General features: G+C 68.0%; 56 protein-coding genes and 1 other RNA gene (1 of these 57 running past the window's edge). 22 read left to right on the top strand and 35 right to left on the bottom strand.

The window, feature by feature from the left end:
- From ssrA to miaA, 5 genes are all read right to left on the bottom strand, one after another.
- Positions 1–108: a transfer-messenger RNA gene (ssrA, locus tag GVN21_RS12395) on the bottom strand; it reaches 255 nt to the left of the window's first position.
- A 2-nt stretch (positions 109–110) separates the two neighbouring features.
- Positions 111–530: a pyridoxamine 5'-phosphate oxidase family protein gene (locus tag GVN21_RS12390; RefSeq protein ID WP_166575061.1), complete on the bottom strand. Its 420-nt coding sequence runs from the start codon at positions 528–530 to the stop codon at positions 111–113.
- Positions 531–587: 57 nt separating this feature from the next.
- Positions 588–1,139: an acetolactate synthase small subunit gene (gene ilvN, locus GVN21_RS12385; protein WP_166575060.1), complete on the bottom strand. Its 552-nt coding sequence runs from the start codon at positions 1,137–1,139 to the stop codon at positions 588–590.
- Complete coding sequence (locus tag GVN21_RS12380; RefSeq protein WP_166575059.1) at positions 1,139–2,968, bottom strand: acetolactate synthase 3 large subunit; 1,830 nt, start codon at positions 2,966–2,968, stop codon at positions 1,139–1,141. The genes ilvN and GVN21_RS12380 overlap by 1 nt, the downstream gene beginning before the upstream one ends.
- Before the next feature lie 196 nt (positions 2,969–3,164).
- Entirely contained in the window at positions 3,165–4,088 is a 924-nt protein-coding gene (gene miaA / locus GVN21_RS12375; RefSeq protein ID WP_166575058.1) for a tRNA (adenosine(37)-N6)-dimethylallyltransferase MiaA, read from the bottom strand.
- Between miaA and serB the strand changes: the two genes are divergently transcribed.
- The gene (gene serB, locus GVN21_RS12370; protein ID WP_240902904.1) at positions 4,087–4,962 is read left to right on the top strand and encodes a phosphoserine phosphatase SerB; all 876 of its coding nucleotides are present in this window, start codon (positions 4,087–4,089) and stop codon (positions 4,960–4,962) included. The two genes, miaA and serB, sit on opposite strands and share 2 nt — an antisense overlap.
- On the opposite strand, the gene GVN21_RS12365 is transcribed toward serB, so the two are convergent.
- A complete protein-coding gene (locus GVN21_RS12365) occupies positions 4,963–5,823 on the bottom strand; it encodes a protease modulator HflC (protein WP_166575056.1) in 861 nt (286 codons plus the stop codon). It abuts the gene before it with no gap.
- Entirely contained in the window at positions 5,820–6,803 is a 984-nt protein-coding gene (hflK, locus tag GVN21_RS12360) for an FtsH protease activity modulator HflK (RefSeq protein WP_166575055.1), read from the bottom strand. The genes GVN21_RS12365 and hflK overlap by 4 nt, the downstream gene beginning before the upstream one ends.
- A 211-nt stretch (positions 6,804–7,014) precedes the next feature.
- Between hflK and GVN21_RS12355 the strand changes: the two genes are divergently transcribed.
- Entirely contained in the window at positions 7,015–7,962 is a 948-nt protein-coding gene (locus GVN21_RS12355) for an Mrp/NBP35 family ATP-binding protein (RefSeq protein ID WP_240902910.1), read from the top strand.
- A 210-nt stretch (positions 7,963–8,172) separates the two neighbouring features.
- Positions 8,173–8,535: a hypothetical protein gene (locus GVN21_RS12350; RefSeq protein WP_166575053.1), complete on the top strand. Its 363-nt coding sequence runs from the start codon at positions 8,173–8,175 to the stop codon at positions 8,533–8,535.
- Here GVN21_RS12350 and GVN21_RS12345 read toward each other — a convergent pair.
- The 4 genes from GVN21_RS12345 to GVN21_RS12330 all read right to left on the bottom strand — a co-directional run bounded on the left by GVN21_RS12345 (position 8,532) and on the right by GVN21_RS12330 (position 11,665).
- Positions 8,532–9,482: a fatty acid desaturase family protein gene (locus tag GVN21_RS12345; protein WP_166575052.1), complete on the bottom strand. Its 951-nt coding sequence runs from the start codon at positions 9,480–9,482 to the stop codon at positions 8,532–8,534. The genes GVN21_RS12350 and GVN21_RS12345 overlap by 4 nt on opposite strands.
- Complete coding sequence (locus tag GVN21_RS12340; RefSeq protein WP_205690058.1) at positions 9,482–10,096, bottom strand: TetR/AcrR family transcriptional regulator C-terminal domain-containing protein; 615 nt, start codon at positions 10,094–10,096, stop codon at positions 9,482–9,484. Before GVN21_RS12340 ends, GVN21_RS12345 begins: the two co-directional genes overlap by 1 nt.
- A gap of 102 nt (positions 10,097–10,198) precedes the next feature.
- Positions 10,199–11,104 (bottom strand): SDR family NAD(P)-dependent oxidoreductase, encoded by a 906-nt coding sequence (locus tag GVN21_RS12335; protein ID WP_166575051.1) that lies wholly within the window; start codon positions 11,102–11,104, stop codon positions 10,199–10,201.
- Positions 11,105–11,278: 174 nt separating this feature from the next.
- Positions 11,279–11,665, bottom strand: coding sequence for a helix-turn-helix transcriptional regulator (locus tag GVN21_RS12330; RefSeq protein WP_166575050.1), 387 nt, complete (start codon positions 11,663–11,665; stop codon positions 11,279–11,281).
- A 138-nt stretch (positions 11,666–11,803) separates the two neighbouring features.
- Here GVN21_RS12330 and GVN21_RS12325 point away from each other — a divergent pair, with 138 nt between their 5' ends.
- On the top strand, positions 11,804–12,736 hold the full coding sequence (locus tag GVN21_RS12325; protein ID WP_166575049.1) for a lysophospholipid acyltransferase family protein: 933 nt from the start codon (positions 11,804–11,806) through the stop codon (positions 12,734–12,736).
- Here GVN21_RS12325 and GVN21_RS12320 read toward each other — a convergent pair.
- The 4 genes from GVN21_RS12320 to xseA form a co-directional block, all read right to left on the bottom strand.
- Positions 12,733–13,215: a response regulator gene (locus tag GVN21_RS12320; RefSeq protein ID WP_166575048.1), complete on the bottom strand. Its 483-nt coding sequence runs from the start codon at positions 13,213–13,215 to the stop codon at positions 12,733–12,735. The genes GVN21_RS12325 and GVN21_RS12320 overlap by 4 nt on opposite strands.
- Before the next feature lie 155 nt (positions 13,216–13,370).
- Complete coding sequence (locus tag GVN21_RS12315) at positions 13,371–14,228, bottom strand: M23 family metallopeptidase (RefSeq protein WP_346764259.1); 858 nt, start codon at positions 14,226–14,228, stop codon at positions 13,371–13,373.
- Positions 14,207–14,422 (bottom strand): DUF2093 domain-containing protein, encoded by a 216-nt coding sequence (locus GVN21_RS12310; RefSeq protein WP_166575047.1) that lies wholly within the window; start codon positions 14,420–14,422, stop codon positions 14,207–14,209. Before GVN21_RS12310 ends, GVN21_RS12315 begins: the two co-directional genes overlap by 22 nt.
- A 47-nt stretch (positions 14,423–14,469) precedes the next feature.
- The gene (gene xseA / locus GVN21_RS12305; protein ID WP_166575046.1) at positions 14,470–16,038 is read right to left on the bottom strand and encodes an exodeoxyribonuclease VII large subunit; all 1,569 of its coding nucleotides are present in this window, start codon (positions 16,036–16,038) and stop codon (positions 14,470–14,472) included.
- A gap of 66 nt (positions 16,039–16,104) precedes the next feature.
- Between xseA and GVN21_RS12300 the strand changes: the two genes are divergently transcribed.
- Positions 16,105–16,470 carry a hypothetical protein gene (locus tag GVN21_RS12300; RefSeq protein WP_166575045.1) on the top strand — a complete coding sequence of 122 codons (366 nt, stop codon included), beginning with the start codon at positions 16,105–16,107 and terminating at the stop codon, positions 16,468–16,470.
- Between the two features lie 70 nt (positions 16,471–16,540).
- On the opposite strand, the gene GVN21_RS12295 is transcribed toward GVN21_RS12300, so the two are convergent.
- Positions 16,541–17,059 (bottom strand): GcrA family cell cycle regulator, encoded by a 519-nt coding sequence (locus GVN21_RS12295; RefSeq protein ID WP_166575044.1) that lies wholly within the window; start codon positions 17,057–17,059, stop codon positions 16,541–16,543.
- Between the two features lie 235 nt (positions 17,060–17,294).
- Here GVN21_RS12295 and GVN21_RS12290 point away from each other — a divergent pair, with 235 nt between their 5' ends.
- The 4 genes from GVN21_RS12290 (at position 17,295) to argF (ending at position 21,270) form a co-directional block, all read left to right on the top strand.
- Complete coding sequence (locus GVN21_RS12290; RefSeq protein WP_166575043.1) at positions 17,295–18,116, top strand: ABC transporter permease; 822 nt, start codon at positions 17,295–17,297, stop codon at positions 18,114–18,116.
- A gap of 45 nt (positions 18,117–18,161) precedes the next feature.
- A complete protein-coding gene (locus tag GVN21_RS12285; protein WP_166575042.1) occupies positions 18,162–19,028 on the top strand; it encodes a M20/M25/M40 family metallo-hydrolase in 867 nt (288 codons plus the stop codon).
- A 101-nt stretch (positions 19,029–19,129) separates the two neighbouring features.
- Positions 19,130–20,347, top strand: a complete 1,218-nt coding sequence (locus tag GVN21_RS12280) for an aspartate aminotransferase family protein (RefSeq protein WP_240902903.1) — start codon at positions 19,130–19,132, stop codon at positions 20,345–20,347.
- Positions 20,344–21,270 (top strand): ornithine carbamoyltransferase, encoded by a 927-nt coding sequence (gene argF, locus GVN21_RS12275; RefSeq protein ID WP_166575041.1) that lies wholly within the window; start codon positions 20,344–20,346, stop codon positions 21,268–21,270. Before GVN21_RS12280 ends, argF begins: the two co-directional genes overlap by 4 nt.
- A gap of 57 nt (positions 21,271–21,327) precedes the next feature.
- Here argF and GVN21_RS12270 read toward each other — a convergent pair whose 3' ends face one another.
- Entirely contained in the window at positions 21,328–21,996 is a 669-nt protein-coding gene (locus GVN21_RS12270; RefSeq protein ID WP_166575040.1) for a hypothetical protein, read from the bottom strand.
- 375 nt (positions 21,997–22,371) lie between these two features.
- Between GVN21_RS12270 and GVN21_RS12265 the strand changes: the two genes are divergently transcribed.
- On the top strand, positions 22,372–24,168 hold the full coding sequence (locus tag GVN21_RS12265; protein WP_166575039.1) for a long-chain-acyl-CoA synthetase: 1,797 nt from the start codon (positions 22,372–22,374) through the stop codon (positions 24,166–24,168).
- A 3-nt stretch (positions 24,169–24,171) separates the two neighbouring features.
- Here GVN21_RS12265 and GVN21_RS12260 read toward each other — a convergent pair whose 3' ends face one another.
- Entirely contained in the window at positions 24,172–25,077 is a 906-nt protein-coding gene (locus GVN21_RS12260; RefSeq protein WP_166575038.1) for a glutathione S-transferase family protein, read from the bottom strand.
- Between the two features lie 260 nt (positions 25,078–25,337).
- Positions 25,338–25,658 carry a DUF1905 domain-containing protein gene (locus GVN21_RS12255; protein ID WP_346764258.1) on the bottom strand — a complete coding sequence of 107 codons (321 nt, stop codon included), beginning with the start codon at positions 25,656–25,658 and terminating at the stop codon, positions 25,338–25,340.
- A 138-nt stretch (positions 25,659–25,796) separates the two neighbouring features.
- Between GVN21_RS12255 and GVN21_RS12250 the strand changes: the two genes are divergently transcribed.
- Both GVN21_RS12250 and GVN21_RS12245 read left to right on the top strand, forming a co-directional pair.
- Positions 25,797–26,423 carry a hypothetical protein gene (locus tag GVN21_RS12250; protein ID WP_166575037.1) on the top strand — a complete coding sequence of 209 codons (627 nt, stop codon included), beginning with the start codon at positions 25,797–25,799 and terminating at the stop codon, positions 26,421–26,423.
- A gap of 30 nt (positions 26,424–26,453) precedes the next feature.
- Positions 26,454–26,759 carry a transcriptional regulator gene (locus GVN21_RS12245; RefSeq protein WP_166575036.1) on the top strand — a complete coding sequence of 102 codons (306 nt, stop codon included), beginning with the start codon at positions 26,454–26,456 and terminating at the stop codon, positions 26,757–26,759.
- 94 nt (positions 26,760–26,853) lie between these two features.
- Here the strand turns inward: GVN21_RS12245 and GVN21_RS12240 are convergent, their stop codons facing one another.
- From GVN21_RS12240 to GVN21_RS12230, 3 genes are all read right to left on the bottom strand, one after another.
- Complete coding sequence (locus tag GVN21_RS12240) at positions 26,854–29,625, bottom strand: pitrilysin family protein (protein ID WP_166575035.1); 2,772 nt, start codon at positions 29,623–29,625, stop codon at positions 26,854–26,856.
- A 105-nt stretch (positions 29,626–29,730) separates the two neighbouring features.
- The gene (bioB, locus tag GVN21_RS12235; protein ID WP_166575034.1) at positions 29,731–30,732 is read right to left on the bottom strand and encodes a biotin synthase BioB; all 1,002 of its coding nucleotides are present in this window, start codon (positions 30,730–30,732) and stop codon (positions 29,731–29,733) included.
- A gap of 79 nt (positions 30,733–30,811) precedes the next feature.
- Entirely contained in the window at positions 30,812–32,119 is a 1,308-nt protein-coding gene (locus GVN21_RS12230; protein ID WP_166575033.1) for an amidohydrolase family protein, read from the bottom strand.
- A 119-nt stretch (positions 32,120–32,238) separates the two neighbouring features.
- On the opposite strand from GVN21_RS12230, the gene GVN21_RS12225 reads away from it, so the two are divergent.
- The 4 genes from GVN21_RS12225 (at position 32,239) to GVN21_RS12210 (ending at position 37,511) form a co-directional block, all read left to right on the top strand.
- Complete coding sequence (locus tag GVN21_RS12225) at positions 32,239–33,942, top strand: hypothetical protein (protein ID WP_166575032.1); 1,704 nt, start codon at positions 32,239–32,241, stop codon at positions 33,940–33,942.
- Between the two features lie 81 nt (positions 33,943–34,023).
- Positions 34,024–35,415, top strand: a complete 1,392-nt coding sequence (gene ahcY / locus GVN21_RS12220; protein ID WP_166575031.1) for an adenosylhomocysteinase — start codon at positions 34,024–34,026, stop codon at positions 35,413–35,415.
- 129 nt (positions 35,416–35,544) lie between these two features.
- The gene (locus GVN21_RS12215) at positions 35,545–36,393 is read left to right on the top strand and encodes a PfkB family carbohydrate kinase (protein WP_166575030.1); all 849 of its coding nucleotides are present in this window, start codon (positions 35,545–35,547) and stop codon (positions 36,391–36,393) included.
- Positions 36,390–37,511, top strand: coding sequence for a serine hydrolase domain-containing protein (locus GVN21_RS12210; protein ID WP_166575029.1), 1,122 nt, complete (start codon positions 36,390–36,392; stop codon positions 37,509–37,511). Before GVN21_RS12215 ends, GVN21_RS12210 begins: the two co-directional genes overlap by 4 nt.
- On the opposite strand, the gene GVN21_RS12205 is transcribed toward GVN21_RS12210, so the two are convergent.
- The 3 genes from GVN21_RS12205 to GVN21_RS12195 form a co-directional block, all read right to left on the bottom strand.
- Positions 37,512–38,825 carry a serine hydrolase domain-containing protein gene (locus GVN21_RS12205; RefSeq protein ID WP_166575028.1) on the bottom strand — a complete coding sequence of 438 codons (1,314 nt, stop codon included), beginning with the start codon at positions 38,823–38,825 and terminating at the stop codon, positions 37,512–37,514.
- Between the two features lie 233 nt (positions 38,826–39,058).
- Positions 39,059–39,973, bottom strand: coding sequence for an EamA family transporter RarD (gene rarD, locus GVN21_RS12200; protein ID WP_166575027.1), 915 nt, complete (start codon positions 39,971–39,973; stop codon positions 39,059–39,061).
- A 74-nt stretch (positions 39,974–40,047) separates the two neighbouring features.
- Positions 40,048–41,085, bottom strand: coding sequence for an aspartate-semialdehyde dehydrogenase (locus tag GVN21_RS12195; RefSeq protein ID WP_166575026.1), 1,038 nt, complete (start codon positions 41,083–41,085; stop codon positions 40,048–40,050).
- A gap of 244 nt (positions 41,086–41,329) precedes the next feature.
- On the opposite strand from GVN21_RS12195, the gene GVN21_RS12190 reads away from it, so the two are divergent.
- Positions 41,330–41,641 (top strand): REDY-like protein HapK, encoded by a 312-nt coding sequence (locus tag GVN21_RS12190; RefSeq protein WP_166575025.1) that lies wholly within the window; start codon positions 41,330–41,332, stop codon positions 41,639–41,641.
- On the opposite strand, the gene GVN21_RS12185 is transcribed toward GVN21_RS12190, so the two are convergent.
- Positions 41,619–42,527, bottom strand: coding sequence for a LysR family transcriptional regulator (locus GVN21_RS12185; protein ID WP_166575024.1), 909 nt, complete (start codon positions 42,525–42,527; stop codon positions 41,619–41,621). The two genes, GVN21_RS12190 and GVN21_RS12185, sit on opposite strands and share 23 nt — an antisense overlap.
- A 95-nt stretch (positions 42,528–42,622) precedes the next feature.
- On the opposite strand from GVN21_RS12185, the gene GVN21_RS12180 reads away from it, so the two are divergent.
- Together GVN21_RS12180 and GVN21_RS12175 are read left to right on the top strand one after the other, a co-directional pair.
- Positions 42,623–43,618 carry an aldo/keto reductase gene (locus GVN21_RS12180; protein ID WP_166575023.1) on the top strand — a complete coding sequence of 332 codons (996 nt, stop codon included), beginning with the start codon at positions 42,623–42,625 and terminating at the stop codon, positions 43,616–43,618.
- A 65-nt stretch (positions 43,619–43,683) separates the two neighbouring features.
- On the top strand, positions 43,684–44,070 hold the full coding sequence (locus GVN21_RS12175; protein WP_166575022.1) for a PaaI family thioesterase: 387 nt from the start codon (positions 43,684–43,686) through the stop codon (positions 44,068–44,070).
- On the opposite strand, the gene GVN21_RS12170 is transcribed toward GVN21_RS12175, so the two are convergent.
- Positions 44,067–44,924, bottom strand: coding sequence for a dienelactone hydrolase family protein (locus GVN21_RS12170; protein WP_166575021.1), 858 nt, complete (start codon positions 44,922–44,924; stop codon positions 44,067–44,069). The genes GVN21_RS12175 and GVN21_RS12170 overlap by 4 nt on opposite strands.
- 123 nt (positions 44,925–45,047) lie before the next feature.
- Between GVN21_RS12170 and GVN21_RS12165 the strand changes: the two genes are divergently transcribed.
- On the top strand, positions 45,048–45,842 hold the full coding sequence (locus tag GVN21_RS12165) for a helix-turn-helix domain-containing protein (protein WP_166575020.1): 795 nt from the start codon (positions 45,048–45,050) through the stop codon (positions 45,840–45,842).
- Positions 45,843–45,945: 103 nt separating this feature from the next.
- Entirely contained in the window at positions 45,946–46,416 is a 471-nt protein-coding gene (locus tag GVN21_RS12160) for an SgcJ/EcaC family oxidoreductase (protein ID WP_166575019.1), read from the top strand.
- Here GVN21_RS12160 and GVN21_RS12155 read toward each other — a convergent pair.
- From GVN21_RS12155 to leuC, 6 genes are read right to left on the bottom strand one after another with little or no spacing between them, the layout of a single operon-like run.
- Complete coding sequence (locus tag GVN21_RS12155) at positions 46,413–47,147, bottom strand: EcsC family protein (RefSeq protein WP_166575018.1); 735 nt, start codon at positions 47,145–47,147, stop codon at positions 46,413–46,415. The genes GVN21_RS12160 and GVN21_RS12155 overlap by 4 nt on opposite strands.
- Positions 47,147–48,205: a 3-isopropylmalate dehydrogenase gene (gene leuB, locus GVN21_RS12150; protein WP_166575017.1), complete on the bottom strand. Its 1,059-nt coding sequence runs from the start codon at positions 48,203–48,205 to the stop codon at positions 47,147–47,149. Before leuB ends, GVN21_RS12155 begins: the two co-directional genes overlap by 1 nt.
- Positions 48,202–48,498 carry a putative quinol monooxygenase gene (locus tag GVN21_RS12145; RefSeq protein ID WP_166575016.1) on the bottom strand — a complete coding sequence of 99 codons (297 nt, stop codon included), beginning with the start codon at positions 48,496–48,498 and terminating at the stop codon, positions 48,202–48,204. Before GVN21_RS12145 ends, leuB begins: the two co-directional genes overlap by 4 nt.
- Positions 48,498–49,106 carry a 3-isopropylmalate dehydratase small subunit gene (gene leuD / locus GVN21_RS12140; protein ID WP_166575015.1) on the bottom strand — a complete coding sequence of 203 codons (609 nt, stop codon included), beginning with the start codon at positions 49,104–49,106 and terminating at the stop codon, positions 48,498–48,500. The genes GVN21_RS12145 and leuD overlap by 1 nt, the downstream gene beginning before the upstream one ends.
- The gene (locus tag GVN21_RS12135) at positions 49,103–49,915 is read right to left on the bottom strand and encodes a VOC family protein (RefSeq protein WP_166575014.1); all 813 of its coding nucleotides are present in this window, start codon (positions 49,913–49,915) and stop codon (positions 49,103–49,105) included. The genes leuD and GVN21_RS12135 overlap by 4 nt, the downstream gene beginning before the upstream one ends.
- Positions 49,912–51,342 (bottom strand): 3-isopropylmalate dehydratase large subunit, encoded by a 1,431-nt coding sequence (leuC, locus tag GVN21_RS12130; RefSeq protein ID WP_166575013.1) that lies wholly within the window; start codon positions 51,340–51,342, stop codon positions 49,912–49,914. The genes GVN21_RS12135 and leuC overlap by 4 nt, the downstream gene beginning before the upstream one ends.
- Before the next feature lie 328 nt (positions 51,343–51,670).
- Between leuC and GVN21_RS12125 the strand changes: the two genes are divergently transcribed.
- Complete coding sequence (locus GVN21_RS12125; RefSeq protein ID WP_346764257.1) at positions 51,671–53,491, top strand: DUF885 domain-containing protein; 1,821 nt, start codon at positions 51,671–51,673, stop codon at positions 53,489–53,491.
- A 376-nt stretch (positions 53,492–53,867) separates the two neighbouring features.
- On the opposite strand, the gene rplS is transcribed toward GVN21_RS12125, so the two are convergent.
- Positions 53,868–54,266 carry a 50S ribosomal protein L19 gene (rplS, locus tag GVN21_RS12120; protein WP_166575012.1) on the bottom strand — a complete coding sequence of 133 codons (399 nt, stop codon included), beginning with the start codon at positions 54,264–54,266 and terminating at the stop codon, positions 53,868–53,870.
- Positions 54,267–54,289: 23 nt separating this feature from the next.
- Positions 54,290–55,009 (bottom strand): tRNA (guanosine(37)-N1)-methyltransferase TrmD, encoded by a 720-nt coding sequence (trmD, locus tag GVN21_RS12115; protein WP_166575011.1) that lies wholly within the window; start codon positions 55,007–55,009, stop codon positions 54,290–54,292.
- Positions 55,010–55,112: the final 103 nt, after the last annotated feature.

The following is a 55,112-nucleotide window of genomic DNA, read 5'->3' as shown; positions in this document are numbered from 1 at the left end:
GGAATCGCACCCGGGTCCAGTCCGCTTATTACGTGCGCGTTTATCTCCATAGTCCGAGCAAGCCCGAACACCTTCAATATAGGCGCTCGGGCCGCCGAACGAAAGGGGCGTTATCGGACGGTGAGTTCACCCTCGTCCATCTTGTCCCAATAGCGGATCTTGTCGGCGTGGACCTTGATCAGGGTCAGGCCGGCGGTGTCGATGCCGTCCTCGAACCAGGCGTCGAGATCCTTGGTCCAATGGTCCTTGAAGGCGGCCTTGTCCTGGATCAGTTCGGCCGTGCCATCGACCGAGGCCCAGAAACCGTGCTTGCCGGTGAAGCCCAGGTTGACGTTCGGGTCGGCCTTGATCTGAGCGACCACACGCTTCTCATCGGTGGTGAAGAAGTAGGAGTCGCCGTCATAGTCCACGTCGCCATTGTTGCTCATCGGCCGGGCGTCCAGGTCGCCGCCGGGCTTCTTGGTCGTCAGGATGGCGATGTCGATGTGCTTGAATTTCTTGGCGATGTCCTTGAGGTCGAGGTCGCTCATGGTGGTCTCCGGAGTTGGGGGTCGGCAAGCACAACGCCCGTCCCCGCAACCGGCTCCCTACATGGCGTCTGGGCCGCGCTCGATAGACAGAACCCCAGTGCGAGACAGCTCGACCAGGCCCAGCGGCCGCATCAGCTCGACGAAGCTGTCGATCTTGCCCGGCGCCCCGGTGATCTCGAAGACGAAGCTCTCCGACGTGGTGTCGATCACCTTGGCACGGAAGATTTCCGACACCCGCAGCGCCTCGACCCGGTCGGCCCCGGCGCCCTTTACCTTGACCAGCGCCAGCTCGCGCTCGACCCCGTTGGGATCACGGGTGACGTCCTGAACGCGGCGGACGCTGACTACCTTCTCGAGCTGCGCCTCGATCTGCTCGAGCACATGGTGGGCGCCGCGGGTGACGATGGTGATCCGGCTGGTGTGGGCCTTGCGGTCGGTCTCGGCGACGGTGAGGCTGTCGATGTTGTAGCCCCGCGCGGCGAACAGCCCGACGACGCGGTGCAGCACACCGGCTTCGTTATCGACCAGCAGGGCGAAGGTGGCGAGCTGTTCAACCTCGGTCTCGTGGGCAAGGTCGTAGGCGGAGGCGGGTTGGGCGGGAAGACTCATCAGACCAGCCTACGCCCGGCCTCGTCGATCACCGAGCCCAGATCGTCCAGTTCCTCGGGCAGGATCATCTCGTTGTGCGCCTTGCCGGAGGGGATCATCGGCAGGCAGTTCTCCGCCTTCTCCACGCGGCAGTCGAAGATCACCGGGCCGGGGTGGTCGATCATCTCAAGGATGGCGGCGTCCAGCGCGGCCGGGTCGGCGCAGCGGATGCCCTTGGCGCCATAGGCCTCGGCCAGCTTCACGAAGTCGGGCAGGCTGGAGGAGTAGCTGTGGCTGTAGCGCTGGCCATGCAGCAGCTCCTGCCACTGGCGGACCATGCCCATCCATTCGTTGTTGAGGATGAAGATCTTCACCGGCAGGTCGTACTGCACCGCCGTCGACAGCTCTTGGATGCACATCTGGATGCTGGCTTCGCCGGCGATATCGATGACCAGGCTGTCGGGGTGGGCCAGCTGCACCCCGACGGCGGCGGGCAGGCCGTAGCCCATGGTGCCGAGGCCCCCGGAGGTCATCCAGCGGTTGGGCTCCTGGAAGCGATAGAACTGGGCGGCCCACATCTGGTGCTGGCCGACTTCGGTGGTGATGTAGGTGTCACGGTCCTTGGTCAGCGCATACAGCCGCTCGATGGCGTACTGCGGCTTGATGGTCGTTTCGCTCTTGCCGTAGCGCAGGCATTGCACCGCGCGCCAGCCGTCGATCTGCCGCCACCACTCGCCCAGCGCCTCGCGGTTGGGCTTGTGGCCGGCGGCTTTCCAGGCGGTGACCAGGTCGCTCAGCACGCTGCCGGCGTCGCCGACGATGCCGACATCGACGCGGACGTTCTTGTTGATCGAACTGGCGTCGATATCGATGTGGATCTTCTTCGAGCCCGGCGAGAAGGCGTCCAGCCGCCCGGTGACCCGGTCATCGAACCGCGCCCCGACGCAGATCATCACGTCGCAGTCATGCATGGCGTTGTTGGCCTCGAACGTGCCGTGCATGCCCAGCATGCCCAGCCAGGCCGGATCGGCCGCCGGGAAGGCGCCCAGCCCCATCAGGGTGGAGGTCACCGGTGCCCCGGTCAGGGCCGCCAGCTCGCGCAGGGCGGCGGCGGCTTCGGGGCCGGCGTTGATCACCCCGCCGCCGGTGTAGAAGATCGGCCGCTGGGCGCCGGCGATCAGCTTGGCCGCCTCGGTGATGCGGGCCGGATCGCCCTTGGTCCGGGGGCTGTAGCCATGGCCGAAAGTCACCTCGTCGGGACCCTGGTAGGCCCCGCGGGAGAACTGCACGTCCTTGGGGATGTCGATCAGCACCGGCCCCGGCCGGCCGCTGGTGGCGATGTGGAAGGCCTCGTGCAGGATGCGCGGCAGGTCGCGGACGTCCTTCACCAGGTAGTTGTGCTTGGTGCAGGCGCGGGTGATGCCGACCGTGTCGGCCTCCTGGAAGGCGTCGGTGCCGATCAGGTGAGTCGGGACCTGGCCGGTCAGCACGACCATGGGGATCGAGTCCATCAGCGCATCGACAATGCCAGTGATGGCGTTGGTCGCCCCCGGCCCGCTGGTCACCAGCACGACGCCCGGCTTGCCGGTCGAGCGAGCGTAACCCTCGGCGGCGTGGGCGGCGCCCTGTTCGTGGCGCACCAGGATGTGGCGCAGCCGGTCGCCGTGGGTTTCGTTGTCCTGGAACAGGGCATCATAGATCGGCAGCACCGCCCCGCCCGGATAGCCGAACAGCACCTCAACCCCCTGATCGATCAGGGCGCGGACCACCATCTCGGCGCCGGTCAGGGTGTCCAGTTGGACGGCGGGCGCCTCGCTGGCGGGGGTTTGGGCGGTTTGCTGTTCGGTCATCTGTCGGTCTCGGGAGGCAGGGGTCGTTCGGGCAACAAAAAAGGCCCGCGGGGGGCCTTTGGCGCATGCGGCCTTGAGCGGCGTGCTGGGGACACGCCACGCGAGGCCGCTAGGTAAGTACAAGTCTCACGTTGCGCACGAAGTTTGCTCCAAATCCACGATTTTCTTCATGCCACGCGCGCAAAGCCGGGTCAAGTCAGGGATTTGCGCAAGTTTGTTCCAATTGTAACCACTGCGCCTCGGGCTCGACCGCGTTGATGCGCGACCAGTTGGCCATCTGGTTACGCAGCCAGGTCAGCTGTCGCTTAGCGTACCGGCGCGTCTCCCGTCGGGCGTCGTCCAACGCTTTGTCGAGGGGCATTTCACCGGCCAGGTGGGAGGCGAACTCCCTCACCCCCACCGCCTTCATCACCGGCAGGCGCGGATCCAGCGCCCGCGCTGTCAGCTTCCGGACCTCGTCCAAAGCACCAGCCTGCAGCATCCCGGCCAGCCGCGCGTCGCAGCGGGCATAAACGGCCTCGCGCGGCGGCTCCAGCGCCAGGCCGCGCCAGTCGCCCGGCGCCAGCAGACCCTGGGTCTCGGCTTGCCAGTCGCTCAGCGGCTTGCCTGTGGCGGCCAGCACCTCAAGCGCCCTGGTCAGCCGGAGTCGGTCGCCCGGCGCGATTCGCGCCTCCGCTGCCGGGTCGGCCATCCGCAGCCGGTCGCGCGCCGCCGCCTCGCCCTCCGCCTCGAACCGCGCCTCCTCGGCCTCCCGCACCGCCGCCGGAACTGGAGGCACCTCGGCCAGACCCTGGGTCAGGGCCTTGAAATAGAGCCCCGTCCCGCCAACCAGAATGGCCGGTCGGCCCCGGCCATTGATCGCCTCGATCAGCTCGCTCCCCGCCCGCAACCAGCGCCCGACACTCCAACCTTCGGCGCCATCGACGGTCCCGAACAGATGATGCGGCGCCTGCGCCTCCTCCTCCGGCGAGGGCCTCGCGCTCAGGGTGCGCAGGTCTGCGTAAAGCTGCAGGGCGTCGGCGTTGACGATCTCCCCACCGATTTCTCGGGCCAGGCGCAGGGCCAGGGCGGACTTGCCGCTTGCGGTGGGTCCGGCGATCAGCCAGATGCGGGGCTCCATGCGCCTATCCATCACCCTGGTCAGCCCCGATCCGCAAGCCGTCTCGGTGGCTTCCGTCCTCGTTCGTCGCAAGACCGGCGCCCAAGCCGAGGGCGAACTCGGCCCCGGCGCCCTCGACCTGAGCGTCGAGGGTGCGCTGTCCGACCTCCGCGGCGAGGTCGATCGGCTGGTCGCCGACCTGCCCGTCGACCACTGCGTCCAGCCGGCGGAGGGTCGGGCAAAGCGTCTGCTCATCGCCGACATGGACTCGACCATCATCGGCTGCGAATGCCTGGATGAACTGGCCGACTTCGCCGGCGTGAAGGCGCAGGTGTCCGAAATCACCGAGCGGGCCATGCGCGGCGAGCTGGCCTTCGAGGGCGCCCTGCGTGAGCGGGTGGCCATGCTGAAGGGGCTGGACCTGGCGGCCCTGCAGCGCTGCTACGACGAGCGGGTGCGGCTCAATCCCGGCGCCCACGCCCTTGTCCGCACCATGGCCGCCCACGGCGCTCGCTGCCTGCTGGTCTCGGGCGGCTTCACCTTTTTCACCCAGCGCGTAGCCGCCGCCGCCGGGTTCCATGAAGACCGGGCCAACACCCTGCTTGAAGATGGTGCGGCGTTGACCGGCCTGGTCGGCGAGCCGATCCTGGGCCGCGAGGCCAAGCTGGCGTCGCTGCGGGGCGAGGCGGTGGCCCTGGGCCTCAACCTCAGCCAGACACTGGCGGTCGGCGACGGGGCCAACGACCTGGCGATGATCGAGGCGGCCGGCCTTGGGGTGGCCTACCGCGCAAAGCCGGTCGTGGCCGCCCAGGCGCATGCGCGGGTCGATCACGCCGATCTCACCGCGCTGCTCTACTTCCAGGGCTACCGGGCCGAGGCCTTCGCCGCCGACTGACTACTGGGCGTTGGGGCCGCGACCGAAGTACTTGAAGAAGTCGCTGTCGGGCGACAGCACCAGGGTGGCGTCGCCCTGGCCCATGCTGGTCTCATAGGCGCGCATTGAACGGTAGAAGGCGGCGAAGTTCGCGTCCTTGCCGAAGCTGTCGGCGAACAGCTTGGCCCGTTCGGCGTCGCCCTCACCTCGGATGCGCTCGGCGTCGCCCGTCGCCTGGGCGACGATCTCGCGGCGGCGCTGTTCGCCCTCGGCGCGGATGCGGGTGGCTTCCTGCTGGCGGGCGGTCTGCATCCGCTCGTAGACGGCTTCCTGGTTGGCCACCGGCAGGTCGGCGCGCTTGATCCGCACGTCGATGATCTCGATGCCCAGGCGCGAACTGTTGGCCTGAGAGATCAGGTTGGCTTGGATGATCTTCATCAACTCCGAGCGGCGTGACGAGATGATGTCCTCCGAATTGGCCGTGCCCAACGCCTGGCGCAGGGCGGCGTTGAGGCGCTGTTCCAGTCGGCTGCGGGCCGTCTCGGCGTTCCCCAGGGCGGTGAAGTAGCGGTAGGGATCGCGGATCCGGTATCGGATGAAGGCGTCGACCATCAGCCGTTCCTGGTTGCCGGCGATGATCTCTTCCTGGTTCGACTCCAGCATCTGGTTTCGCTTGTCGAAGACCACGATGCTTTCGGTGAACGGCCACTTGGCCTGCAGGCCAGGGCCAGGGTTGGCCGGCGAGTTAACCACCCGCACCACCTTACCCAGCTGGATAACGACCGCCTGCTGGGTCTGGTCGAGCACATAGAAGGTCTGGCTGGCCACCAGCAGCAGCGCGCCGACGGCAATGGCGCCAAGGGTCAGGGTATTGCGGTTCATTGGGCGGCTCCCGGCGCGCGCGGCGCTGCCGTCGTCGGGGTCGGATTTCGTGGCTTGAAGGCGTCGGGCGACAGAACGATGGGCGCGGTCACCCCCTTGCCGTCGATGATCACCTTGTTGGACTTGGCCAGAACCCGTTCCATGGTTTCGATGTACAGCCGCTCGCGGGTCACGCCCGGGGCCAGCCGGTACTGCTCATAGATCTGGTTGAAGCGCTCGGCCTCGCCTCGCGCCTCATTGACCACCTGGGCCTTGTAGCCGAGGGCCTCCTGGCGGATTTTCGCCGCCTGGCCGCCGGCCTCGTTGATCCGGGCTTGGAAGTTCTGACCGGCCGTGGCCACGTCCTGGAAGGCGGCGATGACCTGTTGCGGCGGCTGGGCGTCGCGGATCTGCACGCTGTCGATGATCACCCCGGCGTCATAGTCATCGAGGATGCGCTGCATCAGCGACTGGGCGTCGGCTTGGACCTTGCCGCGACCGGTGGAGATGATCGGGTCCAGCTGGCTGCGGCCGACCACTTCGCGCATGGCGCTCTCGGCCACCGCCTTCACGGTGTCGCGGGTGTTGTCGATGTTGAACAGGAACTTGCGCGGGTCGGATACGCGCCAGTTCACCGCGAAGGCCAGGTCGACGATGTTCTCGTCGCCCGTCAGCATCAGGCTTTCGGCGGGCACCGAACCGGCCTTCTGACCGCCGACGGTGGTCTCGTTGATGGTGGTGATATCGACCAGCTGCGACCGCTCGAAGATCGGCAGGTGATAGCCGATGCCGGGGCCGTAGCTGCGCGTGTAGGCGCCGAAGGTGGTGACCACGGCCTCCTGCTTGGCGCTGACAATGATGATCCCGGAGAAGAAGTAGAGGGCCACCAGGGCGCCGCCGACGAGCGGAGCGTAGCGCCGGATGGCCTCTTCCTGGCCGCCGGGCTGGCCGCCGCCGCCACCCAGCAGGCCGCGCAGGCGGGCGGTCCAGCGCTCGATCACCTCATTGAGGTCGACGCCTTCGCCGTTCGACTGGGGGCGGCGAGCACGGTTTCACGGTCGAGGGCGGGCGCATCGGTCATTCGGTTCAGCTTGCGTTGACGACTGTGCCGCCTCATATCCGCTTCTACAGCCCGGTTATCAACCGGCCCGCCCTCAAGTGACGGAACATCACCTAGTCCATGCCCTGGAACGACAACGCCAACCCCGGACCCTGGGGTTCGCCGCCGCCGCGCCCTCCTACGCCGCCGTCCGTGAGGCGGCCGAAAAAGTTCTGGCGGGCCTGCCGGGCGTGACCCGCGCCCAGGTGGTGCTGACCGCCGAGGCCCCGCCCGCCGGCGCTCGGCCCCGCAAGACCGCCCGCCTCAGCCCCGATCACGCTGCCGAGCCCAAGGCGTCCGAGGCCGCGCGGCCGGACCATGTGAAGCGGGTCATCGCCGTGGCCAGCGGCAAGGGCGGGGTGGGCAAGTCCACCGTCTCGGTCAACCTGGCCTGCGCCCTCGCCAGGCTGGGATTGAAGGTCGGGCTGCTCGACGCGGATGTCTATGGCCCCTCGGCGCCGAAGATGATGGGCATCGCCGACGAGCCCAGCTTCGTCGATGGCAAGCTGGAGCCCCTGTTCGCCCACGGGGTGAAGCTGATGAGCATCGGCTTCATGGTTGCCGAGGGCTCACCCATGATCTGGCGCGGCCCGATGGCCTCCAGCGCCGTGCGCCAGATGGTGCAGGACGTTCGCTGGGGCACCGCCGAGGCGCCCCTCGACCTGCTGATCGTCGACCTGCCTCCCGGCACCGGCGACATCCACCTGACCCTGGTTCAGAAGCTCGGCATCGACGGCGTGGTGCTGGTCTCCACGCCCCAGGAAATCGCCCTGATCGACGCCCGCCGCGCCGCCGCGATGTTCGCCAAGACCGGCACGCCGATCTTGGGCGTGATCGAGAACATGGCCTGGTTTGAAGGGCCCGACGGCGCCCGCCTGCCCATCTTCGGCCAAGGCGGGGCGGCGGCGGAGGCGGAGCGCCTCTCCGTTCCCCTCCTGGCCGAGGTGCCGCTGGAAATCCCCCTGCGAGAGGCCGGCGACGCAGGGACGCCGCTGACCGCCGCCGGCTCACAAAGCCCGGCCGCAAGGGCCTTCGAACAGGCCGCGCGGGCTCTTGTCTAAGCCTCGGCGAACCATGGTATAAAACGGCGTCGGCTCCTGAGAGAGTCGGTCATCGGGGGTACTGCCATGCGTTCCAGGTCTGTCCTGGCGCCCGCCACCCTATCGCCCTCAGCCAGATGCGGAGGGTGAGCCACCCACATTGCCAAACCTCGTGGCGGCCCGCGTGCAGTCCTTCCGGTCGCCCCGCAATCAAGAACACGGGAAACGTCTATGAACAGGACAGCCATCAGCCTCGCCCTCTGCCTGGGCCTCGTCGCCGCCGCCGGCTCCGCCCAGGCCTGCACCCTCGACACCGCCAAGAACAAGCCCACCGTTCGCAAGGACGGCGCGCCCTACGCCGGAGCCCAGGGCAAGCCCTGGTACGCCCAAGGCCGCCCGGTCACGATCGACGGGGCCAGCTACAAGCGGCAGGGGAGCCCCCGAGTGTTCGGTGAGTTCGACCTTTCCTTCCTAGAAAAGGCCGGTGAGTTCGAGGGCGTGCTGGTGTTCAAGGACACCGACCAGGAAGGCACCATCTTCGTCCCGGTCGACGCCAAGGCCTGCACCTTCCAGGCCTACCAGAAGGCGGACTAGGCGGCTGCCAGCGTCGCCTTCTCCGGCTTGCTGGACGCCAGCTTGAACACATCCCAATAGCCCGGCGCGGTCAGCATGCCGGGCATCACGCCCTTCTGCTTGAGCAGGCGATGGGCCCTGGGCAGGTTGTAGCAGGGCACATGCATGAACATGTGGTGCTCACAGTGGTAGTTTACATAGTAGGGGGCCAGCAGGGCTCGCTCGATCAAGTTGGCCTTGGTCGTGCGGGCATGGCGCAGCGGGTCGGGCTCGTCCTTGGCGATGCAGGCGTGCTCGGCGATGTTGCGCAGGCGGGTGACCAGGGGCAGCCAGGTGGCCTGGGGCAGCAGCCACAGCACCGGCCAAGCCCACCAGAAGCCGAATGGCGCGGTGACCGCGACGGTCGCGATCATGCCGATGAAGAACCGGCGCCGGCTGACCACGGCCTTCCTGAGGATCGGCCACAGGGGCTGGTCCGGCTTGCGTTCACGCAGGGTCTTCACCAGCCCGGCCCAGCGCTGCTTGTAGTAGGTCTGGCCGGTCAGGTCGCGGACCACCTTGCGCCACAGGGACTTGCGGGTGATCGGGAAGGGGGCGGAGAGGGCCAGGTCCGGGTCCTCGCCCTGCTGGGCGAATTTGTGGTGGCCCAGGTGGTAGGTGCGATAGGCGACCAGCCCGCCGGGGGTCAGATAGTCGCCCAGGAAATCGTTGACCTTCAGGTCGGGGTGCAGGGCGCCGTGGGCGGCGTCGTGCATCAGGATCGCCAGCCCCAGCTGCCGCGCCCCGATGATCATCACCGCCAGGGGAATGGTGATCGGCCATACGAGCGCCATCGCCCCGGCCGCGAAGATGACCAGCCAGGCGTGGGCGACCAGGGCCGGCCCCTTCCAGCGTGACTTCTCCGACAACGGCGCCCATTCTTCGGTCGTGAAATAGGTCTTGGCGGCGACTCGGGCGGCGGCGGCCATCAGGCGGCTCCCTTGATGGGGCTAAGGCGGAGCAGGGCGATCATCTCTTCCACGGCCTGCGGGACCGTTGCCTCGGTGGCGCCCTCGCGCAGGGCCACGCCCAGGGCCAGGGTCCAGAAGCGGCGGGCGGTCACCGCCGGGTCCTCCGGGCCGGTCCAGCCGCGCCGGCGGCGGGTCTCGGCGTAGGCGCGGTCGCCCTCGCCGTGCAGCCGCTCGAACGTACGCTCGATAAGGGGGCTGAGGTCCTGCCGGCGGCGGGTCAGCGAAAGGGCTTCCACGAATAGCGCCAAGCCGGGTGATCCGACCACCGCTTCAACCAGCCGGCGGTTGTAGTCCGACCCGGTGGCCGCCTGCGCCGCGGACGCCTCGGCCCGGCTGGCGACGTACAGCACCTCGCGGCAGGCGGCCTCGACGAACAGCGCCTCCTTGGTGCGGAAGTAGTAGGTCACCTGGCTGGGATAGGCCCCGGCCGCTGTGGCGATCTCCGCCACCGACACCGCCGTCTGGCCGCGCGCCTTGAACAGCTCCACCGCCGCGTCCAGCAGGCGCGACCGCATCCGCTTGCCCGGCTCACGGACAGCGCGCACCTCGGCCAAGGGCGTCACCTTCGACATGCACTATTTGTATGCCATACAATAAACCTGTCAATGCCGCGCAAAAGCAAAGGGCCGGACGTTTCCGCCCGGCCCTCGCCGTGTCTCGCGATGAAGCGGGGTTTAGCCGCCGGCCATCTTGCGGAAGAACTTCTGGCCCTGTTCGCCGCCGGCGAAATAGGCCTTCTGGCCTTCCTCACCAGTGATCTTGTCCCAGTTGTCGCGGACCTCCTCCACCGACAGGCCGCCCTCGCCGAGGTAGACGCCCTCGGTCTCGATGATCCGCGACAGGGCGAAGACGCCCGCGCCGGCGGTCAGGATGGCGCCCGTGGGGGCTTCGTCCGAGGCCAGGTAGACCACGCCCGGGGTCACGTATTCCGGCGCCAGCTTGGCCAGCACTTCCGGCGGCATCAGGCCTTCGGTCATCCGGGTGGCGGCCACCGGGCTGATGGCGTTGATGTGGATGTTGTTCTTCTGGCCCTCGAGCTTGATGGTGTTCATGAAGCCGATGATGCCGAGCTTGGCCGCGCCATAGTTGGACTGGCCGAAGTTGCCGTACAGGCCGGACGAGGAGGTGGTGACCACGATCCGCCCGTAGTTCTGCTCCTTCATGATCTCCCAGACGGCCTTGGTCGGCTTGACCGTGCCCAGCAGGTGAACGTTCAGAACGAACTCGAAGTCCTCGATGGACATCTTGGAGAAGGACTTGTCGCGCAGCACACCGGCGTTGGCGATCAGGATGTCGATGCGGCCCCAGGCGTCCATCGCCTGCTTGACCATCAGGGCCACGCCCGCGTCGTCGGTGACGCTGCTGCCGTTGGCGATGGCTTCACCGCCGAGCGCCTTGATCTCTTCGACCACCTTGGTCGCGGCGTCGGAACCGCCGCCCGAGCCGTCCATCGACCCGCCCAGGTCGTTGACCAGCACCTTGGCGCCGCGACGGGCCAGTTCCAGCGCGTGCTGGCGGCCCAGGCCCCCACCGGCGCCCGTGACGATCGCGACTTTGCCGTCGAAGCGGATGTCGGCCATGAATTCATTCCCCTTGCGCTGGGCTGTCATCGCGCCCGTTTGAAGATCGGGCGGGTTTGTGCGGCGCAATACGGGGGTGCGTCAAGCGTGACGCGAAGATAAGCGTAAACCTGCTGGGAGAACCGGGCCGGCGGCACGCCGGCCCGGTCCTGGCCACAAGCTTACTGGTCTAGGTCAGGCGACCTCGATCTCGCCGTTCAGCGACTTGGCGAGGTCGAGCAGCCGGCGGCGCGGACGCTCGCCCAGCTGGTAGTAGGCGCGGATCAGGTCCAGCGTCTCCTTTCGCGCGAACATCTCGCCGCCGCCCTCGCCGTCATTGGCGGCGACCTGCGGACGGTCGGTCTCGGAGAGGCCATCGTAGAAGTAGCCGACCGGAACCTCGAGGGCTTCGGACAGCTGCCACAGCCGGGCGGCGGAGATGCGGTTGGCGCCGCATTCGTACTTCTGAATCTGCTGGAAGCGAACGCCGACGGAACCGGCCAGCTGCTGCTGGGTCAGGCCGAGAAGGCGACGGCGGCGGCGCAGGCGCCGGCCGAGGTGAACGTCGATGTCATTGCCCATGGGCTTCTTGCCCCCTGTTGGTTGAAAGCCTGTGGCCGTCCCAAAACGAAACGGTCGAGCCTTCACTCCGCATGTCGCGTGCCAAGCGAGATTCGGTGCGACATTGCGCGCCCGGGGCGTGTCACATAGTTAGCCAGCATGGGTGACAAACGTATCTCATGGGGTCAGGACCTCGCCTGGCGCGCCGAGGCGGTGGCCTATGACGTCTTCACCTTCCTGATGCGGCTGATGCCGACCGACTTCGCGTCCGATGTCGGCGGGGCTCTGTTCCGGCTGCTGGGCCCGCTGACCAAGACCCATAAACTGGCCTGGCAGAACCTGATCCTGGCCTTTCCGGAAAAAGACGAGGCCTGGCGCCGACAGATCCTCAAGGAACAGTGGGACAGCAACGGCCGCACTGTCTTCGAATTTCCGCAGATGGACCGCATTCGCCCGTCCACGGGTCGGGTTGAGCTGGTCAACGCCGAGCGGATGGAGGAAATCCGCACCGGCGGAAAGCCGGTGGTGTTCGTGTCGGGCCACTTGTCCAACTGGGAGGTGATGCCCGCCGCGATCGTCGACAGCGGGGTGGTCTGCCAGATGACCTATCGCGCCGCGAACAACCCCTATGTCGACAAACGCATCCGCGACAGCCGCGCCCGCTACGGCGTGCAGCTGTTCGCCCCAAAGGGCGGGGATGGGGCTCGCGAGCTGCTCGAGGGGATGAAGAAAGGCGAGTCGGTCGCCTTGATGAACGACCAGAAGTTCAACCGGGGCGGTGTTTCCGTCCCCTTCTTCGGTCGCCAGGTGATGGCCGCGCCAGGTCCCAGCCGTCTGGCGCTGCGCTTCGGAACGGTGCTGCAGCCAATGAGTGTCCAGCGGCTGAAGGGCGCCCGCTTCCGCGCGGTGGTCCACGACCCCATCGCCATCCCGGATACCGGCGACAAGTCCGCCGACATCGCGGCTGGGGTCGCCGCCATCACCCGCTTCGTCGAGGAGCGGGTGCGCGAGCGGCCGGGCGAATGGTTCTGGGTCCACCGCCGCTGGCCCAAGGAGGCCTACGAGGAACTGGCGGCGAAGGGTCTGGGCTAAATCACCAGTGCCCGCTTCTGCTCGATCACATCGTCGATCCCCCGCCGGATCGGACCGAAGTAGTCGGCGGTTCTCACGAAATCTCGGGGCCGCATGATCACCGCCTCGAGGCGGGCCATGATCGCCCGCGCGGTCAGCGGCTTGGCGATCATCTCGGTCACCCCGGCGTCGCGCGCTTCGAACACGCGGCTGCGGTCGGCGAACCCGGTCATCATGATGATTGGCAGGAAGGGGTTGGCGCTGTCGGGCGAGTTACGGACCAGGCGGGTGAACTGCGCCCCGTCCAGCGGCTCCATCTGGAAATCGATGATGGCAACGTCGGCCGGCCAGCTGCGCAGGGCCTGCAGACCGTCGGCCCCATCCTGGGCCTCACGAAGCTGGCTGACGCCCACGCCCTTCAGGATCGTCCCGACGATGGAGCGCATATGTGGATTGTCATCCACCAGGAGAACGCGAAGCGACTCCAGCCCAAATGCCATACGACGACCCCCAGGAACCCGATGAATATGACGGATCGTCATTTTTGCACGTAATGCGTGTGCCGCGACCCTTTGTCGCTTAATTAAGGCTGGATTCGTTACCGGAACGTTTAGCATGACGCTGCGGAAATCGTCGTTTTAGAACGCCACTGGTGTCAGGCTGGCGCCGTCACTCCGACCATCAGCATGGGGTCCAGATGCCGGGCCCGCCAGGTCATACGCCAGCAAAGGTGCGGACCGGTCGCGCGGCCGGTGGCCCCCACCTCGCCGATCTTCTGGCCCCGCTCGACCCGGTCTCCGGTCGCGACCAGCAAGCGCGACTGGTGCAGGTAGATGCTGACCAGGCCCTGGCCGTGGTCGATCATGGTCAGCCCGCCTTCGAAATGCATCCCGCTGGCCGCCATGCTGACCACCCCGCCGGCCGGGGCAAGGATGGCCGTGCCCTTCGGCGCGGCCAGGTCGGTGCCGTAATGGGGCCGCTTGGGCTCGCCGTTAAGGATCCGCTGGCCGCCGAACCGGCCCGTCCGCCGCCAGCTGCCCTCGGGCAACGGCGTAGCGAAGCCGCCCCGGAAGTCCTCGGTGTCGACCCGGCTGGCCAGAGCGGCGACCTTCAGCTCGTTCTGCTGGCGGATCCTGGCCAGCAGGGCCGGATCGTCCGGGCTGACCTGGCTCTGGGGCAGGCCGTCGATACGCTGCACGTCGAACTCGCCGGGGATGACGTTGAGCAGATGACTCGCCGCCCCGCCGGCCGTGGAGACCCGCAGGGTCTGACTGGGCGGCGCATCCCGGTCGAAGCCGATCACGAACAGCCCGCTACCCGAAGCTCGGCCGATGGCCTCGTCGTCGAGCCAGATGTCGGCACGCGGCGCGGTGCGCCCGAATACGAACCCGCCCTGCCGCTGAACCCCACTCAGCCGCAAGGATGGCGGCGCGGCGAGCGTCGGCCCCGCGAGACCCGCGGTCGCGACGCCCAGCAGGACACCCCGCCGGTTCAGGGGTTCAGGTCCTTCCACCGCTTCAGCGCCTCGGCCGGCCCGGCATAGGCTTCCTGATGCTCCGGGCTCCAGTAGCGCAGCGCTTCCAGCGGAATCTTCACCCCGCTGACCGCGCAGATCACATGCTGGCCATGCTTGAGGACGGCGAATTCCCCGTCGCCGTAGTGAAGGTGCGCGAGCTCACGGCCCATGTCGCGGTCGAAGGCGTTCATGGCAGGCAATGTAGCGCCTGGCGGGGCGGGGGCCAACCTCACACCCCTCAGAACAGATCACCCTGTTGCGAGGACGGGGTTGCGGCCTTCTTCGCCACCGGCTTGGGCGCCGCCCGTCCAGTCTCGCCGTCGATCACCGCCTGGCGGGTGACGTCCTCGAACATCAGGCCGACGGTTTCTCCGGCCTCAAGGCCCACCCCATGCCGCACGATCGAGCCGTCCGGGCGGGTGACCAGGGCGAACCCCATGCGCAGGGGCCGCTTGGGATCGAGCGACAGGCGCAGCTTGTTCAGGCTTTCGAGACGGCGGGCGCTGTCCTGGATGGCCTTGCCCATGCTGTTCTTCAGCCGGCGCTCGGCGTCCAGCGACACCAGCCGCTGGCCCCGGTCGCTCACCGCCTTGCGCAGGCAGCTTCCCATCCGACGCGCGGCATCCTCCAGCCGCCGGGTCAGCTCGGTGGTGTCCGACGCCCGCTTCATCGCCGCATCCAGCCGGCGGCCGAGGGTCTCGAGCGACTGGCGACCCAGATCGGCGCGCCGTTGCAGCAGCGTCGGGCGCAGGGGCGAGGCGGTTTCCGCCAGTTGGCGGGCGTGGAGGTCCAGATTGCGCCGCAGGCCGGCGGCGAGATGACTGGCGGCATAGTCGAGCCGCTGGCCGGCGGCGGCGGTCAGGTCGGCGGGGCGGGGGAGGCCCCGGGCCGACGCGGCCAGCCGGGTGCGACGGTCCTCGATCAGCCGGCCGCTGCACCGGACCAGCCGCTGGTCCAGCCCGGCCAGCGCCGCGCGCAGTTCGGCCAGCACCGGGGTGGCCATCTCGGCCGCGGCGGTCGGGGTCGGCGCCCGGCGATCGGAGACGAAGTCGATCAGGGTCGTGTCGGTCTCGTGCCCGACGGCGCTGATCAGGGGGATGGTCCCGGCCGCCACCGTGCGGGCCAGGGTCTCGTCGTTGAACGGCCAGAGGTCCTCCACCGAACCGCCGCCCCGGGCGACGATCAAAACGTCAGGCCGCGGAATGGCCCCGCCGGCCTCCAGGGCGTTGAAAGCCTTGATCGCGGCCGCCACCTGACCCGCTGCCGCATCACCCTGCACAACCACCGGCCAGACCACGACCCGGCAGGGCCAGCGGTCGCGGATGCGGTGCAGGATGTCGCGGATCACCGCCCCGGTTGGGCTGGTGATCACCCCGACCACGGCCGGCATGGCGGGGATCGGTCGCTTGCGTTCGGGCCGGAACAGGCCCTCGTCGGCGAGCTTGGCCTTCAGCCGTTCGAGTTGGGCCAGCAGGGCGCCGATGCCGGCGGCTTCCATGGTCTCGATGACGATCTGGTATCGGCTGCCGGCCGGAAAGGTCGTGATCCGGCCGGTAACAATCACCTCCATCCCCTGCTCGGGCCGGATGGAGAGGTTCTTGACGCTGCCCTTCCAGACAACGCCGTCGAGGGCGGCTTTATCGTCCTTGAGGGTCAGATAGACGTGGCCGCTGGAATGGTGGGTGACCTTGGAGAGCTCCCCGCGCAGGCGGACGAAGCCGTAGGCGTCCTCTAGGGTGCGCTTGAGGGCGAAAGCCAGTTCCGAGACGGAATAGGCCTGTGCGTTGGTGGTGGGGGCGTCGGTCACGCCTGGGAGCCTAGCGCGCCGACCGAGTCGCTGGAAACCGTTGCCGGTCGATCTAGGTCTATCAGCATGAAAGCCGCAGCCCTCTCCCTCGCCGCCCTGCTGATGCTGGGCTCCGCCGCCCAAGCCCAAGGTGATCCCGTGGCCGGAACATGGAAGCTGAAAGGCAAGGTGCAGAGTTTCGGCTTCACCCTCACCTGCCGCTTCACCCGGTCCGGCGACAGCCTGGGCGGGACCTGTTTCGACGGCGGGACCAACAAGCCTCACCCGATCAAGTCCGGCAAGATCACCGGCGACCGTGTGGTCTGGACCTATGGGTCGGACTTCATGGGTCAGAAGTTCGACGTGACCTACTCGGGAACGGTAAGGGGCGCGACGATGTCGGGCGGCGTCGACGCCGCCGGCCGCAAGGGCGAGTTCTCCGGAGCGCGTTGACTCCGCTGAACGAAAAAGGGCGGGGACCCGTGGCCCCCGCCCCTTGCTCCCCCGAGATCGGAACGGAAGCTTAGATGTAGCGCCGCAGCGAGCGGGCCAGTTCGTTCGGCCCGGCCTTCTTCTTGCCGGTCTGGGCCGGCTGGTAGGCCACCCGGGCGTGCTCGACGCAGTAGGGGCTCTCGCTCGCCCGGCGGCCGCAGAAGGTGAATTCGTCGCTGGAGGGATCGCCGATCGGCCACTTGCACATGTGGGCGCCCAGGGTCAGCACGGTGGCCGTGCCGGGCTCCTCGACCCGCAGCGCGGGGACGGGCGGAGGCGTCGGGGCGGCGGAGGGCGCGGCGGCGACCGGCTCGGCCAGGCGGCGCGGGATCGACGGCGCGGCCGGAACCGGGCGGGTCGGGCGCGGGGCCTTGAACACCGGGCGAGCGGGCTGGCTCGGCGCGGCGCGGCCGGAGAGGCCCAGGCGGTGGACCTTGCCGATCACGGCGTTTCGGGTCACCCCGCCCAGCTGTTTGGCGATCTGACTGGCTGACAGCCCGTCCAGCCACAGCTTCTTGAGAACATCCACGCGTTCGTCGGTCCAGCCCATAAGCAACCCCTTGGTCTGAGGCGGGGCGAATCCGCCCCACACGGATCAACCCCATATCTTGTGTTGGTGTGGCGGTTTCGACCGGCCCACTACCAGATATCGTAAACCTTTTGTTAAGGCATACAATGGGTGGCGGTGATTCCATCCACAGGATCAAGATATTGAATCGGTGTTCGCGGAACGGTCATGCGCCCGGTGTCTTGCGGAACGGCCCCGGCGCGCGCACCTAGGGGCCATGAAGGACACCGTCACCGCTCCCACGCCGCCGGCGCCGCGCGACTACGCAGGCTTCAACTGGACGGGCTTCTACACCCTGTACCTCAAGGAGGTGCGGCGGTTCTGGAAGGTGGGGATGCAGACGGTGGCGGCCCCGGTGGTGACCAGCCTGCTCTACATGATGGTGTTCGTGGTCGCCGTGCGCGGCGCCGCCCCACCGATCCACGGGGTGGCCTTCGCAACCTTCGTCGCGCCGGGCCTGATCATGATGACCATCCTCAACAACGCCTTCGCCAACAGCAGCTCCAGCCTGTTGCAGGCCAAGATGATGGGGCTGACGCCGGACTTCATGACCCCGCCGCTGTCGCCGCTGGAACAGGTGGCGGCGTTCAGCCTGGGCGCCGCGACGCGGGGTGTGGTGGTCGGGTTCGTGACCGCCTTGGTGGTGGCGTTCCTGCCCAACACCCACATGACCTTCGCCCAGCCCTGGGCGATCGTCTTCTACGGGGTCGGCGCCTCGCTGATCCTGGGCTTCGTTGGCATCCTGACCGGGCTGTGGTCGGAGAAGTTCGACCACCTGGCGGCGATCACCAACTTCCTGATCATGCCGATGACCTTCCTGTCCGGCACCTTCTACCTGGTCGACAAGCTGCCAGAGCCGTTCCGCACGGCCAGCCATTTCAACCCCTTCTTCTATCTGATCGATGGCTTCCGCTACGGCTTCATCGGTCACGCCGACGGCAGCCTGCTGGCCGGGGTGCTCATGACCGCGGGGCTGGTCGTGGTGCTGGCGGTGACCTGCTGGCTGCTGTTCCGGGCCGGCTGGCGGTTGAAGACCTGATCCGCGCCGCGTAAGCCTGTCCTCCTCGAAACGGGGGAGGCCTTCATGCGTCGATTGGCAGCTGTTCTGGCCGGGGTCATCGCCCTGGTCGCGGGTCCGGCCAGCGCCGGCACGATCGAGGATGTGGCGACCTTCATCCAGCCAGACCAACCCGGGCGGCTCAAGGCGCTCGAAGCTCTGCTCAAGCGCGAGGGCCTGTCCTACGAGATCCAGACCTTCGACGGCGGGGCCAAGGGCAAGCCGGCGAAAGGCTACAACGTCGTGGTCACCATCGGCTCAGGCGACAAGGACATCCTCCTGACCGCCCACTACGATGCGGTGTTCCTCAAGGACGGCAAGATGGTCGAAGGGGTGGTGGACAACGCCGCCTCGGTGGTCGGCATCATCCAGGCGGCCAAGGTCCTTAAAGGCCAGAAGCTGAAGCATCGCCTGCGGGTCATCTTCTTCGACCAGGAGGAACTGGGCCTGATCGGCGCCAAGGCCTATGCCGCCGGGCCGGACGCCGGCCGTGTGGCGGCGGTGATCAACTTCGACGTCAACGCCTTCGGCAACACCCCCTTCTTCTCCGAGCCGAAGGATCCGGCCCTGTCGGCCGCCGTGCGCAGGGCCTGCGCGGCGGCGAAGACCGACTGCGTCAGCTTTCCGGTCTACCCGCCGAGCGACTATCTGGCCTTCCGGGCCAAGGGCATTCCCGAGACCTCCTTCAGCATCATGGGCCAGAAGGACGTTCACCAGCTGTGGCTGTTCATGAACGCTGGCAAGGACTCCGGCCTCGCCGAGGGGTTCGTTCCCGGCGTGCTGGCGCAGATCCACACCGACAAGGACACCCTGTCAGCGGTTGACCCCAAGACGGTCGAGTTGGCCGGGCGTCTGGCGGTTCAGCTGGTGACGGCGGTCGACGCGGCGGAATAGCCCCGAAATCATTGACATTTCGGCGGTCCGCCGCGACAACGCAAAGCCTTCCGGTCCCGCCGCGAATCCCGCTGCGGGGCCTTCACTTTTGGGAGGCAACCTTGTCCAGCCCGACGTCCGTCACGCCCGTCAACGACCACATCATGGGCGTCTACAACCGCGCCCCGCTGGCCGTCGCGCGAGGCGAGGGCGTCCGACTTTGGGACGAGGACGGGCGAGAGTACCTCGACTGCGTGGCGGGCATCGCCACCAACGGTCTGGGCCACTGCCATCCCACACTGGTCGCGGCGCTGAAGGAGCAGGGCGAGAAGCTCTGGCACACCTCCAACATCTTCCGCATCCCCGGCCAGGAAAAGCTGGCCGAGCGACTGTGCGCCGAGACCTTCGCCGACGTGGTGTTCTTCACCAACAGCGGCACCGAGGCCATCGAGTGCGCCCTGAAGACCGCGCGCAAGTACCACACGGCCAACGGCAACCCCGAGCGTGTGGTCATCTGGGGCTTCGATGGAAGCTTCCACGGCCGCTCCTATGCCGCCATCAACGCGGCCGGTAACCCCAGCTACGTCGAGGGCTTCGGTCCCCGGCTCGAGAATTACAAACAGCTGACCTGGGGCGACCACGAGGCAATCAAGGCGGCCATCGCCGACCCCACTACGGCGGCGATCATCGTCGAGCCGGTGCAGGGCGAGGGCGGTGCGCGCGCCATGCCGGAAGTCTGCCTGCGTGGCCTGCGGGCCCTGACCCGCGAGCATGGCGTGCTGGTCATCTTCGACGAGGTCCAGTGCGGCATGGGCCGCACCGGCAAGCTGTTCGCCCACGAATGGGCCGAGGACGCCGCGCCGGACATCATGTGCGTGGCCAAGGCGCTCGGCGGCGGCTTCCCCGTCGGGGCCTGCCTGGCCTCGGCGGAAGCCGCCAAGGGCATGACCGTGGGCGTTCATGGGTCCACTTTCGGCGGCAACCCGCTGGCCATGGCGGTGGGGCTGGCGGCGTTCAATGAGATCGCCAAGCCCGAGACCCTGGAGCATGTGCGCGAGGTGGCCGGCTATTTCGTCCAGCAGCTGTCAGGCCTGCTCGACCGCTATCCGGACGTGATCAGCGAGATCCGCGGCAAGGGCCTGCTGATCGGCCTCAAGCTGATCCCCAACAACCGCGAGTTCATGGGCATCGCGCGCGACCAGGGCCTGCTGGTGGCCGGCGGCGGGGACAACCTGGTGCGGCTGCTGCCCTCGCTGCTGATCACCCAGGAAGAGGCGCGCGAGGCCGTCCAGAAGCTGGAAAAGGCCTGCGAGGCCGTCCGGGCGAAGGCGGCGGCATGAGCCAGTTGCGCCACTTTATCGATCTCTGGAAGCTTGAGCCGGAGGTCCTGCGGACCATCCTCGACGACGCGCATACCCGCAAGGCCAGCCGCAAGGGCTGGACCACTGGCATGGTCGACCACGACGCGCCGGGCAAGGGCCGTCGCCTGGCGATGATCTTCGAGAAGCACTCGACCCGCACCCGCTTCAGCTTCGACGCGGGCATGACCCAGCTCGGCGGCTCGACCCTGATCTCAACCGCCTCGGATATGCAGCTGGGACGCGGGGAGACGATCGAGGATACCGCCCGGGTGCTGTCGCGCATGGTGGACGCGGTGATGATCCGCGCCAACAACCACGAGGACGTCCAGCGCTTTGCCCAGTACAGCAGCGTGCCGGTGGTCAACGGCCTGACCGACAAGAGCCACCCCTGCCAGATCATGGCCGACCTTCTGACCTTCGAGGAACACCTCGGCCGAGTTGAGGGCCAGACCATCGCCTGGATCGGGGACGGCAATAACGTCTGCTCGACCTTCATCCAGGCGGCGGCCAAGTTCCGGTTCAAGCTGCAGATCGCCTGTCCGCCGCAGTATCATCCCGACATCCACGACCTGGCGCGTGGGGCGGAATGGGTGACCATGACCGACGATCCGGTCGCGGCGGTGGCCGGCGCCCAGTGCGTCGTCTCCGATACCTGGGTATCGATGGGCGACACCGACGGGGAAGCCCGCCTTGACGCCTTCGAAGCCTATCAGGTCGATGACGCCCTGATGGACAAGGCGGCGCCGGGGGCGAAGTTCATGCACTGCCTGCCCGCCCACCGGGGCGAGGAAGTCACCGACGAGGTGCTGGATGGACCCCGCTCCCTGGTCTGGGATGAGGCGGAAAACCGGATCCACGCTCAGAAGTCCATCCTGGCCTGGTGTTTCGGCGCCATCGGCTAGAACGAAGAAAGGGGCGGCTCCGGAAGGAGCCGCCCCAGTCATTTCGGGAGATTAAGCTTACTGCGGCACGGGCTCGGGCACGGGGGCCGGGACCGGAGCCGGTTCAGGGGTGACGATCGGCGGGGCCGCCGGGGTCGCCGGAGTCAGGGTCACCGTAGCCGGGGCGCCGAGGGTCGGCGCCGGCGGGGCAACGGGCTCAGCCGGGGTCGCGGCCGGGGCGCTCCGGACCGGAGCCGTGCGGCGGGCCGGGGCGCTGGCGGTGCGGCGCGCCGGCGGCGGGGCCGCTTCGGGCGTCGGGGTGCTGGCGACCGGCGGGGCCGGGATCGGTTCGGCCGGGACGATCGGCGCGGGTGTCGGCGCCGGAACCGGGGTGGGCGTCGCCGCCGGCGGCGTGGTCAGCAACGCCGACTCGGCTGGGGTGCGGTCCATGGTCGTCACGAAGGCGATGCCGGCCACGGCCAGGGCTGCCACGGCGATACCGGCGCCGATCATCAGCGGCTTGCGCGACGAGGTCGAACGGGCCGTGCGGCGCTCGCCGGCCGGAGCGCCGAACATCGGCTTCGCGGCGAAGGAAGAGGCGTCGGCGGTCGCGGCGGCAGCCATCGCCGGACCAGGCTGGACGGGCGCGGCGGTGCGGGTCACCGGCTTCTGGGGAGTGCGGGCAGGGACCGGAGCGGTTTCCGGGCCACCAAACAAGCCGCGAGCGGTCTCACGATAAATGGCCATGACAGCCTCCTCTGTTCTTATCGGTCGGAAGTGGAAACGGCGTTCACCCTGGCCGGTTCCATCGCTTATTTTTAGCGCAGGGCGCCGGGCGCCACCGAAACTTTGGATTTCCCTTGCCTTACAGGCAGTTGCTTAATGCACTCGCCTCGACTGCTAAAGTCGACCTGCGCCGACCTTGCGCAGGACCGACTTTATTCTGCTCGCCTCTCGCCACGTTTCGGCCGCACCCTCGCCGGGCGGATGCGAAAAAACTCGCCTGTCAGGTGAGGCGTCGGCGCCACGTTCACACCGCCTCAAGGGCTTTGGGCCAAGCTCGCCTTGACCGGACCTCGGGGCGCCGGGCATTGCTGTCATGCATATCGGAGGGGCCAGGCGATGAAGCTGCAGGCGCGGCTGAAGCGGGATTGGAAGTTCTTCCAGGGACTTCGTCGGACCCTCAAATGGGTCAAGCCCATCGCGCCCGAGTCGCCCAACCTGATCTGCGACGACCTCGAAAAGGCGGTCGACGCCCATCGCGACCGGCCGGCGATCACCTTCGAGGGCCGCACCGTCACCTATGGCGAACTGGACCAGATCGCCAACCGCTACGCCCACTGGGCCAAAGGCCAGGGGATCATGCGCGGCCAGACGGTGGCGCTGTTCATGCCCAACCGGCTGGAATACCTGGCCATATGGTATGGCCTGACCAAGGTTGGGGTTGCTACCGCCCTGATCAACAACAATCTGACCGGCCCGGCGCTGGCCCATTGCCTGAACATCTCCGGCGCCATGCACTGTCTGGTGGATGCCGAAACCTCGCCGATGTTCGAGGCGGTGAAGGACCAGCTTGGTCGGCATATGAACCAGTGGACCCTGGGGCCGGTGGTGGGTGAGCGGCGCGACCTGGTCACGGCGCTGAAGAGCTGCAGCCAGCTTCGCCCCGACCGCCAGAGCGCGCGGGGCGACCTGCGGGCCAAGGATACGGCGCTCTACATCTACACCAGCGGCACCACCGGCCTGCCCAAGGCGGCGCGCATCAACCACATGCGGGCCCAACTCTACATGCGGGGGTTCGCCGGGGCGACCGGTGCGGTGAAGACCGACCGCATCTACCAGACCCTGCCGCTTTACCACGCCACCGGGGGCATGTGCGCCATGGGGGCGGCGCTGCTGACCGGCGGCTCGATCGTGCTGAAGCGCAAGTTCTCGGCCACCCATTTCTGGAGCGATATCGCGGCCGAGGGCTGCACCATGTTCGTCTATATCGGTGAGCTATGCCGATACCTGGTCAACGCGCCGCCGCATCCAGAGGAGCGGTCTCACAAGTTGCGGCTGGCCTTTGGCAATGGCCTGCGGGGCGATGTCTGGGCCGAGATGGTCGAGCGGTTCGCCATTCCCGATGTGCTGGAGTTCTACGGCGCGACCGAGGGCAATGTGTCGACCTTCAACTGGGACGGCACGGTGGGGGCCATCGGGCGAATCCCCAACTGGCTGAAGAAGAAGGTCAACGCCCGCATCGTCCAGTTCGACGTAGAGACCGAACAGCCGATCCGCGGACCGAACGGCCTGTGCATCGAGTGCGGCGCCGGCCAGGTCGGCGAATGTATCGGCAAGATCGACGCCAGCGACGTGCGCACCAGCTTCACCGGCTATGCCGACAAGGCGGCGACCGAGAAGAAGATCCTCCGCGACGTCTTTGAGAAAGGCGACGCCTGGTTCCGCACCGGCGACCTGATGCGCCGGGACGAGGATGGATACATCTATTTCGTCGACCGCATCGGCGACACCTTCCGTTGGAAGGGAGAGAACGTCTCCACCGCCGAGGTCGCCGAGCAGTTGGCCCAGGCGCCGGGGGTGCTGGAAGCCAACGTCTATGGCGTCGAGGTGCCGGGCCAGGACGGCCGCGCGGGCATGGCAGCCCTGACCGTGGACGACAGCTTCGATCCGGAAGTGCTCTACGCGAGGATCGAGGCGGATATGCCCAGCTACGCGCAACCGCTGTTCCTGCGGTTGCAGCGTCAGATCGAGACCACGGGCACGTTCAAGTATCGCAAGGTGGACCTCGTCGAGGACGGCTTCGACCCGACGCGGACCAAGGACCCGATCTATTTCAAGAACCCGCTGAAAAAGGCCTATGTGAAGCTGACCAAGGCCAGCTTCACCAAGCTCCAGGAGGGCGGGTTCAAGCTGTAGGGCTTACCCCGGAAAGACCAGGTACCCCGTCTTCGGGAAGTGGACATGGACCTTGCCGACGGCCGGGTCTTCGCGGGCGATGACCGTGCGGTCCAGGGCGGCGGCGACCAGGGTTCCGCGCACCGGGTCGCGGCCATAGTCATCAGCCATGACGGTGACCTCGGCGCCCGGCGAGAGCAGTTGGGGATTGGCCGCGTCGTGCGGCGGAGGCTCGCCGGGCTCGGCGGCCTTGGCGATGGCCAGGGCCTCGGGGCCTGAGAGCGTCTTGAAATCGCCGTGGCCGATGGCGGCGACCCGCGCGCGCCAGTCGGCCAGACCGGGCATGCCGTCAGTCAGGCGGTCGAGCATGGCCGGCAGGTTCCGACCGAGGAACCAGACATTCATGTACGCAGCGATGTCGGCGAGGCCAGGCGCCTGGCCGGAGAGCCAGGGGGCGGTGGCCAGCTGGCCCTCGATCCAGGCGGCCTGGGCGCGCCACTGGCTGGACAGGGGTGCGGCGGCGGCCTTCATCGCGGCGACGTCGAACGGGCGGCCGGAGAGGGCCTCACGGTCCTTGATGAAGTCGGCGGGGACGTGTTCGCCAAGCTCGCCGAAGATGATCGGCACGGTGGTCTGGAAGAACTGGCGGTCGGCCCAGAGGTTGATCGCCCAGTCGAGGCCGGTGGCGGCGGGCGGCTCGGGGTAGCGGGCCTCGAGCTCGGCGAGGATGACCTGGGTGTCGCAGTAGACGTCGGCGCCGATCTGCATCGAGGGGGTGCGGCGGTAGCCGCCGGTCAGCGGGACATAGTCGGGCTTGGGCATCAGGGAGGGGATCTCTACCGACTGCCAGGCGATGGATTTCAGACCAAAGAGGAGGCGGACCTTCTCCGAGAAGGGGGAGGCGTCGAAGTGATGCAGGATGGGGGTCATGCGGGCGGTTCCTCGTTCTTTTGACGCATCCTAGGCGGACGGACGGCGGGTCAAGCAAAGCCTTTTCGCGCCCCTCCGATGTCATCCTTCGGCCGTGCGGAGCCCGGACCGGAGGACCCACCCGTCGGCTTGGCGCATGGCGGCTGCAGAGGACGAGCGGCCGTCGATGACGCCTGTGGGCTCCAAGCGGTTCCGCCCTCGCCGTGGGTCCTCCGGTCCGCCCTGCGGGCGGCCGAAGGATGACATCCGTGGGGGGCGGTCTAACGCCTCGGCGGGCGGAGGTTCATGGTGACCGCGATCACGTCGCCGGCGGTGATGTTGGCTTGGCGGCGGACGGCGTCCTTCAGCGGGAGGAGGTAGGCGTCGTCCTTGGGGAACAGGGAGGTGGTGAAGACGGTGTCGCCGATGGTGGCCTCGACCGGGATGACGCCCCAGCCGTAGGAGACGGCGCGGGCGGCCTGGCGGATGGTGTCGGACTGGGGCGTCGGGATGGGGGCGAAGAAGAAGGGTGAGGGGCCGCGCCAAGTGATGATGCGGGACTCGAAGGCGAAGCGGATGGCGAGGGCGTCTTCGAGGGTCACGGGGGTCAGTGTTGCGTGGGGTTTGACGGGGGGCAACGGGCGGCTCGCAGCGCCTCATTAGAAAGCACTTTACAATGCAAAGTGAATCGGGTATCCACGCCTCAACGAGAGACCTTTTGGGCCAGGGAGCCTGACGTCATGACCAAGGAACAGCTTCAGTCGGTGCGGGACGACATCGCCTTTATGCGGGCGCTCGCCGAGGAGGGCAGCCAGGTTCCGATGCTGGGCGGCGGGATCAGCGCCGCGGCCGGGCTGATCTTCGGGCTCGCGTCGGTGATCCATTGGCTGATCCAGTCCGAGATCCTGCGGGTCAGCCCCTGGTTCCTGATGGGAACCTGGGTCGGCGCCGGGGTCATCTTCGGCATCCTCTGCACGCTGCTGGTCCGGCGGACGCGGACCCAGGCGGGCGCCAACTCGGTGGTGAACAAGGCGACCGGGTCGGCCTGGTCGGCGGTCGGGTTCGCGATCTTCACCGTCTTCCTGGGGATGCTGGCCATCGGCTACACGACCAAGAACTCCGGGGTCTTCTACATCTTCCCGGTGATGATCCTGGCGCTGTACGGCGCCGCCTGGACGGTGGCGGCCGACCTCACCGGCAAGGGCTGGATCCGGCTGGTGGCGCTGGGCTCGTTCGCCGGGGCGGTGCTCATGGGGCTTCTTACCAGTCACCCGATGCAGATGCTGGCCTATGCCGCGGCGCTGATCCTGCTGGCCTTCGTGCCGGGGGTGATCCTGATGCGGCAGGAGCCGGCGGAAACAATCTGAGCGAACCCTGAACAGGCTTGAGGAGTCCGCGTGATGGACGACTTCGATATCGAGAAGATCGACGAGGTGATCCACGGCCGTATCCGGTTGGGCATCATGGCCTTCCTGTCGGGGGCGGACTCGGCGGACTTCAACGGGCTGAAGGCCCGGCTGGGAGCGACCGACGGCAACCTGTCGGCCCACCTGCGGAAGCTGGAGGACGCGGGGTATGTGGCGATCGACAAGAGCTTCGTCGATCGCAAGCCGCTCACCAAGGTGAGCCTGACCGAGGCCGGGCGGAAGGCGTTCACGGCGTATCTGGATGCGATGAAGCGGCTGGTGGAGGGGATGGGGTGAAGTCTCGGTCCTGCTCCCGGCAAGCGGGAGAAGGAAAAAGAAAAAGCCGGCCCGTTGCGGGGCCGGCTTTCGCTTTTGGAGCTGGCGCCCAGCGCTACCGCACCGGCTTGCCGTCCGCGTCGACCACGATGACCGGGCCATAGTCCAAGGCCTTGAGGTCCTTTTCGATCTTGGCGCGGTCGCCGACCACGATCCAGGTGATCTGGTCGGGTTTGATCACCTTCTTGGCGGCGGCGTTGACGCCGGCTACGTCGACGGCCTTCAGGCCGGGGGCGTAGCCGTCCCAGAAGTCGGCCGGGCGCTCCAGGGTGTAGAGGCTGGACAGCGAGCCCAGGACCGCGCCGCCGGTTTCCCATTGACCGGGCAGGGACTGGGTCATGTCCTGCTGGGCCTTGGCCAGCTCCTCGGCGGTGATCGGGTTCTTGCCGACCACGCCGTCCAGCTCCTTCTTGAACTCGACCATGGATTCCTTGGTCTTGTCCGTCTGGACCCCGGCGGTGGCCACGAAAGCGCGGGGGCCGATGGCGCCGTTCATGAAGCTGCCGGCGCCGTAGGACCAGTGCTTGTCCTCGCGCAGGTTCATGTTCAGGCGGCTGACGAAGGCCCCGCCGAACACATTGTTCATCAGCTCGACGGCCCGCTCGTCGCTTTCGTCCCGCGGGGCGGCCGGGATGGCGGCCATGATGGTGGTCTGCTGGGCGCCGGGCTTGTCGACCAGATAGATGGCGCGCGGGGCTGAGGCGAAGGGCGGCACCTGGGCGCGGGTCGCCGCGGTGGGCGACTTCCAGCCGCCGAAGCGGGCCTCCAGCTTTGCGGTCAGTTCCGGCAGGGTGATGTCGCCGACGGCCACGATCATGGCCCCGTTCGGGTTCAGCTGGCGCTGGTGGAAGGCGACCAGGTCTTCACGGGTGACGCTGTTGATCGTCTGTTCGGTGACCAGGATCCCGTTGGGGTGGGTCTCGCCGAAGACCTTGTTTTGCAGCACCCGCGAGGCGATGGCGCCTGGCTGTTGCTTGGCCCGCTGCAGGGCGGCGACCTCCAGCTTGCGCAGGCGGTCCAGCTCGGCCTCGGGGAAGGTCGGCCGCAGGACCACGTCGGCCATCAGGTCGAGCGAGGGATCCAGGTTGGTCTTCAGCGACGACAGCCCGACCGACGAGAACAGCGGACCGGCACCGGTCGACAGCGTGGCGCCCAGTTCGGACTGCTGGCGGCTGATGGTCAGGGCGTCGCGCTTGCCGGCGCCCTCGTCCAGCATGCCCATGGCCAGGCCGGCGACCGAGCGGTCCTCGGCCGGCTGGCCGACGAAACCGGTCGGGAAGATCATCTGCAGCTCGACCACCGGCACGGCGGTGCGGCGGGCCAGCATCACCTTCATGCTGTTCGACAGGGTCGCGGTCTCGTACTTGTCGAAGGCCGGGGCGGCGATGGCGCCGACCGGCGGGGCGGGCTCACGCTTGCCTTCCGGCAGGGCGGCCTCCTGGAACGGGTAGGGCGTCAGGTCGAGGGTGAAGTCGCCGTCGGTCAGCCAGGTGTTGGCGGCCTTCTTCAGGTCGGCCGGGGTGGCGGTCTTCCAGCGCTCGAGGGTGATCTTGTAGGCGTCCGGGCTGCCGCGGAACACCTGGCTCTCGGCCAGGATGTCCGACTTGCCGCCGAAGCCGCCGATGCGCTCGGCGCCGCGGACGAAGGCGGCCGAACGGTCGACCTTGATCTTGTTCAGCTCGGCCTGGGTGGGGCCCTCGCGCAGCAGCTTTGCGAGCTCTTCCTCGACGACCTCTTCGATCTTGGAGAGCGGCACGCCCGGCTTGGCGGTGACCTGGATATGGAAGGTCGAGCCGATCTCGCCTTCCGCCAGGAAGGAGCCGACGCCAGTGGCGATCTGGTCTTCATAGACCAGGCGCTTGTAGAGGCGGGCGGTCTTGTCCGAGGACAGGACGTCGCTCAGCAGGGACAGATAGTCGGCATCCGCGCTGCCGCCTTCCGGCACGTTCCAGACGCGGTACCAACGGGCCTGGGCGACGCGGTCCTGGACCTCGGCGCGCTGGCTGCCGGTGCGCTTGGCGACCCAGACCTTCTGCTTGGCCACCGGCGGGCCGGCGGGGATTTTGCCGAAGTACTTTTCCGCCTTGGCCTTGGCTTCGGCCGGGGTGATGTCGCCGGCCAGGACCAGGGTGGCGTTGGCCGGGCCGTAGTAGGTCTTGAACCAGTCCTTGACGTCCTGCAGGGAGGCGGCGTCGAGGTCGGCCATCTCGCCGATGACGGTGTGGCCGTAGGGGTGGTCAGCGTCGTAGGTGCTGGCCGTGATGATGTCCCAGGCGATGCTGTAGGGCTGGTTCTGGCCCTGGCGCTTTTCGTTCTGGACGACGCCGCGCTGTTCATCCAGCCGGGCCTGGTCGATGGCGCCGACCAGCCAGCCCATCCGGTCGCTTTCCAGCCACAGCACCTGGTCCAGGGCGGCGGTAGGCACGTTCTGGAAGTAGTTGGTGCGGTCGGTGTTGGTGGTTCCGTTCATGTCGGTGGCGCCGAGCTTTTCCAGCGCCTTGAACCAGTCGGTGTTGGCGTTTTCGGAGCCGTTGAACATCAGGTGTTCGAACAGGTGGGCGAAGCCGGTCTTGCCCTTGGGCTCGTTCTTGGAGCCGACGTGGTACCAGATGTTGACCGCCACGATGGGGGCCTTGTGGTCCTCGTGAACGATCACCGTCAGGCCGTTGGACAGGGTGAACTTGGTGTAGGGGATGTCGATGCTGGGCAGGGCCGGAGCCGGCGCCGCGGCGGCCGCTTTCGGCTTGGCTTGAGCGAGGGCGACGGCGGGCATGGCGAGGATGGCCGCGACGGCGGTCGCCGCGAGCAGGCGTTTGGCGAGATGCATGGAAGTCCCCAGAAGCGGCGCGAGGAGGCCTCCCCTCGCGAGATGGCGCAACCTACTTCGAGAGAGAAGGGGCGTGGATTAAGGTTTTGTCATGGAGTGGGTGGATCAGGCGGGAGCGCCCGCCCCCATCGGCCGCATCCCGAGGTCGGCCAACAGCAGAGAGTCCTTGTCGGCGCCCGGCAGCGGGGTGGTCAGCAGCTTGCCGCCGATGAAGATGGAATTGGCGCCGGCGAGGAAGCAGAGGGCCTGGATCTCACGGCTCATGGTCTCGCGGCCGGCGGCGATGCGGACCATCGACTTGGGGCAGACCAGGCGGGCGACCGCGATGGTGCGGACGAATTCCAGCCCGTCGATCTCGCCCTCGACCTTGATCTTGTCGCCCAGCGGCGTGCCGGCGATCGGCACCAGGGCGTTGACCGGCAGGCTCTCGGGATGCACCGGCAAGATGGCCAGCTGATGCAGCAGGCCGGCGCGATCGACGCGGGTCTCGCCCATGCCGACAATGCCGCCGCAGCAGGTGGACATGCCGGCGTCGCGGACGTGTTCGAGGGTGTCGAGGCGGTCCTGGTAGGTGCGGGTGGTGACGACCTCGCCATAGTACTCGGGCGAGGTGTCGAGGTTGTGGTTGTAGTAGTCGAGGCCGGCGGCCTTGAGGGCCACGGCCTGGTCGGCGGTGAGCATGCCCAGCGTGGCGCAGGTCTCCAGGCCCAGCGCCTTCACCCCGCCGATCATCGCCGCGACCTTGGGCAGGTCGCGGTCCTTCAGGTCGCGCCAGGCGGCGCCCATGCAGAAGCGTTGCGCCCCGCCGGCCTGGGCCTCGCGGGCGGCGGCGATCACGGTGTCGGCGTCCATCAGCTTGCTGGCCTGCAGGCCGGTCTTGAAGCTGGCCGACTGGCTGCAGTAGCCGCAGTTCTCGGCGCAGCCGCCGGTCTTGACGCTGAGGAGCTGGGAGAGCTGCAACTCGGTGGGGTCGAACCAGCGGCGGTGGACCTGGGCAGCCTGGAACACCAGCTCGGTGAACGGCAGGTCGAAGAGGGCCTCGATCTCGTCCCTGGTCCAGTCGTGGCGCGGCAGGGCGGGGTCGGCGAACTGGACGGGGGCGTTCATGTGGGCCTCATGTGGCGTCTTGGCGGGGCGGTTGTAGGGGCGAGCGGCGTTCAGGGAAAGCCTCTGCCCCTCAGTGAGCTCAGCCCTTGTAGATCCGCCCGCCGCGCATCACGAAGCCGACGCTTTTCAGCACCCGCACGTCGGTCAACGGGTCGCCCGAGACCGCGATGATGTCGGCCTGCTTGCCGGGCTCCAGGCTGCCGACCTCTCCCGAGAGGCCGAGCAGGTCCGCCGCATTCACCGTGGCAGCCTGGATGGCCTGCATGGGGGTCAGGCCATACCTGACCAGCAGTTCGAACTCGTCGGCGTTGCGGCCGTGCTTGGAGACTCCGGCGTCGGTCCCGAAGGCGATCTTCACGCCGCGTGGGACGCACTTCTGAAGGCTTTCGCCGGTGATCTTGATGCGCCAGTCGATCTTGGCCCGGACCGAGGGCGGATAGGCGTTGGGATCCTTGGCGATGCGCTCCAGGTAGCCGTTCACCGTCGAGAGGGTGGGGACGTAGTAGGCGCCGGTCTTGAGGAACAGGCGGATGGTTTCCTCGTCCATGATGGTGCCGTGCTCGATGCTATCGGCGCCGTAGGTGAGGGCCAGCTTGATGCCGTCGGCGCCGTGGGCGTGGACGGCGACCTTCTTGCCGTAGAGGTGGGCGGTCTCGATCAGGGCTTTGGCCTCGTCGTCGAACATCTGCTTGCCGACGCCGGCGCCGATGATGCTGTTCACCCCGCCGGTGGTGGCGATCTTGATCACGTCGGCGCCGCGGGAGATCTGCAGGCGGACGGCCTGGCGGCAGCTTTCGGGGCCGTCGCAGACGTTGCTGGTGGAGACCACCTCGCGGAACTGCTCGTTCAGGCCCAGGCGTTGGTCCATGTGACCGGAGCTGGTGGAGATCGAACTGGCGGCGTCGAGGATCCGGGGGCCATCGACCCAGCCCTTGGCGATGGCGTCGCGCAGGGCCAGGGTGACCCCGTCGCCGCTGCCCAGGTTGCGCACGGTGGTGAAGCCCGCCTGCAGCGTCTTCTTCGCGTTCATCTGGGCTTCGTAGGCGTGGGCGGGAACCGACTCGCTGACCCCCGCGACAAAGCCTTCGACACCGGCGCGGTCGCTGTCGAGGTGGACGTGGCTGTCGATCAGGCCGGGGAGGACGAACTTGTCCTTCAGGTCGACGATCTTGGCGCCGGGGATATCGACGAAGCCGTCGCGAATGGCTTCGATCTTGCCGTTGCGGATGACGATGGAGGCGTTCTTGCGCGGCGCCGTGCCCGGGCGGTCGAGCAGGGTTCCGGCGTGGACCACGGTGACGTCACCGGCTTCGGTTTGGGCGATGGCGGAACCGGCCAGGACGGCGGCGGCCGCAACCGCGGTGAGGGTGGCGAACTTTCGGAACATGCGAACTCCCCAGCAAGGTGACGGGAGCCTACGGGCCTCGCCGGCATCCGTCATCCTCGCTGTCCGGGATGACGGGGATTTAAGAAGGCGGGAGGGCGAAGCATTGCTAGGAAGGCGGCATGACCCGCGTTCTTTCACTGCTGGCCCTGCTGCTCGTCCTGCCGTTGATGGGCGCCGCCGCCCCGTCGGTGATCGCCTACGACCTTGCCCCCGTGATGCGCGACGGCGAGCTGACGGCGGTAGCCGTAACCCTGCGGTTCCGGGCGGAGGATGAGGGAGAAACCGAACTGGTGCTGCCCGACAGCTGGGGCGGCAAGGACAGGCTGTATCAGCATCTGGAGGGCATGACCGTCGAGGGCGGAACTCTGAGCCAAACGGGGCCGGCGCGGCGGCTGGTGCGGCATGCGCCGGGGGCGGCGGTGGTGGTTCGCTATCGGGTGGTCAACGCCTATGCCGGCGAGCCGAACGCGGAGAATGACAATCCCTATCGGCCGGTGGTGCGGCCAAGGTGGTTCCATCTGCTCGGCAACGCCTGGGTGGTGCAGCCGGTCCTGAAGACGCGACAGGCGGCGCGGGTGACCTGGACCGGCTGGCCAGCCGACTGGACCATCGCCTCTGACCTGCAGCACGCGGGCGCCGGTACTCTGGACATCGGCGGGGTGATCGAGAGCGTGGCCCTGGGCGGGCCGGATGTGCGGGTGGCGACGCGGCGGATTCCGGGCGGGACGTTGCGGGTGGCGATGCGCGGGGAATGGCCGTTCAAGCAGGGCGATTTCGCGGGGGATGTGGCCAAGGTGATCACGGCCCAGCGCGACTTCTTCGACGACGTGGAGGGGCCGTTCCTGGTCACCCTGATCCCCGTCGAGGCGCCCGAGGGCTGGCGGTCGGTGGGCGGCACCGGGCGGAGCGATGCGTTTGCGCTGTTCTCGACGCGGGGCGATGTCGAGGACGATATCGGCGGCATCCTGGGCCATGAGCATGTGCACAGCTGGATCCCCGGACAGCTGGCGCGGATGCCGGACAATGAGGCGTTGGACTACTGGTTCGGCGAGGGGTTCACTGACTTTTACGCCTGGCGGACCCAGCTGCGCGGCGGGGTTTGGACGCTGGATCAGTATCTGGCGGCCCTGAACGAGGCGTTCCGCGAGTATGACACCTCGGCGGCCCGGACCTGGGACAATGTGCGGGTGGCGGAGGGCTACTGGACCAATCGCGACGCCCAGCGGATTCCCTATCGGCGCGGCGCCTTCCTGGCCCTGCGTTGGGACGAGGCGCTGCGGCGCGGCAGCGGCGGCATGGTCGACCTCGACAATGTGGTGCTGGGCATGCGCAATCAGGTGCGCAATGCGCGGACGCCCGACGACATCCCCGGCGTGCGGTCCGGACTGACGGCCATGATGGTCTCAAAAGGGCTGGACCCGACGGCGGACATCGCCCGCTATGTCGACGCTGGCGAGGTCATCCCGTTGGATGGGGACTGGTTCGGCGGCTGCCTTGTCATCGAGACCGCCAGGGTGGCGGTGTTCGAGCGGGGCTGGGACCCTGCCAACACCAAGGAGGGCGTGCTGAACGGCGTCGATCCGGCTAGCCCAGCCTATGCCGCCGGCCTGCGCGACGGGATGAAGATCGTGCGCCGCGAGGGCGGCGTCATCGGTGATTCCCGGGTGAAGTATGTGCTGCGGGTCAAGGACGGGGAGACCGAGCGGGTGATCCGCTTCTATCCGGCCGGCAAGGCGCGGTTCGACCTTCGCACGGCGCGATTGGCGAGCGGGCTCGACCGGGCGGGGAAGGAACGATGCCGGAAAGCCATCGCCGGCATATAAGGATATCTTTATATCCTTATTGCTCCCGGAGGGCTTGGCGGCTATAGAGGCGCCAATCTTTCAATCCGCAAGGAGCCTTCCGTGGCTGACTACATCGTGCGCGACATCTCGCTGGCCGACTTCGGCCGCAAGGAAATCGCCATCGCCGAAACCGAAATGCCGGGGCTGATGGCCGTGCGCGAGGAGTTCGGCAAGGATCAGCCGCTGAAGGGCGCCCGCATCGCCGGGTCCCTGCACATGACCATCCAGACGGCGGTGCTGATCGAGACCCTGCAAGCTCTCGGGGCGGAAGTCCGCTGGGCCAGCTGCAACATCTTCTCCACCCAGGACCACGCCGCCGCGGCCATCGCCGCCACCGGCACCCCGGTGTTCGCGGTCAAGGGCGAGACCCTGGTCGAGTACTGGGACTACGCCCACAAGATCTTCGAGTGGCATGACGGCGGCTACCCGAACCTGATCCTCGATGACGGCGGGGACGCCACCCTGCTCTGCGTGCTGGGCCCCAAGGCGGAGAAGGATCCGTCGGTGCTGAACAACCCGCAGAACGAGGAAGAAGAAGCCCTGTTCGCGGTGATGAAGCGCTACCTGGCCGAGAAGCCCGGCTTCTACAGCGCCATCCGCGACAGCGTCACCGGCGTGTCGGAAGAGACCACCACGGGGGTTCACCGCCTCTACCAGATGGCCGCCGCCGGCGACCTGCCGTTCCCGGCCATCAACGTCAACGACAGCGTCACCAAGTCGAAGTTCGACAACCTGTACGGCTGCCGCGAAAGCCTGGTCGACGCCATCCGCCGTGGCACCGACGTGATGCTGTCGGGCAAGGTGGCGGTGGTCTGCGGCTACGGCGACGTGGGCAAGGGCTCAGCCGCCTCGCTGCGCCAGGGCGGCGCCCGCGTGATCGTCACTGAGATCGACCCGATCTGCGCCCTGCAGGCGGCGATGGAAGGCTATGAAGTCCAGACCCTGGACGACAGCGCCGGCCGCGCCGACATCTTCGTCACCGCGACGGGGAACAAGGACGTGATCACCGTCGACCACATGCGGGCGATGAAGAACAACGCCATCGTCTGCAACATCGGCCACTTCGACTCGGAAATTCAGGTCGCCGGCCTGAAGAACTTCAAGTGGGACGAGATCAAGCCGCAGGTCCACCACGTGGAATTCCCGGACGGCAAGAAGATCATCCTGCTGTCGGAAGGCCGTCTGGTGAACCTGGGCAACGCCACGGGCCACCCGTCCTTCGTGATGAGCGCCAGCTTCACCAACCAGACCCTGGCCCAGATCGAGCTGTGGACCAATCGGTCCAAGTACGAGAACAGCGTCTACACCCTGCCCAAGCACCTGGATGAGAAGGTGGCCATGCTCCACCTGGAAAAGCTGGGCGCCAAGCTGACCACCCTGCGCAAGGATCAGGCCGACTACATCGGCGTGCCCGAGCAAGGCCCGTTCAAGCCGGACCACTACCGCTACTAAGATTTCGCGAATCGCGAGACCGGAAGGGCGGAGGCGCAGGCCTCCGCCCTTTTTCTTTGTGTGGACTGTGGACCCTACCCCGCTTTTGGGCATGGCGCGGCGAACGCTGCTCGGCTAATCCCATCCCCCATGCCCATGGCGCTTCTCCTTTCCAGCCACGTTGCCGGCAGCCGCGTGGGCGGCTCGGCCCAGGCGTTGGCGCTCGCCCAGTTCAAGATCGACCCTGTGGCCGTGCCCACCGTGCTCTACGGCCGGCATCCCGGCTGGGGCGCGCCCGGCGGAGCCCAGGTGCCGATCGAGGCGTTCGAGGGGATGTTGGACGGGATCGAGGCCAACGGGCTGTTCGGCCTGACCGACCTGGTGATCACCGGCTACTTCGCCTCCGTCGAACAGGTGCGCGCGGCCGGGCGCGCCATCGAGGCGGTGCGCGGCGCGCCGCGCGAGGGGGCCTTCGCGCGCAAGCCCTACATCGTAGTCGATCCGGTGATGGGGGATGCGGGCAAGGGGCTTTATGTCGATCCGGGCGTGGCCCAGGCGATTGCGGAGGTGCTGGTTCCACTGGCCGACCTGATCACCCCCAACGCCTGGGAGCTTCAGCGGCTCAGCGGCACGGAGGTGCGCGATCCGGCCTCCGCGGTGCGGGCCGCACGGCTGATGGGCCGTCCGGCGCTGGTGTCCTCGGTGCATCGGGGCGGCGAGATCGGGGTGGTTTACGCCGACAAGCGCGAGGCCTGGCTGGCGGCGCACCTGAAGGCCGACAATGTGCCCAGCGGCACCGGGGATCTGCTGGCGGCGCTGTTCGCGGCGGCCATGCTGGAGGGGCAGACGCCATCCTACGGCCTGGCGCGGGCGGTCGGCGGTCTGGCCGAAACGGTGGCGGCGGCCGGCATCTGGCAGTCGCCGGAACTGCCGATCGTGGCGGTCGGGGCGAAGATCAAGAACGCCAGTCCGACGGTGCGTATGGAGCGGCTGGCATGACCGACATCGGCGGCTTCTGCAGTCCGCGGTTCTCGGGCGTCTTCGACGCCTTCGAGGCCAATTTCGAGGAGAACCTGGAGCTCGGGGCTCGCTTCTCCCTCGTTGTCGACGGCGAGCTGGTCGTCGATCTGTGGGGCGGCTGGGCGGATCGCAAACAGACTACGCCCTTCGACGACCGCACCCTGACCATGATCTACTCCACCACCAAGGCGGTGGCGGCGACCATGATCGCCCGGCTCGTGGAACAGGGGAAGCTGGCCTACGATCAGCCGGTCGCCAGCCTATGGCCGGAATTCGCCCAGAACGGCAAACAGGCGATCACCGTCGAACAGGTGCTGTCGCACCAGTCCGGCCTGCCGGGTTTCACGGCGGAGATGGATCCCGCCCTCTGGTTCGACCTGCAGGCCATTGCCGCGAAGCTGGCGGCGCTGGCGCCGATGTGGCCGCCTGGCTCGGCCAGCGGCTACCACGCCCTGACCGTGGGCTATCTGACCGGCGAGATCTTCCGCCGCGCGGATGGCCGCACGATGGGCCAGGCGCTGAAGGCCGACATCTGCCACCCGGCCGGGCTGGACCTGTGGATCGGCCTGCCGGACAGCGAGCACGGCCGGGTCGCGGAGCTGAAGCCGCCGACCGCCCTGCCGGTGTTCGGCGAGATCACCGATCCCAAACGGGCCGCCTTCCTGTCCCCCTGGGCGGCGCCGAACGGCCGGGGCCCAGAGTGGCGCCGGCTGGAGGTCCCCTCCGCCAACGGGCATGCCACTGCGGAAGCCTTGGCGCGGTTCATGGGCGCTCTGGCCGGGGACGGGTCGATCGGCGGGGTGCAGGTTCTCTCGCCGGCGGTGCGCGACCTGGCCTCGGCCGAGCGTATTCGCGGGCAGGACCTGGTGCTGCCCTACGAGCTGTCCTGGGCGGCGGGCTTCATGCGGGCGGCGCCGAACCATTTCTTCGGCCCGGGCGAGCGGACCATCGGCCACAGCGGCTGGGGCGGCAGCTGCGCCTTCGCCGATCCCGACGCGCGGGTCGGCGGCGCCTATGTGATGAACCGCCAGGACGTGCACCTGATCGGCGATCCGCGCAGCCGCCGGCTGATCTCGGCGGCCTACGAGGCCCTCTGATCAGGCGGTGGCGAGGACGCCGGCGATCTGTTCCTCGACGACGGTGAACTTCGACCGTTCGCGCAACTCCGCCAGCGGGGCGGCCAGGCCGTTGACCAGGTAGGTCATGCCCCTGCCGGTGGTCGGCTGGACCCATAGGCCGGAGACCAGGCCATAGGCGTCACCCGCATGCCCGATCCAGCCGGCGCACCCGGGGAACAAGCTGTCGCCTCCGCTGTCGGTGAGGATCTGGCAGCCCAGGCCATAGGCCAGGATCATTCCGCCATAGGCCTCGCCGTTCGGCCGCGCGGGCGTGTAGGTCCAGATCGGCTGGGCCATCAGGGCGACGGTTTCGGACTTGAGGATGCGGACGGTGTCGACCTGGCCGCCGCCGGCCAGCAGGCGGGCGAAGACCTCCAGATCGCGGGCGCTGGCGCGCAGGCCGCCCTGGGGGGAGAAGACGAAGCCGTTGCCGCCGTCATACTCGTCCGGGGCCAGCCGCAGGGTCTCGCCCTCCGGCGACCGGGTGACCAGGATTTCCGGGGCGGCTGGGACGGCCGCGTCGAACTGCGGCAGCCAGGGACCCTTGGCGTCCCAGGGGCCATCCTCGTCGGGCGCCTTGCGATAGAGGGCGGCGGCGTAGTTGCGCAGGCGCTGGGGAACGCCGGACCAGTTGTAGCCGCACTCCAGGCCCAGCGGCTTGAACACCCGGCGGGCCATGAACAGGTCGAACCGCTCGCCGGTCATCCGCTCGATCAGCTCGGCAATGACCGCGAAGTTGACGTTGGCATAGGCGAACCACTCACCCGGTCGCTCGCTCGCCGGGCCGAACCAGGCGCCGTTGTCCCATTGTTTGCCCCCGGGGGTCAGGGCGTCGGCCAGCTTGCGGCCGAGGCCGACGGGATAGCTGGGGCCATCGCGCAGGCCGCTGGTGTGGCTGAGCAGCATGCGCGGGGTGATCGGGACATCGGGGAACAGCGGGTGGCGCAGGGGGAAGCGGAGCAGTTCGGAGACGTCTTCGTCCAGGCCGACACGGCCCTGTTCCTGCAGGCTCATGAAGCCGATCGCGGCCACCAGCTTGGAGATGGAGGCGATGCGCATCGGCGAGTCGAGGCGCATGATCCGGCCGGTCGGCCCGGCGATGGCGTAGCCTCCGGCCTTGGCGAAGGTCGCGGTCTCGTCCGGGCGGCGGAAGGCGATGGTCGCATAGCCGGGGACCGCGCGTTTGGGCTCGCCCGTGCCGGTCTGCAGGCGGGAGAAGGGGTCGTCCTGGGCGAAAGCTGGAGCGGCAGCGAGGGCGACGCCGCTTGCCATCAGGGTCCGTCTGGAAATCACGCTCAGGGCCTCCGGTGAGAGATCAGCATACACAGGTCCTCGCCGCAGGGGACTGTGAACACCCAAGGGTCCCAAATCCGTCATCCCGGAAGTCCGCGAAGCGGGCTATCCGGGACCCAGGGGTGCATGATCTCGCTATCGAACACAGCTTTCCGGCCGGTGCGCTGCAGCCCCTGGGTCCCGGATAAGCGCTACGCGCTTTCCGGGATGACGGGAATGTTGGGCCGAGGAATCTATTGGGCAGGCGCCACCACAGTCCTGCGGGACGCCTGCCACGCCCCCCAGGCGAACACCGCCACACCGGCCCAGATGAAGGCGAAGCTCAGCGCCCGCATCGGGGTGAAGGCCTCGCCGAGCGCCAGGCCGACCATGAACTGCAACGTCGGGGCGACGAACTGCAGGAAGCCCAGCGCGGTCAGCGACAGGCGGCGGGCCGACCAGGCGAACAGGGCCAGGGGCGCCACGGTGGCGGGACCGGCGGCGAGCAGCAGCAGGGCGAGGGCCGGGCCGTCCAGGAAATGGCCCTGGCCGCTCGACTGCAGCCACAGCACGTAGGCCAGGCCCGGCAGGGCAAGGTAGGCGCATTCGAAGAACAGCCCGGTCTGGGCGTCGGCCTTCACCTGTTTGCGGATTACGCCATAGGCGCAGAAGCTGACCGCCAGGCCGAGCGAGATCAGCGGCAGGTGGCCCAGCGCCACGGTCTGGACCGCCACCCCGATGGCAGCCAGGGCGATGGCGATCTTGCCGGTCAGCGGCATCCGCTCGCGGAAGAACAGCGCCCCGACCGCCATGTTGAGCAGCGGGTTGATGTAGTAGCCGAGGCTGGCCTCGATCACCCGCCCGCTGTTCACGGCGACCACATAGATGGTCCAGTTGATCAGGATGGCCAAAGTGGAGAGGGCGAGCAGGCCCAGCGTGCGCGGCTCGGTCAGCACCCGCCGGACCTCCGGCCCCTGGCGCGACAGCCAGACCAGGGCGGCGGCGAAGAAGACGCTCCACAGAGTGCGGTGGGCGATCATCTCGCCGTTGCTGACGCCCAGCCCGCTCAGCAGGTGGAAGTAGAGGGGCAGGAATCCCCAGATGCCGTAGGCCCCGAGCCCCGCGAACAGGGCGGACCGGCCTTCCTTGGACTCAGGCAAGACACACACTCCGAAAGGTAAGAGGCCCGGACCTTGTGGGTCCGGGCCTCTCGATACGCTCCGCTTGTTGCGGGGCTATTCGATCAGGCCAGGGCCCTTTGCTTGATCAGGCCGCGGTCGTGCAGCAGCTGGGCGATCTGGACGGCGTTGAGGGCGGCGCCCTTTCGCAGGTTGTCGGAAACCACCCAGATCGACAGGCCGTGCTCGACGGTCGGGTCGTTGCGGATGCGGCTGACGTAGACGGGGAACTCGCCCTGGACTTCCTTGGCGGTGACGTAGCCGCCGTCCTCGCGCTTATCCACGACCATCACGCCGGGCGCCTCGCGCAGGATCTCGCGGGCCTCATCGTCGTCCAGCGCGCTCTCGAACTCGATGTTCACCGCCTCGCTGTGGCCGACGAAGACCGGCACGCGCACGCAGGTGACCGAGACCTTGATGTTGGGATCGAGGATCTTGTGGGTCTCGTCCCGCATCTTGCGCTCTTCCTTGGTGTCGCCGGAGCCGTCGTCGAGGAAGACGTCGCACTGGGGGATCACATTGAAGGCGATCTGCTTGTGGTAGACCTTTGGGGCCGGCGCGCCGAGGACGAAGACCCCCTTGGTCTGCTCCCACAGCTCGTCCATCGCCTCCTTGCCGGTGCCGGACACCGACTGGAAGGTGGAGACCACGATCCGCTTCACCTTGGCCGCGTCATGCAGCGGCTTCAGCGCCACCAGCAGGCCGGCGGTGGTGCAGTTGGGGTTGGCGATGATGTTCTTCTTCCGGAAGCCCTCGACCGCGTCGGGGTTCACCTCCGGGATGACCAGCGGCACGTCCGGGTCCATCCGGAAGTGGCTGGAGTTGTCGATCACGATGGGACCGGCGCGGCCGATCTTCTCGCCCCAGGCCTTGGATACCGACCCGCCGGCGCTCATCAGCACCAGGTCGACGGTGGAGAAGTCGAACTGCTCCAGGTCTTTGCATTTCAGGGTCTGGTTGATGAATGAGACTTCCATGCCGACCGACTTGCGGCTGGCGATGGCGTGAATCTCATCGACCGGAAATTCCAGTTCCTCGAGGATGTTGAACATCTCGCGGCCCACGTTGCCCGTGGCGCCGACGACGGCCACTCTGTAGCCCATCGGTAGTCTCCTAAAGTGCGCGAGCGCGGCAGGCGGAAGTGCACGCGGTTCCGCCGCCCGACGCGCTCACAACGATACATTTCGATCCTCTTGGCTTGCCAAGAGGATCAAGGCGCGGAGCGATACGCCCCCGCCCGGTCGCAAGCAAGGCAAGGAAACCTCTAGACCCTTTAAGGCCCCCTTTTGGACGGTATGGCCCGTCGAAAAGGTCTGTAGGTCTCTTGCTCCTGATGGAGTGGCAGATATGGCGACCGTGTTCCTGACCTACAAGCTGAAACCCGGAACTGCACCGGAAGACTACGAGGCCTGGATACGGTCGGTCGACTATCCGGGGATGCGGGGCCTGACCCGAGTCAGCAGCTTCGTGACCCACCGGGTCACCGGCCTGCTGATGGGGGAGGGAACGCCCAGCGTCGACTACATCGAGGTGTTCGACATTCCCGACCTGGCGGGTTTCGTCGGCGAGGATATGCCGGGCGCGGTGGTTCAGAAGATCATGGGCGAATTCATGGGCTTTGTGGACAATCCGGAATTCATCGTGGCGGAGCCGGTCTAGGCCGCCGGAGGAAGTCCACGAAGGCCCGCAGCGGGCCCGGCGCCAACCTTCGGCTGGGGTAGTATAGGCTTGGCCCTGGAAAGGTCTGGGACCAGTCGGCCATCACCTCCACCAGCCGGCCGTCGGCCAGCTCGCGTTCAACCAGACCGGAGAAGGTGAACATCAGGCCGACGCCGTCCACGGCGGCGCGGCCCAGGGCCTCCAAGGCGTTGGTGACCAGCGGGGTGCGGGGCGGGGTGGCGCGGATGATCTGGCCGTCTTTCTCGAATTCCCAGGGGGTCATGGAGCCGCTGGGGAAGCGGTGGCGGACGGCGACGTGGTGGGCCAGGTCGGCGGGGTGGGCCGGCGTTCCGTAGCGGGCAAGGTAAGAGGGCGCGGCGACCAGGGCGAAGCGCATCGGCGGGCCCAGCGGGATGGCGATCATGTCCTGGTCGAGGGCCTCCTCGAACCGCGCGCCGGCGTCGAAGCCGGCGGCGAAGATGTCCACGAAACTGTCGTCCACCACGATTTCCACCGTCACGCCGGGGTGCTCGGCCATGAAGGGCGCGAGGAGGGGCGGGAGGAGCAGGCGGGCGACGATGCCCGAGACATTGAGGCGGAGGGTCCCCAGCGGGGTGTCACGGAAGGCGTTGACCGCCTCCAGGGCGATGGCCACCCCGCCGAGCGCCGGTTCGAGCCGTTCGAGCAGCCGGGCGCCGGCCTCGGTCAGGGTGACGCTGCGGGTGGTGCGGTTGAGCAGGCGGACGCCGAGGCGGTCCTCCAGCCGGCGCACGGCCTGGCTGAGGGAGGAGGCGGAGACGTTGCGGGCCGACGCGGCGGAGCGGTAGCCGCGCGCGCGGGCGACGGCGGTGAAGGCGTCGAGGTCGGCTAGGTCCGGCTGGATCATTGTTCGAATTTCCGCACAGGTCGTCTCGAATGCAGCGGATTATCGCACAGCGGCATCAGGCGCATAACCCGCCTCGCAGCCGCAAGGAGATCGCCATGCAGACCCGTCAGTTGGGGGCCACCGGCCCGACCGTTTCCCAGTTCGGCCTCGGCGCCATGGGGATGAGCGACATGTACGGCCCCGCCGACCGGGACGAGAGCCTGGCCACCGTCCACACTGCGCTCGAGGCCGGCGTCACCCTGATCGATACCGGCGACTTCTACGGCAGCGGCCACAACGAGATGCTGCTGGCCGAGGCGCTGAAGGGGGTGGCGCGCGACCGCTATCAGCTGAGCGTCAAGTTCGGCGGCCTGCGCGGCCCGGACGGCGGGTTCGTCGGCTACGACAACCGGCCCAATTCGATGAAGAACTTCCTGGCCATGACGCTGAAGCGGCTGCAGGTCGACCATATCGACGTCTACCGGCCCTCGCGGCTGGATCCCCAGGTCCCGATCGAGGACACCATCGGGGCGATCGGCGAGATGGTCCAGGCTGGCTATGTCCGCCACATTGGCCTGTCGGAGGTCGGCGCCGAGACGATCCGCAAGGCGGCGGCTGTGCATCCGATCTGCGACCTGCAGATCGAGTATTCGCTGATCAGCCGGGGTATCGAGGCGGCGATCCTGCCGACCTGCCGCGAACTGGGGATCGCGATCACCGCCTATGGCGTGCTGGCGCGGGGGCTGATCAGCGGCCACTGGAGCAAGGACCGAACGGCGGCGGGGCGCGACATCCGTGGCTTCAACCCGCGCTATCAAGGCGACAATATCGACCACAACCTGGCCCTGGTGGAGGCGCTGCGGGCGGTGGCGGAGACCAAGGGCGTGACCGTCGCCCAGCTGGTCATCGCCTGGGTGGCCGCGCAGGGCGAGGACATCTTCCCCCTGATCGGCGCGCGGCGGCGCGAGCGGCTGGGCGAGGCGCTAGGCGCGCTGGACGTCACCCTGACGCGGGCGGACCTGGCGGCCATCGAGGCGGCGGCGCCGAATGGGGCGGCCCGTGGCGACCGTTATCCGACCGCGATGATGCAGCACTTGGACAGCGAGCGGTAGCTTACCCGCGTGGTTATGGCGGGCTCTGTCCGGGGCTGGCATGCTGGCGCCAGAGGAGACCCGCCATGACCTTCGACGCCGCCGCCCTGCCATTCGCCAAGCTGATGGGCGTGGAGTTCGTTGAGGCGACCAAGGAGAAGGTCGTCGGCCGCCTGCTGGTCCGCGACGACCTCTGCACCGCCGGCGCCATCCTGCACGGCGGGGCCGTGATGGCCTTCGCCGACAGCCTGGGGGCCGTGGGAGCGTTCCTGAACCTGAGCGCCGGCCAGCACACCACCACGCTGGAGAGCAAGACCAACTTCCTGGGCGCCGCCAAGGCCGGGACGACGGTGATCGGGACCGCCACCCCGCTGCACATCGGCGGCCGGACCAGCGTCTGGCAGACGCGGATCGAGCGCGAGGACGGCAAGCTGGTCGGGCTGGTGACCCAGACGCAGATGGTGCTCGGCTAGACTAGGGCGCCCTTGTACAGCTTCAACAGTTCCGCCCAGGCGCGCTCGGCTTCGGCCTCGTTGTAGGCGGCCGAGCCCGGCACGCACCAACCGTGATTGGCCTTGTAGACCTCGACGATGGCCGGATTGCCGGTCTTGTCGAAGGCGTCCTTGAGGATGGTCTTGCTCTCCGGCTGCTTGGCATCGTCATCCTGGGCGACGCCGAAGACCATCTTGGCCTTGATCTTCGGCGCCAGCAGGTGGGGGCTGTCGGGCTTGTCGGTGGTCAGGCCGCCGCCGTGCCAGCTGGCCCCGGCGCCCACGCGGTCCGGCCGGATGGCGGCGGCCCGCATGACGATCGCGCCGCCCATGCAATAGCCGGTGAAGCCCATCTTGGCCTTGGACACATGGTGGTTCTTGGCCAGCCAATCGACGAAGGCGGCGGTGTCGGTGTCGATGGTCGCGTTGGTCAGCTTGGACCGAAGTGCGAACACCGCCGCCCGGTCTTCCTGGTTGGCGAAGTCGAAGGTCTCGGACACCACCGGCGCCTTCTTCTCGCGGTAGTAGGGGTTGATGACCAGCACGCTGTAGCCGGCCGTCGCCAGCCGCCGGCCCATGCGGCGGAAGGCCGGGCGCAGGCCGACCACGTCGGGGATCATCACCACGCCCGGCTTGGCGCCCTTGCCGTGGAAGAAGGCGGCGTCGCAGGTCCCGTCGGGCGTGGGGACGTTGACGTCCATCTCCATGATCCCGTCCTCGGCCAGGGCCGGCGCGGCGACCGCCGAACCCACCGCAAGGGAGGCCAGGCCGAAGCCTCGGCGGGAAATTTTTGGATCGTGGGCGATGCCGGGAGGCATGTCGTCGTCTCGGGCCATGGGGTGCTCCTGATGTCGGGTCATACTGACCGGCTGCGATGTGGACTTCATCCAAAGATGGCGTGATGGCGAAGCATTGCCAGCCGGCAGGCGGCGAGCGATGGTTTTGCCGAGGGCCTGTCGATGCTGACCTACAAGGAAAAAAGGGCACCGCCCGTGCTTCGCGGGGTGGTCAGCCACTTCGCCGAACGCCGAGGCGACCTGACCGGCCGGCCCCTGTCTCTCGCGCTTCCCGGGCGGCCTGACCAGTTCCTGGAAATCTACCTGGCTGAACCCTATCGCCCGCGCATCGATGGCGGCCCGCCCAGCCCCGCCCCGGAATTGGTGGTCGTCGGGCCGCAGAGCTATCGCCGGGTGGAATTGGACATGGTCGGGGAGGTGCTCGCCTTTCACATTCATTTCGCCCCGACCGGCTTCCATCGATTGTTTGGGCCTTCGATGCGCGAGCTTGCCGATCAGGCCTTCGATGCGATGGACGTGGTCGGCCGACGGGCCGCCCCGCTGAGAGAAGCGATCCGGCGGGCGGTCGGCTTCGACGAAAGGGTCCTGGTGGCGGCGGCGTGGGTCCATGGGATGCTGGAAGGCGCGCGTGGGGAGTCGGAGGTGGACCGCGCGGCCCGGCTGCTGGCGCGTGTGGGCGGCGCCATGCGGGTCGAAGACATGGCCATCCGCAGCGGCCTTGGCGTGCGCCAGTTCAATCGGCGCTTCACCGACTCCGTGGGTTTGCCGCCGAAACTCTACGCGCGCACGCTGCGGTTCAACCGGGTGCTTGATCAGAGAGCGATGCGGCCGGGCGAGAGCTGGACGCGCCTTATCCAGGAGGCCGGCTATTTCGACGACGCCCATTTCGCCCGCGACTGCCGCGCCTTCGGCGGGGCGTCGCCCGGCGCACTCGCCGCCCAGGCCGTCCTGGGGTGACCGATTTTTACAATTGGGGTCCTCACAGGTCCGGCAAACTTCCCGGAGACGTTGGGAGAACTGTGACGTGCAGAGGCGAGCGGTGCTGGCAGGGATGGGAGCGATGATCACGGCAGGCAGTGTCGAAGCGGCCGATGACCGGCTTGCACGAGGGGTTCGGGCCTTTCTGCAGGCGCATGAGGACGCCTGGAACGCCGCCGACGCCAAGGCGATGTTCGACTGGGCGACAGCGGATGTTCACTGGGTCAATGTGGTCGGCATGCACTGGCGCGGCCGTGCCGAGGTCGAGGCGGCGCACCGGGTCTACTTCGACATCATGTTCAAAGGTGTTCCCCTGAAGCTGGTTGAGGTCGAACGCCTGACGCCGCTGGCGCCGGAAGTTGCCGTCTGCGTGGCCTGCTGGCGCGTGGGCGCCTATCGGACCCCCGGCGGTCAGTTGCGGCCGGAGGCCCTCAACCGCATGAGCTTTACGCTCGTGGGCCCTCCCGAAGCCCTGCGCATGGCGCATGTCGCCAATATCGAGGTGGTGGCCGAGGCCCAGGTCCATGACCCCCTTCGGGGACGCAGGGGTTAGGCGCGGTCGCTGAACCACCGCAGGCGATAGGCATTCATCGCCGCCACACCCAGGTGGTCGAGCAGGCGGAAGTTGACGAAGGCGCCGATGGGGGCGCCGACCACGGGGATCAGCTGGGCCAGCTTCGCCAGGTCGATATAGTCCCGGTATTGCTGCTGGAAGGTGCGCCAGTCGAAGTCGCGGGGGGAGGCCGGGCGGGCCTCGGCGGTCTGGGCCCAGGTTTCCAGGGTGCGATAGACGGCCTGGCGATGGTCGCCGCTGGAGAAGGCCAGCTGGAAGATCGACAGGATGTAGAGCCGCTCGTCCCAGGTCTCGCCATCGTGACCGTAGAGGGCGGCGATCTCGAACAGCAGCTTGATCTTGAAGCCGATCAGCACCGGGAAATCCGCCGCGGCCAGCAGGAAGCCGCCCGCGCCGGCCACCCCGCCCTCGGCGGCGGCCATGGTGCGGTAGGCGGCGATGCGCTGCTTGACCAGGCTCTCGCGGGCGCCGAGCGAGGCGTTGACCAGAGGCTGGGCGGTGGTCAGGTCGGAGCCGGTCAGAATGGTGCGGGTCAGGCCCTCGATCACCTTGGTGACGGCGGCGTGGATCCCCTCCGGGATCAGGTTGTTGACCGTCTGCTGCATGTTCCGCGCGGCGCGGTCCATGGGGCCGGGAGGCTTGAGCACCTTCTCGCGCCAGGCCGCCAGTTCGGCCTGGGCGGTCTCTTCGTGGGCGTCGAGGCGAGCCATCAGGCCTTTAACGCGCTCAGCACCGCATCGCCCATTTCGACCGTGGTGAGCCGGCCGCCAAGGTCGCGGGTGCGGGCGCCGGCCGCCAAGGCGGCTTCAACCGCGCCGAACAGGCGGTCGGCCTCGGCGGCGCGGTTCAGGCTCCAGCGCAGGGCCATCTCGAAGGACAGGATGGCCGCCAGTGGGTTGGCGACGCCCTGGCCGGCGATGTCGGGGGCCGAGCCGTGGATCGGCTCATAGAGGCCGGGACGGCCGGGCTCGCCCAATGCCGCGCTGGGCAGCATGCCGAGCGAGCCGGTCAGCTGGGCGGCGGCGTCGGAGAGGATGTCGCCGAACAGGTTGTCGGTCAGCAGGACGTCGAACTGGGTGGGCGCGCGGACCAGTTGCATGGCGGCGTTGTCGGCCAGGATGTGTTCCAACTCGACGTCGGGGTAGTCGCGCTGGTGCAGACTTGTGACCACTTGCCGCCAAAGCAGGCCCGATTCCATGACGTTGGACTTCTCGGCGCTGTGCACCTTGTTGCGCCGACCGCGGGCCAGCTCGAAGGCGACGCGGGACACCCTCTCGATCTCGCTGGTCGTATAGACCTGGGTGTCGACGCCGCGCTGCTGGCCGTCGGGCAGGGTCTCGATGAAGCGGGGCTGGCCGAAGTAGACCCCGCCGGTCAGCTCGCGGACGATCATGATGTCGAGGCCGGCGACCAGCTCGCGCTTGAGGCTGGAGGCGTCGGCCAGGGCGTCGAAGCAGAGGGCCGGGCGCAGGTTGGCGAACACCTGCATTTCCTGGCGCAGGCGCAGAAGGCCGGCCTCGGGCCGCTTGTCGCGCGGCGCGCCGGCCCATTGCGGCCCGCCAACCGCGCCCATCAGCACCGCGTCGGCGGCGAGGGCGGCGGCGACCGCCTCGTCGGTGATCGGAACCCCGTGGCGCTCGAAGGAGCAGCCGCCGAAGTCGCGCTCGTCGATCCGGATGTCAGGGGCCAGGGCGGCGGCCACGCGGCGGACCTGGGCGCAGACTTCGGGGCCGATGCCATCGCCTGGGAGGAGGAGCAGGGTGGTCAAAACGCTTCGCCTTCGGAAGAGTCGTAGAGCTTGATGTCGCGCTCGCGAATCTGGCCGGCCAGGGCCGTGCGCCAGGTCGCCATGTGGGCGGTCTTGAAGTGGGCCTCCAGCGCGGCGCGGTCGGTCCACAACTCGGAGACGCGGACCAGGCCCGGCTCCAGCAGGTCCAGCGCATAGGCATAGGTCAGGCAGCCGTCCTCGGCGCGGCTGGCGGCCATCATCGCTTCCATGGCCGGGCGCAGGCGTTCGATGGCGTCCGGATCGACCCGGACGGTTCCCATGACGATGACCATCAGGCTTCCATCCAGGGCGTGGCCAGGGCGCGCCGGCTCTCGTAGAGATCGATGTCGGGTGCGTGCTGCAGGGTCTCGCCGATGGCGTCCAGGCCCTTGAGCAGCTTGGCCTTGCGGTCCGGGTCGATGTCGAAACGGTATCTGGCGCCCGACGGGGCGGTGACCGTCTGGCTCTCCAGGTCGACGGTGAAGACGTGGTTGCCGCCCTTGGCCTCGTCCATCAGGGCCTCGACCTCCTCCGGCTTGAGGATGACCGGCAGGAGGCCGTTGTTGAGGCAGTTGTTCTTGAAGATGTCGGCGAAGCTGGTGGAGATCACGCAATCGATGCCGAAGTCCATCAGGGCCCAGGGCGCATGCTCGCGACTGGAGCCGCAGCCGAAGTTGTCCCCGGCGATCAGGATGTTGGTCCCCCGGTACTCCGGCCGGTTGAGCACGAAGTCCGGCCGCTCGCCGCCCTGGTCGTCGAACCGCAGGGCGAAGAACAGGCCCTTGCTCAGCCCCTCGCGCTCCACCGTCTTGAGGAACTGGGCCGGGATGATCTGGTCGGTGTCGATGTTGGCGAGGCCTAGCGGAGCGGCGCGGCCGTCGAGGCGGGTGAAGGCTTTCATCCGGTTCGTCCGAGGATAAGCGTGGGAACGCCCTCCGGGGCGTCCTTGACGGTGAAGACGCGGGTGCCGGGCTTGCGGCCATCGCGGATGTCGGAGACGGCGAAGGACTGGCCGATGCGGGCGTGGGCGGCGTCGATGTCGGGTACGCGCCAGGAGAGGCCCCAGAGGCTGTCGGGGTCGTCGCCGGGCTCCTGCTTCAGCTGCTGGGCCACCTCGACAATCAGGTCTCCGCACTGGAAGAACATCAGCCGCGTGCCCCAGTCGGGGTTGCTGCGATCGAGCTTGAACGGCAGGCCAAGCCGCGCGCCATAGAAGGCGGCGGCACGGTCGGGGTTGCGGGTGGAGACCACCACATGGTCCAGGCCGCTGACCGCGCCGGCCTCATCGCCGACCGCGGGGGAGGCGGGCCAGGCGGGCGTCTCCCCGACCAGGAAGGTGGTGACCCCGTTGGCGCCGTCCGTGACGATGGCCGTCGGCCAGGTGCGGGTCTGGCCGTCCTCGGTCTTGGTGCGCACCGGCATCGGGTCCATCGAGGCGACGGAAAGGCGGGACAGCCGCTTGCGGTCGCCCTCCATGTCGTCGGTGGCAAAGGCAAGGGCCCAGAGACCGCCGGCGCCGGCGAACATCGGGTTGCCCTCGCCGGGCTGGATGACGTCCAGCGCGGTGTTGCCAAGCTGGTACCAGACATGCCGCGTCCCGCCGCCGGACCCGCGCCAGTCGGCCTCGCGGCCGAGCAGGCGGGTGAGGCCGTCCAGGGCCGCATCGAGGTTCTTCACCACCAGGGCGATGTGGTCGAGGGCGGTGATCATGGCTCCAGGAACGTCCGCACGTCGACGATGTGGCCGGCGATCGCCGCCGCCGCGGCCATTGCCGGGCTCATCAGGTGGGTGCGGCCGCCACGGCCCTGGCGGCCTTCGAAGTTGCGGTTGGAGGTGGAGGCGCAGCGCTGGCCGGGGGTCAGCTTGTCGGGGTTCATGCCCAGGCACATCGAACATCCCGGCTCACGCCATTCGAAGCCGGCGGCTTTCAGGATGGCGTCCAGGCCCTCTTCCTCGGCCTGCGCCGCGACCAGGCCCGAGCCCGGCACGATCATGGCGCGGACGTGCGGAGCGACCATGCGGCCGTGCAGGAAGGCGTCCTGCGCCACCTTGGCGGCGGCGCGCAGGTCCTCGATGCGGCTGTTGGTGCAGCTGCCGATGAAGACCACATCGATCTTCGCCTCGGTGATCGGCTGACCGGCCGTCAGCCCCATGTACTCCAGGGCGCGCTCGGCCGAGGCCCGCTTGTCGGCGGTCTCGAAGCTGGCGGGGTCCGGGACATGGCCGGTGACCGGCAGGGTGTCTTCCGGGCTGGTGCCCCAGGTGACGGTGGGGACGATGTCGGCGGCGTCGAGGCGGACCTCACGGTCGAACACCGCGTCGGGGTCGGTGAAGAAGGTGCGCCAGTAGCTCATCGCCATGTCCCAGGCGGCGCCCTTCGGCGCGGCCGGGCGGCCCATCATGTAGTCGAAGGTGGTCTGGTCCGGGGCGATCAGGCCGGCGCGGGCGCCGCCTTCGATGGTCAGGTTGCAGAGGGTCATCCGGCCCTCCATCGACAGCGCCCGCACGGCCTCGCCGGCGAACTCGATCACCGAACCGGTGCCGCCCGCCGTGCCGATCCTGCCGATGATGGCCAGGGCCATGTCCTTGGCGGTGACGCCGGGACCAAGCTCGCCGTCCACCGTGACGCGCATGTTCATCGACTTGGCCTGGCGCAGCGTCTGGGTGGCCAGGACGTGTTCGACCTCGCTGGTGCCTATCCCTTGCGCAAGCGCGCCGAACGCGCCGTGGGTGGAGGTGTGAGAATCGCCGCAGACGACGGTCATGCCAGGCTGGGTCCGCCCCTGCTCGGGGCCGACCACATGGACGATACCGTTGCGGATGTCGCCCATCGGGAAGTATTCGATTCCGTTGTCGGCGACGTTGCGGCCCAGGGTCTGCAGCTGCAGCCGCGCCTCCGGGTCCTCGACCGCGTCGACGCCCAGCGCCTGCCCGATGGTCGGGGTGTTGTGGTCGGCAACCGCGAGCGTGCGGTCGGGCCGGCGCACCTTGCGGCCCGCGGCCCGGAGGCCCGCGAAGGCCTGGGGCGTGGTCACCTCGTGGATCAGGTGCAGGTCGATGTAGAGAACTGTCTCGCCGCCATCCTGAGCGACGGCGTGCGCGTCCCAGATCTTGTCGTAGAGTGTCTTGCCGGCCATGCAGGCGGTTTAGGACGGGCGAGGGCGCGCCGTCCAGAGCGGCGCAACAAAAGTGCGCGGGATCAGACGCGGCGGCCGGTCGCGGGCAAGGACTTGCCCCGACTTATCCCACCACACCGTCATCCTCGGGCTTGTCCCGAGGACCCATCGTTCAGCCACCGCGAACCCTTGCCATGGAGGCGCGGGCGCGCCTCCACCCATTGCATTGTGCGAGCGGACAAATGGGTCCTCGGGACAAGCCCGAGGATGACGGGGCGGGAAACAACAGGTGACAGCCTGCCCGAACCGTGGAGACTGCGCGCCCTTAAACCTCGAGAGGGACGCCCAAGTGACCCAACTGCTCATCAACCGTCGCCTGGCGCTGGCCGGGCTGGTTCTCGCGGGGCCGCTGGCCCAGGTCTCCCTTGGTGGAATCGCCTTCGCTCAGGGAAGCGAGGACGCCAGGTTCACCGCCTTCCTCGACGCGGCGTTCGACCAGGCGATCGCCTTGAGCCCCGAAACGATGACCTCGCTGGGCATGAAGACCGACTACGGCAAGCTGGACGACTACACCGACGCGGGGGCGGACAAAGGGTTGGCGCTGTCGGAGACGCAGCTGGCGGCCATGAAGGCGCAGTTCTCCTACGACAAGCTGGGGTCCCAGTCGCAGATCAGCTGGCGGCTGTTCGAGCAGTCCGTGGCGGTGGCCAAGGAGGGCGTGCGCTGGCGGGACCACGGCTATCAGGCCACGGTCAACGGCAGCCACGCCGGGGAAATCCCGGTCTTCCTGATCAACCAGCATCGCGTCGATGGGGTCGGCGACGCCGAGGCCTACATCAGCCGGCTGAAGGACACCAAGCGGGTGATGATCGAGGTGTCCGCCTCGATCGAGAAGTCGGCGTCCAAGGGGATCGTGGCTCCGGCCTTCACCTTTCCGCCGGTCGAGAAGGACGCCCGAAACGTGCTGGCCGGGGCGCCGTTCACCGACGGAGAGGACGTGGCGGTCTGGGCCGACTTCAAGGCCAAGGTCGGCAAGCTGACCGCGTCGCAGGCCGACAAGGATCGGCTGCTGGCGGAGGGCAGGGCGGCGCTGACCGGGCCGTTCAAGGAAGGCTACGAGCACTTCCTGGCCACCCAGAAGAAGGTCCAGGCCCAGGCCAAGGGCAACAACGGCGCCTGGGCGCTGCCCGACGGGGAGGCCTATTACGCCTACCGGCTGAAGGTCTCGACCACCACCGACATGACCGCCGAGCAGATCCACCAGCTGGGGCTGGCTAACCTCAAGCGGGTGCAGGGGGAGATGCGGGCCATCATGGCCAAGGTCGGGTTCAAGGGCTCGCTGCAGGATTTCTTCAAGGCCATCAAGACCGACGCGAAATACCAGTACCCCAACACCGATGCCGGCAAGCAGCAGTACCTGGCCGACGCCAAGGGCTACATCGCCCAGGTGATGGCCAAGGCGCCGGAGTATTTCATGCGTCTGCCCAAGGCGCCGCTGGAGGTGCGGGCGGTCGAGGAATGGCGCCAGGAGACGGCGAGCGTGGCCTTCTACAACCGGCCGACGCCGGACGGGTCTCGCCCCGGCATCTACTACGTCAACCTGGCCGACATGACCCAGGTGCTGAAGCCCCAGGCCGAGGGCATCGCCTATCACGAGGGCGCGCCGGGGCACCATTTCCAGATCGCCCTGGCCCAGGAACTCCAGGGGCTGCCGAAGTTTCGCAGGTTCGGCGGCTATGGCGCCTACATCGAGGGGTGGGGGCTGTATTCGGAGCGGCTGGGCAAGGAGATGGGATTTTATACCGACCCGTATTCCGACTTCGGCCGGCTGTCGCTGGAGGCCTGGCGCGCGGTGCGCCTGGTCACCGACACCGGTCTGCACGCCAAGAAGTGGACCCGCGAGCAGAGCATCGCTTTCTTCCAGGAAAACTCGCTGCTCAGCGAGCGCGACATCGTCAAGGAAATCGAGCGCTACATCTGCTGGCCCGGCCAGGCGACCAGCTACATGGTCGGCCAGCAGAAGATCCTGATGCTGCGCCAGAAGGCCAAGGCAGCCCTGGGTGGGAAGTACGATATCCGGGCGTTCCACGACGCGGTGCTGAAGGACGGCGCCCTGCCGCTGGACGTGCTGGAGCAGCAGGTGGACGCCTATATCGCTGGGGCGAAGTAAGGAAGCGAGACGCTCCTCCCCCATCGGGGGAGGTGGCCGCGAAGCGGCTGACAGCTCCTCCGAGGAGGCAGGACTATCGCATATGGCGGCAAGCTACCTTCAAACCCTCTCCCGCGAGGGAGAGGGAGGGGCCCGCGCTGCGAAAGCAGCGTGGGAGGGAGAGGGTTTACGCTGCTTGCCCTATTCCCACCGTCCCTACACCCTCTTCCTCCCACCGCTTCGCGGCGGGCCCCTCCTTCCCCCTTAGGGAGAAGGGAAAGAAACCTAGAACCGACGGCCATATGCGATTGCCCTGCCCGAGGGGGGAGCAACTGAGAATGAAAAAGGCCCCGCCGTTTCCAGCGGGGCCTTTCCAATTCCAGCCTGAAACGGCGGCTTATTCGCCGGCGTCGGCGGTTTCCTTCTTGGCGCCCATGGCGCGTTCGGCGATCCGGGCCGACTTACCGCGACGGTCGCGCAGGTAGTAGAGCTTGGCGCGACGGACGACGCCGCGACGCTTCACTTCGATGCTTTCGATGTTCGGCGAGAAGATCGGGAATACCCGCTCCACGCCTTCGCCGAAGCTGATCTTGCGGACGGTGAAGCTCTCGTGGATCCCGGCGCCTTGGCGGCCGATGCAGACGCCTTCGTAGGCCTGTACGCGCTCACGGTCGCCTTCCTTGATGCGGACGTTCACTCGCAGGGTGTCGCCGGCCTGGAAGTCAGGGGTCTTGCGCTGGGCGGCGAGACGCTCGGCCTCTTCCTTCTCCAGCTGCTTGATGATGTTGGCAGCCATAGTCTCTACTCCAATTTTAGGGCTTACCCTTTGCGGGCGCCGTTTGCCTGTAAGTTGGCGAGGTGGGCCGCCCAGAGATCGGGCCGCCGCTCGCGGGTCGTCAGTTCACGTTGCTCCTGCCGCCAGGCCGCGACCCGCTTGTGGTCGCCGCTCAGCAGCACCTCGGGGATGTCCAGCCCTTCGAACGTCCGCGGTCTGGTGAACTGCGGATGCTCGAGGAGCCCGTCCTCGAAGCTTTCTTCCTTGAGGCTGTCCGCCTGCCCGAGCACCCCCGGAACAAGACGAACGCAGGCCTCGATCGCCACCATTGCCGCCGCCTCGCCACCGGCCAGGACCGCGTCTCCGACGGAGACCTCCTCGAACCCCCGGGCGTCGAGCACCCGCTGGTCCACCCCCTCGAACCGGCCGCAGAGGACGATGATCCCCGGCGCCTCGGCCCACTTCGAAACTCGCGCCTGGGTCAGGGGCCTGCCCCGGGCGCTCATGCACAAAAGCGGCCGTCCCGCGAGGTCGACACTGTCGAGCGCCGCCGCGATCACGTCCGCCTTCATCACCTGTCCAGGACCGCCACCCGCGGGGGTGTCGTCGAGGAAGCCGCGCTTATCCTTGGAAAAGGTCCGAATGTCCACTGTTTCAAGGCGCCACAGGTCCTGTTCCCGCCAGGCCGTGCCGATCAGGCTGACACCCAGCGGGCCGGGGAAGGCCTCGGGGAACATGGTCAGGACGGTGGCGGTGAAGGGCATGGGGCGGGGGCTATAGCCCAAAGCCCCTGAAGAGTCGAAGGCGAGCCTAGTTCGGCGCCAGCTCGATGTTGAACTTTTCCGCGAAGTCCGGGTGGGGCGGGGT

Origin of the sequence: Caulobacter sp. SLTY, assembly GCF_009905535.1 — a bacterium.
GTDB lineage: Bacteria > Pseudomonadota > Alphaproteobacteria > Caulobacterales > Caulobacteraceae > Caulobacter.
The sequence above is the reverse complement of the archived record's forward strand: the minus strand, read 5'-3'. Positions and strand labels throughout refer to the sequence as shown.

Coding starts and splice junctions, on each gene's coding strand:
- GVN21_RS12170 (WP_166575021.1), bottom strand. CDS start 44,924: ATGGCCCGAGACGACGACATGCCTCCCGGCATCGCCCACGATCCAAAA.
- GVN21_RS12365 (WP_166575056.1), bottom strand. CDS start 5,823: ATGAACCGCAATACCCTGACCCTTGGCGCCATTGCCGTCGGCGCGCTG.
- GVN21_RS12295 (WP_166575044.1), bottom strand. CDS start 17,059: ATGGGCTGGACCGACGAACGCGTGGATGTTCTCAAGAAGCTGTGGCTG.
- ilvN (WP_166575060.1), bottom strand. CDS start 1,139: ATGAGTCTTCCCGCCCAACCCGCCTCCGCCTACGACCTTGCCCACGAG.
- GVN21_RS12180 (WP_166575023.1), top strand. CDS start 42,623: ATGCAGACCCGTCAGTTGGGGGCCACCGGCCCGACCGTTTCCCAGTTC.
- GVN21_RS12210 (WP_166575029.1), top strand. CDS start 36,390: ATGACCGACATCGGCGGCTTCTGCAGTCCGCGGTTCTCGGGCGTCTTC.
- GVN21_RS12300 (WP_166575045.1), top strand. CDS start 16,105: ATGAAAGCCGCAGCCCTCTCCCTCGCCGCCCTGCTGATGCTGGGCTCC.
- GVN21_RS12160 (WP_166575019.1), top strand. CDS start 45,946: ATGATCACGGCAGGCAGTGTCGAAGCGGCCGATGACCGGCTTGCACGA.
- GVN21_RS12215 (WP_166575030.1), top strand. CDS start 35,545: ATGCCCATGGCGCTTCTCCTTTCCAGCCACGTTGCCGGCAGCCGCGTG.
- GVN21_RS12345 (WP_166575052.1), bottom strand. CDS start 9,482: ATGGCCGCCGCCGCCCGAGTCGCCGCCAAGACCTATTTCACGACCGAA.
- GVN21_RS12310 (WP_166575047.1), bottom strand. CDS start 14,422: ATGAACGCCTTCGACCGCGACATGGGCCGTGAGCTCGCGCACCTTCAC.
- GVN21_RS12195 (WP_166575026.1), bottom strand. CDS start 41,085: ATGGGCTACAGAGTGGCCGTCGTCGGCGCCACGGGCAACGTGGGCCGC.
- rplS (WP_166575012.1), bottom strand. CDS start 54,266: ATGGCTGCCAACATCATCAAGCAGCTGGAGAAGGAAGAGGCCGAGCGT.
- GVN21_RS12165 (WP_166575020.1), top strand. CDS start 45,048: ATGCTGACCTACAAGGAAAAAAGGGCACCGCCCGTGCTTCGCGGGGTG.
- GVN21_RS12340 (WP_205690058.1), bottom strand. CDS start 10,096: ATGTCGAAGGTGACGCCCTTGGCCGAGGTGCGCGCTGTCCGTGAGCCG.
- GVN21_RS12390 (WP_166575061.1), bottom strand. CDS start 530: ATGAGCGACCTCGACCTCAAGGACATCGCCAAGAAATTCAAGCACATC.
- GVN21_RS12135 (WP_166575014.1), bottom strand. CDS start 49,915: ATGATCACCGCCCTCGACCACATCGCCCTGGTGGTGAAGAACCTCGAT.
- GVN21_RS12175 (WP_166575022.1), top strand. CDS start 43,684: ATGACCTTCGACGCCGCCGCCCTGCCATTCGCCAAGCTGATGGGCGTG.
- GVN21_RS12285 (WP_166575042.1), top strand. CDS start 18,162: ATGCGTCGATTGGCAGCTGTTCTGGCCGGGGTCATCGCCCTGGTCGCG.
- GVN21_RS12190 (WP_166575025.1), top strand. CDS start 41,330: ATGGCGACCGTGTTCCTGACCTACAAGCTGAAACCCGGAACTGCACCG.
- GVN21_RS12325 (WP_166575049.1), top strand. CDS start 11,804: ATGGGTGACAAACGTATCTCATGGGGTCAGGACCTCGCCTGGCGCGCC.
- GVN21_RS12380 (WP_166575059.1), bottom strand. CDS start 2,968: ATGACCGAACAGCAAACCGCCCAAACCCCCGCCAGCGAGGCGCCCGCC.
- GVN21_RS12330 (WP_166575050.1), bottom strand. CDS start 11,665: ATGGGCAATGACATCGACGTTCACCTCGGCCGGCGCCTGCGCCGCCGC.
- GVN21_RS12145 (WP_166575016.1), bottom strand. CDS start 48,498: ATGGTCATCGTCATGGGAACCGTCCGGGTCGATCCGGACGCCATCGAA.
- GVN21_RS12240 (WP_166575035.1), bottom strand. CDS start 29,625: ATGCATCTCGCCAAACGCCTGCTCGCGGCGACCGCCGTCGCGGCCATC.
- GVN21_RS12230 (WP_166575033.1), bottom strand. CDS start 32,119: ATGTTCCGAAAGTTCGCCACCCTCACCGCGGTTGCGGCCGCCGCCGTC.
- GVN21_RS12335 (WP_166575051.1), bottom strand. CDS start 11,104: ATGGCCGACATCCGCTTCGACGGCAAAGTCGCGATCGTCACGGGCGCC.
- GVN21_RS12250 (WP_166575037.1), top strand. CDS start 25,797: ATGACCAAGGAACAGCTTCAGTCGGTGCGGGACGACATCGCCTTTATG.
- GVN21_RS12260 (WP_166575038.1), bottom strand. CDS start 25,077: ATGACCCCCATCCTGCATCACTTCGACGCCTCCCCCTTCTCGGAGAAG.
- GVN21_RS12350 (WP_166575053.1), top strand. CDS start 8,173: ATGAACAGGACAGCCATCAGCCTCGCCCTCTGCCTGGGCCTCGTCGCC.
- GVN21_RS12290 (WP_166575043.1), top strand. CDS start 17,295: ATGAAGGACACCGTCACCGCTCCCACGCCGCCGGCGCCGCGCGACTAC.
- bioB (WP_166575034.1), bottom strand. CDS start 30,732: ATGAACGCCCCCGTCCAGTTCGCCGACCCCGCCCTGCCGCGCCACGAC.
- argF (WP_166575041.1), top strand. CDS start 20,344: ATGAGCCAGTTGCGCCACTTTATCGATCTCTGGAAGCTTGAGCCGGAG.
- GVN21_RS12185 (WP_166575024.1), bottom strand. CDS start 42,527: ATGATCCAGCCGGACCTAGCCGACCTCGACGCCTTCACCGCCGTCGCC.
- GVN21_RS12265 (WP_166575039.1), top strand. CDS start 22,372: ATGAAGCTGCAGGCGCGGCTGAAGCGGGATTGGAAGTTCTTCCAGGGA.
- GVN21_RS12320 (WP_166575048.1), bottom strand. CDS start 13,215: ATGGCATTTGGGCTGGAGTCGCTTCGCGTTCTCCTGGTGGATGACAAT.
- GVN21_RS12225 (WP_166575032.1), top strand. CDS start 32,239: ATGACCCGCGTTCTTTCACTGCTGGCCCTGCTGCTCGTCCTGCCGTTG.
- serB (WP_240902904.1), top strand. CDS start 4,087: ATGCGCCTATCCATCACCCTGGTCAGCCCCGATCCGCAAGCCGTCTCG.
- GVN21_RS12270 (WP_166575040.1), bottom strand. CDS start 21,996: ATGGCCATTTATCGTGAGACCGCTCGCGGCTTGTTTGGTGGCCCGGAA.
- trmD (WP_166575011.1), bottom strand. CDS start 55,009: ATGCCCTTCACCGCCACCGTCCTGACCATGTTCCCCGAGGCCTTCCCC.
- miaA (WP_166575058.1), bottom strand. CDS start 4,088: ATGGAGCCCCGCATCTGGCTGATCGCCGGACCCACCGCAAGCGGCAAG.
- GVN21_RS12155 (WP_166575018.1), bottom strand. CDS start 47,147: ATGGCTCGCCTCGACGCCCACGAAGAGACCGCCCAGGCCGAACTGGCG.
- leuD (WP_166575015.1), bottom strand. CDS start 49,106: ATGAAAGCCTTCACCCGCCTCGACGGCCGCGCCGCTCCGCTAGGCCTC.
- leuC (WP_166575013.1), bottom strand. CDS start 51,342: ATGGCCGGCAAGACACTCTACGACAAGATCTGGGACGCGCACGCCGTC.